The sequence below is a fragment of the Lewinellaceae bacterium genome (assembly GCA_020636135.1).
GTDB lineage: Bacteria > Bacteroidota > Bacteroidia > Chitinophagales > Saprospiraceae > JAGQXC01.
In genome coordinates, this window is the sequence record JACJYK010000001.1 from 3,885,120 (window position 1) to 3,939,818 (window position 54,699).

General features: G+C 49.3%; 15 protein-coding genes (1 of these 15 cut by a window edge). 1 reads left to right on the forward strand and 14 read right to left on the reverse strand.

What is annotated here, in order from left to right; translation table 11 throughout:
- From H6570_15035 to H6570_15090, 12 genes are all read right to left on the reverse strand, one after another.
- Positions 1 to 3,557, reverse strand: the 5' portion of a protein-coding gene (locus tag H6570_15035; GenBank protein MCB9320595.1) for a PKD domain-containing protein. The gene continues 2,716 nt to the left of window position 1, outside the view; only the first 3,557 of its 6,273 coding nucleotides appear in the window; it begins with the start codon at positions 3,555 to 3,557; the stop codon falls past the left edge of the window.
- A 527-nt stretch (positions 3,558 to 4,084) separates the two neighbouring features.
- Positions 4,085 to 12,610, reverse strand: coding sequence for a hypothetical protein (locus H6570_15040; protein ID MCB9320596.1), 8,526 nt, complete (start codon positions 12,608 to 12,610; stop codon positions 4,085 to 4,087).
- Positions 12,611 to 12,974: 364 nt separating this feature from the next.
- Positions 12,975 to 14,120 carry a cystathionine gamma-synthase gene (locus H6570_15045; protein MCB9320597.1) on the reverse strand — a complete coding sequence of 382 codons (1,146 nt, stop codon included), beginning with the start codon at positions 14,118 to 14,120 and terminating at the stop codon, positions 12,975 to 12,977.
- A gap of 258 nt (positions 14,121 to 14,378) precedes the next feature.
- A complete protein-coding gene (locus tag H6570_15050) occupies positions 14,379 to 22,763 on the reverse strand; it encodes a T9SS type A sorting domain-containing protein (GenBank protein ID MCB9320598.1) in 8,385 nt (2,794 codons plus the stop codon).
- 776 nt (positions 22,764 to 23,539) lie between these two features.
- Positions 23,540 to 28,630, reverse strand: a complete 5,091-nt coding sequence (locus tag H6570_15055; GenBank protein ID MCB9320599.1) for a T9SS type A sorting domain-containing protein — start codon at positions 28,628 to 28,630, stop codon at positions 23,540 to 23,542.
- 360 nt (positions 28,631 to 28,990) lie between these two features.
- Entirely contained in the window at positions 28,991 to 33,940 is a 4,950-nt protein-coding gene (locus tag H6570_15060; protein ID MCB9320600.1) for an HYR domain-containing protein, read from the reverse strand.
- Positions 33,941 to 34,706: 766 nt separating this feature from the next.
- On the reverse strand, positions 34,707 to 36,779 hold the full coding sequence (locus H6570_15065; GenBank protein ID MCB9320601.1) for a T9SS type A sorting domain-containing protein: 2,073 nt from the start codon (positions 36,777 to 36,779) through the stop codon (positions 34,707 to 34,709).
- Between the two features lie 11 nt (positions 36,780 to 36,790).
- Positions 36,791 to 41,821, reverse strand: coding sequence for an HYR domain-containing protein (locus H6570_15070; GenBank protein MCB9320602.1), 5,031 nt, complete (start codon positions 41,819 to 41,821; stop codon positions 36,791 to 36,793).
- 210 nt (positions 41,822 to 42,031) lie between these two features.
- Positions 42,032 to 42,655 carry a leucine-rich repeat domain-containing protein gene (locus H6570_15075; protein ID MCB9320603.1) on the reverse strand — a complete coding sequence of 208 codons (624 nt, stop codon included), beginning with the start codon at positions 42,653 to 42,655 and terminating at the stop codon, positions 42,032 to 42,034.
- Between the two features lie 61 nt (positions 42,656 to 42,716).
- Positions 42,717 to 43,247, reverse strand: a complete 531-nt coding sequence (locus H6570_15080) for a phage tail protein (GenBank protein MCB9320604.1) — start codon at positions 43,245 to 43,247, stop codon at positions 42,717 to 42,719.
- A gap of 26 nt (positions 43,248 to 43,273) precedes the next feature.
- Positions 43,274 to 43,804: a phage tail protein gene (locus tag H6570_15085; GenBank protein MCB9320605.1), complete on the reverse strand. Its 531-nt coding sequence runs from the start codon at positions 43,802 to 43,804 to the stop codon at positions 43,274 to 43,276.
- Positions 43,805 to 43,960: 156 nt separating this feature from the next.
- Positions 43,961 to 44,749: a sulfotransferase gene (locus H6570_15090; protein MCB9320606.1), complete on the reverse strand. Its 789-nt coding sequence runs from the start codon at positions 44,747 to 44,749 to the stop codon at positions 43,961 to 43,963.
- A gap of 226 nt (positions 44,750 to 44,975) precedes the next feature.
- Here H6570_15090 and H6570_15095 point away from each other — a divergent pair, with 226 nt between their 5' ends.
- Entirely contained in the window at positions 44,976 to 45,305 is a 330-nt protein-coding gene (locus H6570_15095; protein ID MCB9320607.1) for a hypothetical protein, read from the forward strand.
- Positions 45,306 to 45,675: 370 nt separating this feature from the next.
- Here the strand turns inward: H6570_15095 and H6570_15100 are convergent, their stop codons facing one another.
- On the reverse strand, positions 45,676 to 53,571 hold the full coding sequence (locus tag H6570_15100) for an HYR domain-containing protein (GenBank protein MCB9320608.1): 7,896 nt from the start codon (positions 53,569 to 53,571) through the stop codon (positions 45,676 to 45,678).
- A 537-nt stretch (positions 53,572 to 54,108) separates the two neighbouring features.
- Positions 54,109 to 54,699, reverse strand: a 591-nt coding sequence (locus H6570_15105; protein MCB9320609.1) for a T9SS type A sorting domain-containing protein, incomplete at its 5' end; no start/stop codon positions are given.

Here is a 54,699-nt window from a genome sequence, read left to right on the forward strand (position 1 = left end):
GCCCAGCATTGTTGTGGGTCCAGGGTCACTTGCGTAATCTCATCGCATACCGGAACCGGCGGTGTATTGTCGTATACATAGACCATTTGCCAGATTTTAAACTCATTCCAACACCGGTCACGAATGGTCCATAATACCGGATGCAATCCAGCAGGAAGGTATAAATGTCCTCCGTCAATATCGTAATTACCCTGTATATACAACTCTTTTCCCGGGTGTCCGGGATCACTGTAACTCACTTCGTAGTACAGCTCCAGCTCGTCATCGCATTCGTAATACGTGTATTGCCCTGGGCTCCGCTCCACGAATTCTCGCACGTCAGGGAGTTGCACTCCTGCCTTACAGTCATGGGGATCTGCATTAACATTGATATTTTTAGCTTCCGGAAATACGAAAGGGCTGCTGTTGAGTTTATTAAAGTCGATAATGTCCGGATAATACCGCCTGGCATCATCCAACATGGAGGTCATCACCCGGGGTGGAAAATGGTCCTCGACGATAAACCACTGCACGCAGGTCGTATCGCCACCTCCGCACCAGTCATATACATGCCAGGTCCTGCGGATTTTATACGCTTTTCCACAGGTGGGTATCAGGTGGTCATCGTAGTCAAAGACGATCTGACATTTTCCACTGTTGGTAAAGTCAGGTCCGGCATCCGACCGCCCGGGTAATAAATAGCCCGGATCCTGCCCCGGTTGTGTACTCTTCAGATAAGGGGCCGGAAAAACTCCAGCAGCATTGGTGGGCCAGGGGTGGGCATAGCCCTGAGCATCCAGATACGTGTCCCCTTTCGCGCCGCTGTTCCATAGCAGATCCACCCAGGTCCCGTTTGGAAGTTGGCGCACCAGATTGCACTCGATCACGGTGTCCGGGCCGCAGACCAGGCTGTCGATGGTCTCTTTGCGTACAAACAGCGTATCCCGGCATTCCATGTAGTTGCCCCACACATCAGTCGCACGTACCCTCCGAGCCAGGTATCCAATGAACTCCCGGTCATCACAGCCAAGGTCTGTCCACTGCTTTTCCAGGACTTCTTCTTTTGAGGGATAGTCCGTACAGGGATTGGTAATGACAACCAGATCTTCATGTTCACCCATCTGCAAACAGCTGATGGTATCATTCACACATAAAAGCTGTGGAGGTAATTTATTCTCTACATGGATAACCCCCCAGCATTTATTTCCAGTCTCAATCTCCTGGACAACATAGGTCAACTCACGACCGGCATGATCCAGACTTAATAAATTGCCTGAAATGGTTTGCCCGGTTCGTGGATCAGTAAGAAAGCAGTTATAGCGGTCAATGCAGCCTGCTCCCGATGTGATTAAAACATCGCGGGCTGTTACCAGCCGCGAACATTCCTGCCCCAGGCTAATGGTTACCTGGTCATGGCAGGCAAGACCTGCAGCCGCCCGTTTGGCCGTATTCTGAATTGGGTTCACAGAGCCGTTCTCTATGACCGTTATCGAAAAGCGGCAGGTATCACTAAACCCAAACGGATCGGTCAATACGACTTCATTGGCAGTTGTTCCGATAGGAAATGGGGTTCCTGGTAACTGTCCGCTGATCAGGTCGAGAAAGGACAAGCAGGAGTCTTCTACAGCATAGGAGGGTAACATCACTTCGCAACCAAATGGATCGAGGTTGATAATCGTATCATTTGGACACGTCAAATTGCAAACGTAGGGAGAACAAAGCGCTCTCGTATCAATAAAGGCGGACTGAGTCAGACTACGCATACAGCCATCCATATCGGTGATGGTCAGTGTAACATCGAAGCTATCAAGGCTTGTATAGGTATGGGAAGGATTTTGTATGGTTGATGAACTTCCGTCACCGAAATCCCACAGCCAATCGGTGATTGAAGCGTTAGACATCGTTAAGTCTGTAAATTGGACCATCAGTGAACCACAGGACTGGGTGGTATCTGCACTAAAAGCCACATCAGGACCAATCACCTGCACATAATTGGTTTTGATTTTATAATCCGAACAACCAAAAGAGTTAAAGACAGTAAGTGTGACGGTATAATCTCCGGGTGTTTCATATGTGTGGGAAGGGTTTGGCAAATCTGAACTGCCACCATCTCCAAAATCCCATACCCACCGGATCGCCGGATAATTGCTAAAGGCTGTAATTGTATCATCAAAATTCACGGTTAATGGGCCACATCCGGAAAGGGGGAATGCCGAAAAATCCGCAAATAACCCTCCAACAAGAACGGAGTCCGAAAAAGCGGATTGGCAACCATTGACCGTATCGGTCACCGTCAAGGCTACCCTAAACGCTCCATATGAAGTATAGGTATGAATGGGGTTTTGAGCGGTGGAGGTATTGCCATCACCAAAGTCCCAAAACCACGTATCAGGCAAAATAGAGTAATCGGTAAAAAATACTGTATGAGGGGTGCTGAATCCACAATCCGGATTTACGGTAAATCTGGCAATGGGCTGAGTGACTACAATCAGGTCGGGTTTGGTGATCATCTCAGAGCAGGAACCGTTGGACACGGTTAAAATAACCGAGAAAGTCCCGGTATCCTGGTAGATATGCAATGGATTTTGGACGGTTGAGGTGTCTCCATCTCCGAAATCCCATAGGTAGCTGGTCGCGCCGGTTGCCATAGCTGCAAACTGGATGGGATTACCATTGCACTGATCAGTCTTATCCACCGTAAAATCCGGATCAAGTCCACAATCAAATGCTTGAATAGAGAAGGAAGAATCAACAATACAAGGGCTGGTCACATTGACGTCGGCAACCTGTATCGAATAATTACCGGGAGGTAAACTGGTGAAACTCCCCGTACCATTCATTGCATTCACCGGGCCTGATAGTGTAAAAGTGATCGGTGTATAGGTGCTTACTGCCGAAACCATCAATGTACCATCATTGGCACCGGGAGCTGATTCATTGGATACAATTAATGGATCCACCCTCAAATCACAGGCGGGTATAATCACCATTGCACAGGATGAATCGGTTCCACATTCATTGGTAACTGTAGAACAAACCTTGTAAACTCCATTTGAGCTAAACGTGTGGGTTGGATTCTGTTGCGTGGATATATTACCGTCTCCAAAATCCCACAACCAAGAGGAAGGAGTTTCGGTAGAAAGGTCGACAAAATTAACCATGGAACCGCTCCCGGAAAAACTTAAAATGGACTCAGGGTTCGGGCAGGTAACAATGACCGTATGGCAAACTGAATCCACTGTGGAAGCGTCAAGTACTGTCAAACAAACCTTATAGGTCCCTGGGTTTGCGTAATTGTAAGAAGGATTTTGTTGGGTGGAGGTATTCCCATCACCAAAATCCCACAACCAACTGGTAGGAGGTCCGGCGGATGTGTCAGTAAATGTTACGGATAAATGAGACGTAGTAAAATAATATCCGGCATCTACTGCTGGTTGAATGGCAGGAATGGCACGGATGATGGTGGAACCATTTGTATTTAAATCTGCAGAATGATCGGATTCCGGTGAACGATTGGGACTCGAAAAATGGGTAAATAAAATGAAGGAAATCAATCCCAGTACATATAAATGCTTCATGGTTGTCGGTATTATCATACCGCGATCATGCCACCTAATCAGGTTTGGCAGTCGAGCGGTAGGTTAATACTGGTGAAGATAAAAAGAATATTATATTAGACAAATTCACATATAATTCATTCTAATGTATAACTGCCTGATGGAATGGTCCGGGATGGCATTAATTATAGTACGAGCAATATTAACCGCTAAGTAAAAATAAGGATATATCGTTGTTGGTTATATCAGGATCCTGTAATACTTCCCGTCACGGACTGGCGCACATTATGCTGATCACTGCTTATTCCGTTGGTATTTATGCAAAAGGGCACATAGTTGACTATGTGCCCTTTTGATTATAATGAGGTCAAAGGTTAATATGTTTTCAGCATTTACACATCAAAGCTAAAGCTTTGTCAGCATTCTACTGACGATAGGCAAAGCTTTGTCAGCATTCATTAATTCACCTTCACCATGCGCTTATTCAATACCCCTTTTTCCGTTTCTACTGACGCTCCCTGCGGTCGGTCAGCACCGGTCAGCATTGGTTAATTCACTTTGACCATCCGTTTATTGAGAACACCTGAAATTGTCTCCAATTGGTAGAATAACACCCCTTTCACTTCGGGGATACTACCAGCTTCCAGCGTAATCAAATGATTACCACCCGAATAAGTTCCGCTTACCCGGTAGAGCTCTTTACCCGTCACGTCCATGATCTTCAACGTGGCTGTCATGCTTTCCGGCAGCCAGAATCCGATCTTCGTCTCCCCACTGAATGGGTTCGGCGTGTTCTGGTATAGCTCTGGCGTCCTTACCCCTTCTCCCTTTACCTTTTGTCCCGGAGATGCTACTCCGGATCCCGACTCCGTCAACGGGCTGCTGTCCTGGCAGGCATTTCCGGTGTTGTCCTGCAGCAATAAGGTTGTCGTGCAGAAGTCCTTGTTACCGGCCTCATCGATGACCCAGATCTCCACTTCAATCTCCTGAGAACGTCCATCCGGGATATCGGCACAGGTATAGGTCCAGCTCGGTGTCTCACCATCTTCAGTAAAGCTGAAAATTAACTTATCAGCATAAGTACAATTATCGTAACTGCCCGCATCGAAATCTGTAGCCCAGATCTCCACCTCGCCCGAAGGACTCATCACCACCGTAGCGATGCCATGGTAACAATAAGGCGTTGGGTTCTTGCAGTCTCTTATCGTAAATGTCGTATAACAGCTGTCCTCATTGCCACAGCGGTCCTTACCTACCAGCCAGACGCCATAAGTGCCTACCGCCAGTTCTGCTGTTAATTCATGACCTTGTCCATACGCTACCGGCGTGGTCTCATCCGCCAATACCGTGTAGCGGTATTGGATCTCATCTTCAGCAGCACAGTTGTCCGTGCCTGAAGCCAGCAACTCGTACCGTACCGTCGCTGCATCGCAGTTGTTGTCCAGGATGCAGGTCTCTTCCAGCTCATTGCATACGATCACCGGTGCTTCGTCGTCGATCACCTTGATCACCTGCAGATAGGTCATGTATCCATCACCGTCATCCTTCAGGTTGCGGTGGATGCAGCATCTGCTCTCACTCGCTACCAACCGGTCGTCGACGATCACATCCGGATAGCGGCTGTGGAGGTCCGGTGAATAAACACACCAGTCGATCAGCTTCCACGTCCGCAGGATCTTGTAGCAGCCTTCCGTCACATCGTAGCGCTCATCCGAGTACGTCACCCCAATCAGCTCACAGTCGTCGTCGCTGATCTCCGGATAACCTGCTCCCGTGCGGTCTGCTGCCAGGCTGGCCTGGTCTGTGCAGTTCACCACCACATCTGCCGGGAAGATCACCTCAAAGTCGGAGCGCGGCTTCACATACAGCGTCTGCGTGTCGTATGCCGTGTTACCACACTTGTCGGTGGCCGTCACGGTCTTGGTCAGCGTCCCTACCCCACATTCGTTCAGGCTGCCACTGTATTCCACTTCCGTTTCCGGTGCCCAGCAGTTGTCCGTGATCACCCAGTCTTCCGCCGTCTCGTCAAAGTAACTTTGCGGATTGGGATGTCCACCGTCCGGGTTGTCGTATTTATCCAGCATCAGCCACAAGCGGCAGTAGATCGGCTGCCAGTTGTGATCGTGGTACCAGTAGCTATATTCATCGCAGTTCACGCCGCCGGCATAACTGTATTCCCCGCAGACCGAGCCTCCGTAGTAACCGAAGTCTCCGCCATCCCAGGGGATCTCAACGCAACACACCGGTCCTTCAGCAAGGTCTCCGGATGTATTTATTCCCGCCGGATAAACGTCAGGACTGGAACAATACGTCTGCAAGGCATCCTCTCCTTCACATACATCATGCGTAAAGGAGGCGCCATGCCCATTCACTGTGGCGGTTTTGGTACCTCCGGCATAGCTCTTCGTCAGCGTCCACCAGTAAGGTACGCCATCGCAGTACACCGTGACATCTTCAGGAGCTACAACCACTGGAGGTGTCTTGTCGTCTTTACGCACTTCAATCATGCAATCGCTGTAGAGGTGTGGGAAGTGCCACCGTTTATTATCAGATAATGAAAACGATATTAAAGACTCTTCACGATATGGATTGAATACACGATTTTGCCACTCGATCTTATCCGCTTCAGTCGTAAGGAGATACCCACATGTGCGGCTTGGATACGTGCCGTGCGTTTTATATACAGGTTCTAGCAGACACACCTGAAATGGATTATTCCAATAATTTTGATTGGAAGTTTTCCATACTTCGATATCACATTTGAAGCTTGCCCGTGGATCCCCGTAGTGCACATAATCATCCAATCGCCAGAAATACCATTGTAAGAAGTTTTGCGAAAGATTCCACCAATACCATTCATGTTCCCCGCCATAGAAGGTATGTGGATCGTATTCAGGCACGTCACAAGCCTCATACACCCTCAATACCAGTTGCTCACTTCCGCATTCCGTGACGTCGATGTAATCATCAAACACAAATACATTAATCCATTCCTCAATGGCTTCATCGATATCATCACGATAATGATGGTAATCGTATGGATCGAGGCAATCCTCAAAATAGCTGGTCCAATAATCTCTCCAGTAGGTGATAGAATCCATGCTGGCCACTGCAAAATGAAGTTTATCACAACAATTATCGTGGCTGCCGTCGTCCAGGTCTTTCGCATAAACACAGGCCCAGCATTCTTTCGGATCAAGGGTCACCTGCGTGATCTCGTCGCATACCGGTGTTGGTGGCGTCACATCTTCCACAAAAGCGCGTTGCCAGATGGTAAATTCATTCCAACAGCGGTCGCGGATGGTCCAGAGAATGTAATGCCAGCCGGCAGGCAGGTAGAGATGACCACCGTCCTTATCGTAATCGCCCTGCTGTGTGATCTGCTTGCCCGGATGGCTGGGATCGGAATAGCTCACCTCGTAATACAACGTCAGTTCATCATCACATTCATAGGCGTAGGATTTACCAGGACGCCGCTCAACGTAATTGCGCACGTCGGCCAGTTGCAATCCAGCCTTGCAGTCGTGTGGATCTGCTGCTACATACAAATCTTTTGACTCACTCAAAATGTATCGGGTCGTATTGGCCAGATCCGGCGGTAGCAATTTGATATTACCCAGCATTTCCTCCATGACGAAAGGCGGGGTATGATCCTGGACCTTAAACCACTGCACGCAAGTCGTATCGCGACCTCCACACCAATCATAGATGTGCCAGGTCCGGCGGATCTTGTATGCCTTGCCACAAGTAGGTATCACATGATCTTCATATTCAAAGACGATCTGACACTTGCCCGAGTTGGCAAAGTCAGGTCCGGCATCGGTATGTTTGGGTAATAAATAGCCCGGTTCCTGGCCTGGTTGAGTACTCTTCAGATAGGGCGCTGGGAATATACCATTATCATCCGTAGGCCACGGGTGTGCATAACCCTGGTCATCCAGGTAAGTATATCCATTCTTTCCACTTTGCCATAATACATCCACCCAGGTACCATTCGATAATTGATGCTGCAGGTTGCAGTCCACTAACGTGTCCGGGCCGCAGATCAGGCTATCGATGGTCTCCTTGCGCACGAACAAGGTATCCCGGCACTCTCTGAAATTGCCCCAGGCATCGGTAGCCCGGACTTTTCTGGCCATATAGCCGATGAACTCCCGGTCATCACAGCCCAGGTCCGTCCATTGTTTTTCCAGTACTTCCATCCTCGCCGGATACATCTGGCAATTGTCCTCCAGCAATACGAGATCTATCTTCGCATCCATTTCCAGGCAGCTGATGGTATCGTTCTGACAGATGATCTGTGGCGGGAATTTCTCCTCAATCTTGGCCTTGCTCCAGCATACGTTATTGGTCACTATGTTGCGTACGGAGATGGTCAGGGTCTGACCGGCATAATCACCGGTCACCGGATTGGGCACATCATTACCCCACATATCCTTGATGCTCGTGACTTCCCAGAAGCACAAAGCGATGCACTCAAAACTGACTCCATTGAGTATCATGCCCGGATTGATCAATACCTGACAGTCAGAGCCAAGGCTGATGTTGACCATATCCTGGCATGTCGGTTCGTCTTTCCAGCAGGGAGGGATCCTCGTCGAATCGTTACCGGTGCCGCGGTCAGCAAAGTCCTCTGGGTTCAGCGTTTCAGGATAGATACCGGCATCTGAGCTATCGTAGGTGATCATGGGCAACAGGGACGCATCCAGTATTGTGTTTCCTGCATTATCATTGGCCCGTCCCATACCAAGTACCTGATTAGCCAGGCTATCACACAGCAAACCGCCGGCATCCGGATCGATCTCCACCCGCAGGACTACTTCGAATCCTTCTCCCGGAAAGACCAACGTACCCGGACTCGATATGACCAGATTTTGATTGGGTGCCATACCGGAATAAGAAGGATTCACAGCGGGTGGTATGGAAGCCGTATTGTTCTCTATGGTAACCGATACCGCCTGTACAAAATATGGTCCGAAAGAAGCCGAAAGGTCTTCATTCAGGACGATGCTATCCAGAGGCGTATTACCTGTATTTTCAAAATAAATGCGGTAAACCGCGTCGAAATTCCCCTGAACTCCACTCAGCGGCCGGTATACTTTCTCGATTTTTTTGGCAATGTTCAGTATGGGCAGCGTCACCAGCGTCGGATCATTTTCCATGCCGGAATCACCCAATGCTCCTGCATTCCGGTTCTCCGGATCCCATCCTGTATCTGAGGTATCCACGGTCATACCCACCTGGCTGTCGCCCATTGCAATGGCCTGATTGAGCAGGGTCGTATAACTGGGATTGGCGATCGCATTGGGATTGGTCAATAACGTGTAACGGATGTCCAGAAATTCATCCCGGTCAAGCGTATCGTTTTCCATGCTTCCATCAATCACTTTCGGGAAAGCCATGATGGTAGGCGATACGGTGGCTGGCAACTGGTCTACCGGAGCGCCATGAATGATCTGTGGAGGTACGACCAGCGAAGGTGCATTAATGACACTTACCAGCGTAGCTCCCAGATTGGTCGTTACCGGATCGGTCACCATGATGTCATAGATGGGCACATTGCCTTTATTCTTTACCAGCAACTGGAAATCAACCAATACATCACCCGGGTTGGTACCCTGATTGTAGGGTCTTACCGCCAGGATCTGCTTCGAGATGTTGATGTCCACCAGGTTGAGCGGTGTCGGATCGTTACAATCCCCACTGCCGTTGGATGTTAACTCATTGCGTCCGTAATCCGAAGTATCAAATACCATGGCGGCAAATACCGGATCACGACCTGTCGCGATGGCTTGATTGTATAGGGTATCAGGTGCTCCGGCAGCATTCGGGTTGACCATGATCCGCATGCACAATATGATGCTGTCACCGGCAGGAATGGTGACCCCGCTGGAGCTGAGGAAAATGGAGTCGTTCGCCACACCATCATAAGCTGGGTTGGCGCTGTATGCCGGAGATGCCGGATACGTTATATCAATCTGGGGAAGTCCCATAGAAGCCATATAACCTGTCCCAAGCAGAGCCGGGTCGTCCAGGTTGTCGTAGAGGGTCAAGTGATCCATGGCTACGTTGCCGGTATTGGCTATTTTCATTTTATACATCACCTGGAAATTGCCGACCGAATCCGGTGGCGTCATGACCAGGTAAACACTGTCCACCCATTTGACTACGTCAATGGAAGGCAGGAAATAGGGTGTTGCCGACATGCTGTCCGGAAAAGCCATGGTTCCAACATTGGAAACATCCGACACCATCAGGCCGGTCGTACGCCCGGTAGCTGTACTGTAAGCATAATTATCGCCCGGAGCCGGTGCGGTATTCGGTTGAAAGGTTACTGCAAACACCAGGGTGTCGCAATCCCCGGGGGCCATTGCATCACCAGAATAGCTGACATAAATTGCGGTAGTTGTACCACTGATACCCGCTCCGGTAAAAGTTAAATCATCGTCGTAAGTAAACGTCGGTAAATAGATAGAGGAAACCGGATCACATTCTGAATCAGGAAACCGGAAGGTATCCCGTATTTCAATACCATCCAGGGTATCCAGGCCTATATTGCAGGCGGTCAAAGAAAACCAGGCCCGGCTGTGTCCATCGGCCAGTACGGTCACGCTGTCAAAGGACTTAGCCACCGCAAAGTCAGTAAACGGGGGTATGTCAGCCTGAAACATGCCACGACCATGGGATGCAGCAGTGAAAACACCATCTGCAGAACGTGCATTAAGCATATCAATGCGGGTATTAGCCAAGCCACCATTGGTAGGTCCCCAAACCGTACTTCCACCATTGATGAAGTTGGTAGACCAGACACCTACCTCGGTACCGACAAATGCAATGAAATCTACCCCTGGATAGAGTGTGATCCAACGGATAGGCATATCCGGCAAATTACCTTCTATGGAGGTCCAGTTGGATCCTCCGTCACGCGATTCCCAGACGCTGTTGATTCCATAATTGGAGAAGGTCATCAGGATGTGGTTTTCATCCCCGACTTCAACCTCAATATTGGATACATATCCACCACCCGGAGGGCTTATTACGGTACCGGCAATAGTACCACCTGCTGCAGTCGATGCATTGTCAACCCGAACGATGGCCCCGTTATCGGTACCAAAATAGACCCGGTCATTGACGTTAGGCGATACTTCCACGGCACTGATGATGTGTCCATTCGGAATCTGGGACACCATCCCGGAATCCCGGACATTGGTATTGCCCACATCACGGATCATGGTATACCATTGGGTACGGTAAGAGCCAAAAAGCACATTGTTGATATCGTCGTAATCCGTTGGGTTGATGAACATGCCGTTGGGTCTACCTGAAAGAGGAAAATTGACGTTCGTCTTGGTACCCCAGGAATCGTTGGTAACCTGGTAGCGGTTATAGGTAGTGGCTCCGACCTGGATAGCCGGTTGATCCTGATCGATATGGGCAAATCCGCCATCCCCACCCGTTACATTAACGGTAGGTTCTATACCGGTCATGTCAAAGTACTGCGTCCCGTTATCCTGTGTTCCTCCAATGATGATATTCGAACCGGCGCCGGGATCCTGATCCGTGGAGTAGAACTGGGTGATATTCAGATCGTTGCCTTTAAACATGATGGCGGGTGCCAGGTTAAATCCGGTTACATTATACCCGGTGTAAAATCCGCCATCATTGCCAAAAAACATAAAGTAGGCACTACGGCCATTGGTGTTGTAATTGGGATCATACACCAGTTCAATGGCATGATGGTCGGCGTGCACCGTTTGAAATCCACCAACCCCAACCCATGAACTGATCTGGAAGAACGTGTTACCACCGTCAACACTTTCCATAAGGTCCACACCGCCTATAAACAAGCGGGTATCACTGTTTGGATCCACTGCACAAATCAGGTCGTACCAGGCTTGTCCCCGGGTAAACTCAATGGTGTTGCCATTATCATTAATGGTCGGTACTGGCAGGGAGGTCCAATTGTTGCCGCCATCGGTCGTGGTATAAATGCCCATACAGGAGGCCGGGGTCCCGGAACTTTCAAACAAAGCATATAACCGGTTGGCATTGCTTGGGGCTACCGCTAATTCGATCCGCTCATAGCCGGTCGTAGGTAGTCCGTTGGAGCCATTGTTAAGGAAAGTCCAGGTGGCGCCGCCATCCGTGGATCGGTAAATGCCATCTGTAAAGCCAGTTCCTATCCCAACTGCTGCATAAATGTCACCATCCGCCGCGATTTCAATATCAGCTACGCGATTGGTTGGAAATTTGGGATTCATAGTACCCAGGATAGTCGAGGTAGCCAAAATATTACCCCAGGTCATACCGCCGTCACTGGAGTATTGCAGTCCTGCCCCGCGGGTGGCGGCGAAGATGTTACCACCAGCGTCAACTTTAATTTTCTGAACAAAAAAGAAACTGTTGTTATTCGTGGAAGCCAGCTGGCTGAAGGTTAAGCCGCCATCGGTTGATTTCCAGATCCCCAGACCCTGGATGGCATCCGAATTAAACCAGCCTTCTCCGGTACCGAAGTAGATGGTGGACGGATTACTGGGATCCTGGGCCAAACTTGACACGGCAATGTTGTCAAAGAAATCGTTGATTTTATTCCAGGTCGGGGTCGCTGCCTGGGCATTGGTCGTCCGCCAAACACCTCCACCAACACCTCCAACCAGTACGGTATTTCCTGTATTATCTCTGGAATCGACCAGAATGGCTCTGATACGGCCTGACACATTGGATGGGCCGCGTTCCTGCCACATCACACCTGCTACTGGTGCAGCGGAGGTGCCAGGCAATTGGGCAGTCATTTCATCACGGTAATGCATGGCATCCATCAGACGCTCCTTGGGGATTTCATTCATGGAAAGATCCCTCGTCTTCATGAATTCCATGTAGGCAATATCCTCCGAACGCTGTTGCTCATTTTCATCCTCTTCGTCCTCATATTCGCCCTCTTCATGCTCCCATTCTTTTGGGATCAATTGGTCTTCAAGCTTTTCCCAATGGGAAGCAACCCATACTCCACCTATGAGTGCAGTGGCCAGTACCCAAAACTTATATCCAAAAAAATGAGCGTAAAGCTTTTTCATAGACTACGTCTTTTCAGTTTGGTTTAAAACCAATCACCAAGATGATCCTATGATAAATACTAGAAAATGCCGTGTGAATTTATTTACAGTCACACACAGTACTTGTGCATGCTACCTGAAGATGGTAATTCTGCACTTCCTGACAGGAGAGAAGGTTCATACTCGGTTGGTCGGTTATTTATACACATATATCCAACACCCTTTGGTGCTGGAATACACTTCCACGAAACTACATAATTACCTATAGACAGCCAAAGACAACAGTAAAATTTTATATATATCAAAATTTTTAATACCAAAACCGGCCCATGTTCTGGCACATGTACAAGCTATTGGCTAAAAATCCCAATTTTTCACGAAAGAATCAGGTCGCCTGTAGCGCCTGATCCAGGTCGGCTTTCAGATCTTCAATATCCTCAACGCCCACGCTGAGACGGATCAAAGAATCCGTCAATCCGACTTTTAACCTTTCCTCACGTGGGATGGAAGCGTGTGTCATACTTGCCGGATGACCGATCAGGGATTCGACCCCACCCAATGATTCGGCCAGGGAGAAATAATGGGTACTGCTCAGCACGTGGTATGCATTTTCCAGCGTATTATTCTTCAGGTCAAAGGAGATCATTGCTCCAAATGCCCGCATCTGTTTTTTGGCAACGGCATGGCCCGGGTGTTGAGGAAGTCCGGGGTAATTCACCTGGCCAACTTTGGGATGATTCTCCAGCCAGTGTGCCAGTTCAGCGGCATTTTCGCAGGCACGCTGAACCCTGAGGTGCAACGTTTTGATACCGCGCAGAGCTAAAAAACAATCCTGAGGCCCTGGTACTGCACCGGAAGCATTCTGAATAAAATGCAACTGGTCAGCCAGTTCCTGGCTCCGGGTAATTATTGCACCCAGGATAACATCACTGTGACCTGCCAGGTATTTCGTAGCGGAATGGAGAACCAGATCGGCACCAAGGTCCAGCGGATTTTGGAGGTAGGGTGAGGCAAATGTGTTGTCCACACAGACCAGTATGTTTTTTGCTTTAGCCACTTCACACACCGCAGCAATGTCAATGATATTTAACATGGGATTCGTCGGTGTCTCCAACCAGATCAGCCTTGTAGCGGAATTGATGTTCATTGCGAATTCATCACCCCTGGACATATCCACAAATCGACCCCGGATCCCAAATTTCTCGTATATCCGTTTGATCAAGCGGTAGGAACCACCATACAAGTCATTGGTTGACAACACTTCATCACCAGGCTTAAGCAATTTCAGCACCGCATCCATGGCCGCTAATCCACTCGCATATGCAATCCCAAACTGGCCGTTCTCCAGCGATGCCAAATTATCCTCGAGGACCTTCCTCGTAGGATTCTGGGTTCGGGCATATTCAAACCCCTTATGTTTTCCAGGTGCTTCCTGGACATAGGTTGACGTCTGATAAATCGGAGTCATAATAGCTCCAGTAGTTGGGTCCGGCTCTATTCCGGCATGGATAACTTTGGTTCCGAAACGCATATTTATACAGTATTTCAGTAATTAGTAATCAGTATTCAGAAACTGGATCCAATTTACTTTTTGGTAGGAAAGCGAGGCAAAAATAGGATTATTTACATTCTGATTCTAAAATCAAAGCAGTCACCCCAATGATGAGATGACTGCTTTGTTGTATGATTCTTAGTGTTTTTTACTGACGATTGCTTTCGCAATGTCAGCATCCCTACTAATTCACCTTCACCATGCTACTGACGAACACTATCGTGTTGTCAGCATCGGTTAATCCACCTTGACCATCCTTCTGTTCAATACGCCTCTTTCCGTTTCCAGTTGGTAAAATAACACTCCTTTCACTTCCGGGATGCTGCCAGCTTCCAGCGTGATCAAATGATTACCGCCTGAATAACTACCGGTCACCCGGTAGAGCTCCTTACCTGTCACATCCATCACCTTCAGGGTGGCTGTCATGCTTTCCGGCAACCAGAAGCCGATCTTCGTCTCCCCGCTGAATGGGTTTGGCGTATTCTGATTGAGTTCTGGGGTCCTTGTCCCTTCTCCTTTTACCTTTTGTCCCGATGATGCTACTCCGGATCCCGACTCTGTCAACGGACTGCTGTCCTGGCAGGCATTGCCAGTGTTATCCTGTAGCAGCAACGTCGTTGTACAGAAGTCTTTGTTACCGGCCTCGTCGATGACCCAGATCTCCACCTCGATCTCCTGGGAACGTCCATCCGGGATATCGGCACAGGTGAATGTGATACTTGGCGTTTCGCCATCTTCCGTGAAGCTCAGGATCAGGTTGTCGGCCGTGGTACAGTTGTCGTAGCTGCCCGCATCAAAGTCCGTAGCCCATACTTCCACTTCGCCCGATGGACTCATCACCACCGTGGCGATGCCATGGTAACAATAGGGGGTTGGGTTCTTGCAGTCTCTTATCGTAAATGTCGTGTAGCAGCTGTCCTCGTTGCCACAACGGTCCTTACCTACCAGCCAGACACCATAGGTACCTACCACCAGTTCTGCTGTTAATTCATGGCCTTGTCCGTAGGCTACCGGCGTGGTCTCCTCCGCCAATACCGTATAGCGGTATTGGATCTCGTCTTCAGCGGCACAGTTGTCTGTGCCTGAGGCCAGCAACTCATACCGGACCGTCGCTGCATCGCAGTTGTTGTCCAGGATGCAGGTCTCGGCCAGCTCATTGCATACAATCACCGGCGCTTCATCGTCGATCACCTTGATCACCTGCAGATAGGTCATGTATCCATCGCCGTCATCTTTCAGGTTGCGGTGGATGCAGCATCTGCTCTCACTCGCTACCAACCGGTCGTCGACGATCACATCCGGATAACGGCTGTGCAGATCCGGTGAATAAACACACCAGTCGATCAGCTTCCACGTCCTTAAGATCTTGTAACAACCTTCCGTCACATCGTAGCGCTCATCTGAGTACGTCACCCCGATCAGCTCACAGTCGTCGTCGTTGATCTCCGGATAACCTGCTCCCGTGCGGTCTGCCGCCAGGCTGCCCGGGTCGGTACAATTCACCACTACATCTTCCGGGAAGATCACCTCAAAGTCGGAGCGTGGCTTCACATAAAGCGTCTGCGTGTCGTACGCGGTGTTACCACACTTGTCGGTGGCCGTCACCGTCTTGGTCAGCGTCCCTACCCCACATTCGTTCAGGCTTCCACTGTATTCCACTTCCGTTTCCGGCGCCCAGCAGTTGTCCGTGATCACCCAGTCTTCCGCCGTCTCATCAAAGTAACTTTGCGGGTTCGGGTGTCCACCGTCCGGGTTGTCGTATTTATCCAGCATCAGCCACAAGCGGCAGTAGATCGGCTGCCAGTTGTGATCGTGATACCAGTAACTGTATTCATCACAGTTCACCCCACCGGCATAGCTGTATTCCCCACAGACCGAGCCTCCGTAGTAGCCGAAGTCTCCGCCATCCCAGGGGATCTCCACACAGCATACCGGCCCTTCAGCAAGGTCTCCGGATGTATTTGTTCCCGCCGGATATACGTCAGGACTGGAACAATACGTCTGCAAGGCATCCTCTCCTTCACATACATCATGCGTAAAGGAGGCGCCATGCCCATTCACCGTGGCGGTCTTCGTACCGCCGGCATAGGGCTTCGTCAACGTCCACCAGTAGGGAACACCATCGCAGTAAACCGTCACATCTTCAGGAGCTACAACCACCGGCGGTGTCTTGTCATCCTTCAGCACCTCAATCATGCAGTCGCTGTATCGAACCGGGGTATAATAAGGTGTGGTCAGATTAAGGCGTTTCGTGATTTCAGCTTCTGTACGATATGGTTCCAATACACGCTGAGACCAATCCTGCTGATCTTTTGTCATATAGGGTGACCACCCGCACAAGGAAAAGGGTACCGGCGTATGGCTGTTGGACAATTCAGGTAATTGAATTTCTAAAAGTGAGCTGGCAGGCAAGTCGGCAGTTGGGCACCCAAAATAACCATATTCTGCCAAGAGCGGATTGGTATCGAAGTGCTCACCGATTTTCAAACCATACCCAATCTGTAGAACATCATAAAATGCGTATGTTGTCGATACTGCTTCAAAACAACTTATATCCATACGGGGATTCTTGTATTGGATGTATTCATCCAATCGCCACAAATACCACATCTGGAAATAATAGGAGTGATTCCACCAATACCATTTGTGTTCACCGGCAAAAAATGTATGCGCATCATAGACCGGCAAATCACAAGCTTCATACACCCGTAAGACCAATTGTTCGCTACCGCATTCCGATACATCGATGTAATCGTCAAAGACGAATATATTAATCCATTCTTCAATTAGCGTAACGTAAAAATCTTTGCCTGTCTCATAATTGGATTCACCGACACAGTTGATGATGTATGACTTCCAGTAATCCCGCCAATACATGATACTGTCCATATTGGCCACTGCAAAATGAAGCTGGTCACAGCAGTTGTCGTGGCTGCCATCGTCCAGGTCTTTCGCATAAACGCGGGCCCAGCATTTCTCCGGATCCAGGGTCACCTGAGTGATCTCATCACACACCGGCGTCGGCGGTGTGTTGTCGTAGACGCTGATACCCTGCAGCAACAAGGTTTCGTTCCAGCACTGGTCACGTATGTGGTATACTACGTTGTGCCAGCCAGTCGGCAGGTAAACATGAGCCGTCTCCCCTTCCGCGATGTTTCCGGATTCCAGCAAGACTTTACCCGGATGGGTCGGATCTACGTATTCAATCTCATAGTAGACCTCTATCTGGTCATCACAGTCTTTCAGTACCCAGGCACGTGGATCAGTCAGGATGACCGTTGCTTTGCAGTCATGCGGATCTACCTCGGCTTCAAGGATAGCACATGCCGTCAAAGCTTCCAGGCTTGCCGCTCTATCAAGAAGTACTCTCGGCACATCAGAACACTCGTTGCCCATTGCGTACAGATATTTACTCTCAATGACCGGAGCTGTGGTGTCCGTGATCTTGAACCACTGCACACAGGTCGTATCACGCCGGCCACACCAATCATAGATGTGCCAGGTCCGGCGGATCTTATAAGACTTGCCACAGGTCGGCACGATGTGATCTTCGTAATCAAATACGATCTGGCATTTGCCGGTATTGGTAAAATCAGGCCCTGCATCGGTTTGAAGTGGCAATAAATAACCAGGTTCCTGTCCTGGTTGCGTGCTCTTCAGATAAGGCGCCGGGAAATAGCCATATCCATTCGTAGGCCAGGGATGGGCATATCCCTCGGCATCCAGATAGGTATCGCCGTTTTTGCCGGTATTCCACAATAATTCTACGGTCTTGCCATTGCGGACCACTTCGGTCGTGCATTCGATCAGCGTATCCGGACCGCAGACCAGGCTGTCAATGGTTTCCTTGCGTACAAAAAGGGTATCGCGGCATTCGTTGTAATTGCCCCACACGTCTGTTGCCCTTACTTTACGCGCCAGGTAACCGATAAATTCACGGTCATCGCAACCCAGACTTGTCCATTGCTTTTCAAGTACTTCCAACTTAGGTGGGTATTCCATACAATTGTCCGACAACTCAATCAGGTCTTCCCTTTCTGCCATTTGCAGACAGCTGATCGTATCGTTGGTACACACAATTTGTGGTGGCATTTTGTCTTCCACTTTGACTATGCCCCAACAGCTGTTTTCGCATACAATATTTTCCACCGTGACATACAACTCCTGCCCCCGGTAATCCGCGGTCACCGGATTGGATACCGGATTACCATTACGGTCTTTGATGGATGTGACTGCATAGAAGCCCAGTTGCACACAATAGGGATCTTTCCCCTGAATCAGCACGCCACCGGTGAGAAAGGTCTGACAATCACTTCCTAACGATACATTCACCAGGTCCTCACAGGCGCCATCGCAATTCGTCCAGCAAGGTGGGATGATGGTCGGATCATTGCCGGTACCCTGATCACCCGGAGCTCCGGGGTTCAGACCATCCGGATCAACTCCAGGGTCCGACAGGTCATGGGTCCAGATCACCCGGCCATAAGCATCGACCAGGCCGTCGTTACCATTGATCTCTATACCGCTTGGACTTACCCCTCTGGCCCATACCTCCGACTGATTGTACAACGTATCTGCCGTTAAATTACCGATCACCGGATCAATCTCCACTTTCAATTCAATGGTGATCTGCTGACCAGGTTCCAGATAGGTAGCATCCGAAGGAATAAGCATGTTCGATCCTGCGGTTCCGTCATAACCTGGATCAACATCAACACCAGCCGTAGCATTCGACGAAAGTACCCCGACGCTAACGACATTTTGGAAGTAGATACCAAACTGTGTCATTATATCGTCCGTAAGGCTCAGACTGTCAAGAGGCGTATTCCCTGTATTGGTTATGGTCAAATGATAGACTGCCCGGAAGTTACCCAGTGCCGGGCTGTCTTCCACATGATCCAGATTCTTATTCAGGTTGACCATGGGTACATTCACGCAGGTTGGATCGTGCTCCCCGCCGGTATCTCCTTCTTCACCTCCATTCGAGCTCTCCGGATCCGGTCCGGTATCGCTGCGGTCGGTGTGGTCACCGATGATGGTATTACCCATCACCACAGCCTGATTTTTTAACGGTGAAGGTGCTCCGACAGCGTTTGGATCAATCAGCAAAGTAAATCGTACATCGATAAAAGAATCCCTTTCCAGAGTATCCAGCACCATGGTGCCATCCAGTATCTTCGGGAAATCCTGTATGGTGGGCAGATAGGAGGTCCCATTCAGGCTGGTCACCACCCCGTTGATCAACTGCGGTGGCTCGTGAATACTGGGCGGTTCCAGAACAGCAACCAGGGCCGATCCCAATTGATCGGCGATCGAATCCACCAGCATCAGATCATAAAATGGAACATTCCCCTTGTTCTTGATCAGCACCTGGAATTCAACGGCTGCAACACCCGGAAGTGAATCCTGTCGGTAAGTGGTCACACGCAGGATCTGCTTCGATACGTTGATGTCTTTTAATTGTACCAGAGTAGGATCGTCGCATTCCCCCTCCCCATTGGTTCCTTCGGCATCCATTCCGGCATCCGAATAGTCTTCCGTGGTATAGCCCGATACCGTATCTACGGCCCAGGCATATGCTTGATTGAGCAGGGTGTCCGAGGCGCCCATGGCATTGGGATTCACCATAATCTTCAGGCATACCACGATGCTGTCATCCACCCCAAGTTTATTCGCCGATGGGCTTAATAATGTATCGTTTGTAGTACCGTTGTAGGAAGCATTTCCGGTGCCATTGGTTACTGTTACCATGGGATCCGGCGGGATCATATACGCAGGACCAAGCTGGCCGTCCAGATCCTCAACCAGCAATACCGAGTCTAATGGCGTATTCCCGATGTTTTTAACCTTGATCTTATAGGTCACGTCAAAGTTACCCACCGAATCCGGTGTCATCACCAGACGAACACTGTCCACCCATTTGGCTACCCCCAGTAGGGGCAACCGTACCTGGGTTGGATCATTATCCGTACCCTGGTCCGCAAAATGAGTTGGATTATTGCTCTTAGGCTGATCTCCTGCATCCGACAGGTCTGCTATAAACTTTTTACCCAACGTGTCCCAAGCCACTACCCTCGCCTGGTTCATTAATGGTACCGGAGCTCCGGACGCTTTTGCGTCAAGGATCACCGATTTGCTGGCCCAGATGCTGTCATTGGGTAGCAACGGAGTACATGCATACCAAAAGATCGTGTCGGATGCCGGTGAAACCGTCAGGTCCGTACAGTTGGCACTGTTCCCGTATACCGATGCTTCCTGATCGATCAATACAGCTCCCAACTGGGTGACTAAATCGTCCGTCAGGCAGACACTATCCAATGGCACGTTGCCGGTGTTAACCACACTGTACGTAAAAGTTACTGCAAATAACTCACCCAATATTGGATCACAGAACACCGAATCGATCGTATAGTCTTTCACTGCGCTGATGCTGGGCATCGGCAGTGGCGTGCATTCGTTGTTATTTGCCGGATCCCAATCGAAGTCCGGGTCGATCAAAGTCCCTGCCTGAGAGGTATCAATGGCACTTACGATGCTGGAAACTCCTACACCAGTCGCATAAGCAGTATTGCAAATGATCATTCCGCTTACATCCAATGCCTCGTAAGCCCTGTATTGACTTACAATCTGAACGATCATTGAATCACCAGTTTGTAGGATACCACCAAAAATGATAAATCCTTCATTATTTGGATAGAAATAGGAATCCAGTGAAGTGGTTCCCGGATGATCTACTAAAAGCACTGTATCTACCTCAATAAATCCTTGCGCTGGAAGATGATCGGTCAATGTGATGTTCTGAAGTGGGTCATTGCCTATACTTTTAATTATTAAGCTCGTGTAGACCTGAAATATGCCAGGCTCATTGGGCACCTGAACGACACTGTCGAGATTCTTGGCCAATCCGATGCCCGGAACGTACACCGGTGTACAATCGTCGTTGGATGCGTTACAAAAGATATCCAGCTCGATCTGATCACCATTCTCCGATCGATCCATAACCGAAGTAGTTGATACGAGCAGTCCCATGGTGTCACGAACCAGATTATCTGCATGGACTACTGCAGAATTACATAACACAGATCCATCTGCATTTTTGAAATGGGTGGCAGGAGCGATCACACAGTAAGAAATGATGTAGTATTCTCCAGGAGCAAGCTTTGCACCCTCTGCGAAAACAAAGGTGGTATCTCCGCTATAGCGGTACGCAAACACCGGGTCTATCGCAGCGCCGTCATAGGTCAGGCTTCCCCCTGTTACCTCGGTGTGAAAATAAAGTGTATCGTAAAGATCCACCGGGTAAAGGGTGTCTAAACCCAGGTTTTGAACTTTTACACTGAAACAAGCTTCGATCAGCCCATCCGTTGTTCTTCGCTGATAAACGGTATCCAGGTTTTTTGCAACTCCAATTTTTGCATCGGTTACCACCACCCGGCACGTAGATGAATTTCCTGCGGCATCGGTAGCTACAAAGGTGAGATAGCCACTGCTGGTGAAGGTCTCTGTATTTGGTGCGGGTATTTGAGATAGGACAACGTCCATTCCACCGATCATTGAGTTGCAATCATCTGTGGCGGAGACCCAGGGATCAGACGCATAATCACCTATCACATATTCACAATTGTTATTGGGATCAATGTCAATAAATTGAGTTAGACAGGTGATGGTTGGAGGACATCGATCGATGATGGTAAAGGTAGCTTCTCGCACCGAATCTCCACAGGATTGGTAAATTTCATCGCTGTTGGTAATCCGAATGGTGATGCGATTACCGCAAATGGTGTCCGAAGGTCGCAGTTGGCTTATCAGCGTTCGACGCATACACGCTACAATATTTTCATTGATAAAACAAGCCTGATTCCAACCGCGGCCTGGATCATCTGCAAAAAATACCTGAACACGTGTTTTTAGATTACAGAGAGGCCCTCTGCGCACATCACAGGTAGCATAATTAAATAAATCATTCGAGCCATCTGTAAATTCATCCAACCAGGTTTGAAATGTATTGGTGATATTATCCTGGCAGGTATAGGCTGTATCATTAGATGGCACCTCCGGTGTTGGCAATGGTATAACCCTGAGGATTAACACCGCCTGATTGACCGATTCGACATCATCGCAGTCTGTATTCTGACAGGTACCGGCCAAAAAGAAAGTATACCTTACTGTTCCTCCACAGGTCAGTGGTAAAGGAATTTGTCCCTCACCCCCAGGATAATCGTCTACATGAACATTAAAACTCGAGTTAAATGTCCCACCGGATACTATGGTTACATCGATCCCGGCTAAACGGATATTCTGGCAATGGTTATTCGGAGACAGCAGACTATCCATGTAATTGATGAACTGCTTTTCAATGGAATCAGCGGTGGTGCAATAGGACATGCAAACGGTACGATTGTCATAGCCGCTACGAAACCGTATCCCATATCCACAGTTGTCAGGGTCCGCAGGATAGGTACAATTTCCTTTTATTAAACAGGGATAGCCACTTACAACCTGTGCAGACAGCTCCGAATTACCCGATACCAGGGCAAGTAGGAACAGACCAATAGTTAATGCATTTCCTATTTTTAATTTTCCCGTAAAACTGAAAGAATGTGAGTAATATTCCTGGGTCATTTGTCAATTCATTTATAGCTCAATTTTCAATTTTACGAATAATAAAATAGAAACAAATTTTATATTTCATATGATAATTATTATTAACTTATAAATTATTTAATATTAGAATTTTAAGTCAATATTTATTATCATAATAAAAAGAAAGTATATTTTATGCTCTACAAATTATTGATGAATATTTCGTGCAGATTTTTCTACAAAATTCCCCGGTCAAGGTAAAATGTTCATTTCTGGAGCTATTGATGCGCTAATCCAGTTTATAGTGTATGAAAACGCGTGACATTGTTCTGAAGCGGTCACTCACACGTAATAGAGGTTGCTCGTTTCTTCGTTAGGAATTATACTTCTTGTGGGCTTCATACCGTCGGGCCTCGTTTCGACAGTAACATTTCTTAAAAATCTTAGGGTAGAATTATCGAGGATTACGATCAAAACAGAAAGAATGTTGCCAAGTAGAAATCATACATGGCAACATCCTCTTTTCTAAAATATACTGACGAACACTATCGTATTGTCAGCATTGCACTCGCGCTTCTTTCTTTTCACTGACGAACACTATTGTGTTGTCAGCATTGCACTCGCGCTTCTTTCTTTTCACTGAAAAACACTATCGTATTGTCAGCATCGGTTAATCCACCTTTACCATCCTACTGACGAATGCTGGCGCATTGTCAGCATCCCTATTAATTCACCTTGACCATCCGCTTATTCAATACGCCTTTAGCCGTTTCAACTGACGCTCCCTTCGGTCGGTCAGCACCGGTCAGCATTGGCTAATTCACCTTCACCATTCGTTTGTTCAATACCCCTTTTTCGGTTTCCAGTTGGTAAAATAACACCCCTTTCACTTCCGGGATGCTACCAGCTTCTAACGTAATCAAATGATTACCTCCTGAATAACTGCCGGTCACCCGGTAGAGCTCCTTGCCCGTCACGTCCATGATCTTCAGCGTGGCCGTCATGCTTTCCGGCAACCAGAATCCGATCTTCGTCTCCCCACTGAATGGGTTCGGCGTGTTCTGATAGAGTTCTGGGGTCCTTATCCCTTCTCCTTTTACCTTTTGTCCCGGAGATGCTACTCCGGATCCCGACTCCGTCAACGGACTACTGTCCTGGCAGGCATTGCCGGTGTTGTCCTGCAACAACAATGTCGTTGTGCAGAAGTCCTTGTTGCCGGACTCGTCGATCACCCAGATCTCCACTTCAATCTCCTGGGAACGACCATCCGGGATGTCCGCACAGGTGAAGGTTATACTTGGTGTCTCGCCGTCTTCCGTGAAGCTCAGGATCAGGTTATCGGCTGTCGTACAGTTGTCGTAGCTGCCGGCATCAAAGTCCGTAGCCCATACTTCCACTTCGCCCGATGGACTCATCACCACCGTAGCGATGCCATGGTAACAATAGGGTGTAGGGTTCTTGCAGTCTCTTATCGTGAAGGTTGTGTAGCAGCTGTCTTCGTTCCCACAACGGTCCTTACCTACCAGCCAGACACCATAGGTGCCTACCGCCAGTTCTGCTGTTAATTCATGGCCTTGTCCGTAAGCTATTGGAGTCGTCTCTCCGGCCAATACCGTGTAGCGGTATTGGATCTCATCCGCTGCAGCACAGTTGTCTGTGCCTGAGGCCAGCAACTCATACCGTACCGTCGCTGCATCGCAGTTGTTGTCCAGGATGCAGGTCTCCTCCAGCTCATTGCATACGATCACCGGTGCTTCATCATCCACCACCTTGATCACCTGCAAGTACGTCATGTAACCATCTCCGTCATCCTTCAGATTGCGGTGGATGCAGCATCTGCTCTCACTGGCCACCAACCGGTCGTCGACGATCACATCCGGATAGCGGCTGTGCAGATCCGGTGAATAAACACACCAGTCGATCAGCTTCCAGGTACGCAGGATCTTGTAACAGCCTTCCGTCACATCGTAACGCTCATCCGAGTACGTCACCCCGATCAGCTCACAGTCGTCGTCGCTGATCTCCGGATAACCTGCTCCCGTACGGTCTGCCGCCAGGCTGCCCGGGTCGGTGCAGTTCATCACCACATCTGCCGGGAAGATCACTTCAAAGTCGGAGCGTGGCTTCACATACAGCGTCTGAGTGTCGTATGCGGTGTTGCCACATTTGTCGGTAGCTGTCACCGTCTTGGTCAGCGTCCCTACCCCACATTCGTTCAGGCTGCCACTGTATTCCACTTCCGTTTCCGGTGCCCAGCAGTTGTCCGTGATCACCCAGTCTTCCGCCGTCTCATCAAAGTAGCTTTGCGGATTGGGATGTCCACCATCCGGGTTGTCGTATTTATCCAGCATCAGCCACAAGCGGCAGTAGATGGGCTGCCAATTGTGATCGTGGTACCAGTAGCTGTATTCATCGCAGTTCACTCCACCGGCATAGCTGTATTCACCGCAGACCGACCCGCCATAGTAGCCGAAGTCTCCGCCATCCCAGGGGATCTCTACGCAGCATACCTGCGTTACTTCAACCGGCGCATCTGAAGTGTTTATTCCTATTGGGTAAATGTAAGGATCTGCGCAATACGTAGCCAGTGCATCTTCTCCTTCACATACATCATGCGTAAAGGAGGCGCCATGGCCTTTAACCGTCGCTGTCTTCGTACCTCCGGCATAAGGCTTCGTCAGCTCCCACCAATAGGGTACACCGTCACAGTAAACCGTCACATCTTCAGGAGCTACCACCACCGGCGGCGTTTTGTCGTCCTTGATCACTTCGATCATACAATCATTGTACCGAACCGGCGTGTAAAACAATGTAGTCAAATTAAGTCTCGCGGTGATCTCTGCCTCGGTTCGATATGGTTCGTAAACCCGACTGGTCCAGTCTGCTTTAGCTGCATCTGTTGATATCGTCCAGGTACATAGTGACATTTCCGTACCTGCATGCGCTTGCTCCAACTTCGGGAAATAATACCCAAGGATCGTAGAACTGGGCAGACCTGAAGTAGCGCATTCTGAATACCCGGAATTAGTCAGTTCAGGAGTGACATAAATGTGTTGATAAAGATGTAAAACAGCTCCTAATGGTAAATCTGTACCTATATCGGTACCATTCGTGGATTCCACGCAGGTAAAGTTAAACCTGGGATCGCCATAATGAATGTATTCATCCAGTCTCCACAAGTAATGCATTACAAACAGTACCGAATGATTGTACCAATACCATTCGTGCTCGCCACCATAGAAAGTATGTGGATCGTATAAGGGCAGGTCACAGGCCTCATACACCCGTAGAACCAATTGTTCCCGTCCACATTCCGAAACATCGATGTAATCGTCAAAAACGAAAACATTGATCCATTCTTCGATAAAAGTATTCAACTCATCCTTTTGGGCCTGGTATTCGGAAGCTCCCAGGCAAGAACTGAAATAGGATTGCCAGTAGTTGCGCCAGTAGATCACACTGTCCATATTGGCTACTGCAAAATGCAACTGATCACAGCAGTTGTCGTGGCTGCCATCGTCCAGATCTTTCGCATAAACTCGAGCCCAGCATTTTTCCGGGTCCAAGGTAACCTGGGTGATCTCGTCACACACGGGTGTCGGCGGCGTATTGTCGTAGACGCTGATGCCCTGCAGTAACAAGGTCTCGTTCCAGCACCGGTCACGTATGTGGTATACTACGTTGTGCCAGCCAGCCGGCAGGTATACATGAGCCGTCTCCCCTTCTGCGATATTTCCGGATTCCAGCAACACCTTTCCCGGATGGGTCGGATCTACGTATTCAATCTCATAGTAGACATCCAGCACATCGTCGCAATCTTTCAAGACCCAGGCACGTGGATCTGGTAGTATGACCGTTGCCTTACAGTCATGAGGATCTACCTCGGCTTCAAGGATAGCACATGCCGTCAAAGCTTCCAGGCTTGCCGATTTATCAAGAAGTACTCTCGGCACATCAGGACACTCATTGCCCATTGCGTACAGATATTTACTCTCAATAACCGGAGCCGTGGTATCCGTGATCTTGAACCATTGCACACAAGTTGTATCGCGGTGCCCGCACCAATCGTACACATGCCAGGTCCGGCGGATTTTGTAAGACTTCCCGCAAGTAGGCACGATGTGGTCTTCGTAGTCGAAGACGATCTGGCATTTGCCCGTATTGGTAAAATCAGGCCCTGCATCCGTGTGGAGGGGCAATAAATAGCCGGGATCTTGTCCTGGTTGCGTGCTCTTCAGATAAGGCGCCGGGAAATAGCCATATCCATTCGTAGGCCAGGGATGGGCATATCCCTCGGCATCCAGGTAGGTATCGCCGTTTTTGCCGGTATTCCACAACAATTCTACAGTCTTGCCATTGCGGACCACTTCGGTCGTGCATTCGATCAGGGTATCCGGTCCGCAGACCAGGCTGTCAATGGTCTCTTTCCGTACAAACAGGGTATCCCGACATTCGTTGAAATTACCCCAAACATCAGTTGCTCTTACTTTCCGGGATAGATAACCGATAAAGGTACGGTCATCACATCCGAGGTCAGTCCATTGTTTCTCTAAAATTTCTTCAGATGGCGGGTAAACCATACATTCATCCGTTAATACGACCAAGTCTTCCCGTTCACTCATCTGCAAACAGCTGATGGTATCGTTGACACACTGAATCTGCGGTCCAAGTTTGTCTTCCAATCGAATGGTTCCCCAGCATTTCGCTCCTGAATAGATGTTGCGAACTACATACGTTAAAGTAGCTCCAATATGTTCGTTGGTTAGTATGGACCCGGGTACCGGGACCGTTGTATTTGGCATGAATAATTCAAGGGTATAGCAACTTACACAGGCGGCACTGGCACTAGTCAGCACCTCATTTGGAGTAACCTCCCGAGCACAAGTCGTATTCAAACTTACATTGACGTGATCCTGGCACGAAACTCCTGCAGAAGCATCGGGTGCATCCACATCCCACAATATGGTCACCAACCCATCTCCTGAACGAACACCGGGTTGGGTAATTCCTGCAGTTACGCCTCCAATATAAGAAGAACCTCCTGCTCCACCACCGCCTGCCACACCAGACCCTATCATTGCACCTGCACCGGAGCCGCCTCCAAAATATCCACCTCCTCCACCGCCGCTAGCCATGCTATAACTCCCATCAATACCTACTCCACCAGAGCCACTGGTACCGGGAATACCATCCGGCCCTTGGGGACCATCACCACCAGCTCCACCCCCGATCTGAGTCCCTCCTTTGCCACCAGAACCGGGATTAAAATAATAACCGTAAGAGGGGTCGGCCGGGTCGGCACCGTTTTCACCGATCAGTCCACCGCCGCCGCCTCCATTTCCACCTGTTCCACAAGGCTGGCAAGTGCCATTGACATAATCGCGGCCACCACCGCCGCCGCCGCCAGCCACAATAATCCGGTCCGCCAAAGCACCGGCACCGGTCCTTATGTCAGACGCACCACCTCCACTGCCCGCAAAGCCAGCTAATCCATCGGATGGAGTGCCATAACCACCCACTGCGCCTCCATTGAATCCACCTATACCATTAGCACCTGAACCACCTACATAAACTATTAAATTATCTCCGGGGTTGACAGCCAGCACTCCGGTAGCATATCCTCCCAATCCACCGACGCTGGGTGAATATTGCTCTACGGTCATAGGCTGGCCAGATCCTCCCCATGCCTTGATGGTCACAGAAGTTATCCCGGGTGGTACAATAAAATTCTGTACTCCGCCGGTATAATTGAATACCTGGGAATCAAGAATTGTTGCAACAAAATTATCGGGATAATAGCTTGAGCGTAGCTTTTCACCAGAGTGATCTGCTGTAAAGGATGAAGCAAGTAAACCGCCTGTAATCACTAAAATACAGGCAATAATGCTCTTGTAAAGATGGTTCATCGGTGTTGTCTTGGTTTTCAAATTCGTTGCCGTGGCTAAAATAACCAATGCCACCTTATATAAGGCAACATATATGTATTAATGTACTTTAACGAGTGATAAAAATGAAAGAAGGGTCGGTTAGTGACCTCAATTTCTCACCAGGGAAGAGAAAGTTCACGATCAAATACATAAAACAACAAAGCAGCCATTTATCCTGAAAATGGCTGCTTTGCTTGATTATTGGGTATATCCTTACGACCATCCTACTGACGAATGCTGGCGCATTGTCAGCATCCCTATTAATTCACTTTGACCATTCGTTTATTCAAACCCCTTTCTCCGTTTCTACTGACGCTCCCTTCGGTCGATCAGCATCGGTTAATCCACCTTGACCATTCGTTTATTCAATACGCCTCTTTCCGTTTCCAGCTGATAGAACAACACGCCTTTCACTTCTGGAATACTACCAGCTTCCAGGGTGATCAAATGACTACCACCTGAATAGGTCCCACTCATCCTGTAGAGCTCCTTACCCGTCACGTCCATCACCCGCAGGGTCGCCGTCATGCTCTCCGGCAGCCAGAATCCGATCTTCGTCTCTCCACTGAATGGGTTCGGCGTGTTCTGGTACAGCTCTGGCGTCTTGATCCCTTCTCCTTTTACCTTTTGTCCCGGAGATGCTACTCCGGATCCCGACTCCGTCAACGGACTACTGTCCTGGCAGGCATTGCCACTGTTGTCCTGCAGCAACAACGTCGTCGTGCAGAAGTCCTTGTTGCCGGACTCGTCGATCACCCAGATCTCCACTTCAATCTCCTGTGAACGACCATCCGGGATGTCTGCACAGGTGAATATTATGCTTGGTGTCTCGCCGTCTTCCGTAAAGCTCAGGATCAGGTTGTCGGCTGTCGTACAGTTGTCGTAGCTGCCCGCATCAAAGTCCGTAGCCCAGACCTCCACTTCGCCCGATGGACTCATCACCACCGTAGCGATGCCATGGTAACAATAGGGTGTAGGGTTCTTGCAGTCTCTTATCGTGAAGGTTGTGTAACAACTGTCCTCGTTCCCACAACGATCCTTACCCACCAGCCAGACACCATAGGTGCCTACCGCCAGTTCTGCTGTTAATTCATGGCCTTGTCCGTAAGCTACCGGAGTGGTCTCATCGGCCAATACCGTGTAGCGGTACTGGATCTCATCCGCTCCAGCACAGTTGTCCGTGCCTGAAGCCAGCAACTCATACCGTACCGTCGCTGCATCGCAGTTGTTGTCCAGGATGCAGGTCTCTTCCAGCTCATTGCACTCGATCACCGGCGCTTCGTCGTCGATCACCTTGATCACCTGCAGATAGGTCATGTAACCATCTCCGTCATCCTTCAGGTTGCGGTGGATGCAGCATCTGCTTTCACTCGCTACCAACCGGTCGTCGACGATCACATCCGGATAGCGGCTGTGCAGATCCGGTGAATAAACACACCAGTCGATCAGCTTCCACGTCCTTAAGATCTTGTAGCAGCCTTCCGTCACATCGTAGCGCTCATCCGAGTACGTCACCCCGATCAGCTCACAGTCGTCGTCGCTGATCTCCGGATAACCCGCTCCCGTGCGGTCTGCCGCCAAATTGGCCTGGTCTGTGCAGTTCACCACCACATCTTTCGGGAAGATCACCTCAAAGTCGGAGCGTGGCTTGACATACAGGGTCTGCGTGTCGTACGCGGTGTTGCCACATTTGTCGGTAGCCGTCACCGTCTTGGTCAGCGTCCCTACCCCACATTCGTTCAGGCTGCCACTGTATTCCACTCCCGTTTCCGGAGCCCAGCAGTTGTCCGTGATCACCCAGTCTTCCGCCGTCTCATCAAAGTAACTTTGCGGGTTCGGATGTCCACCGTCCGGGTTGTCGTATTTATCCAGCATCAGCCAAAGCCGACAGTAGATGGGCTGCCAGTTGTGATCGTGATACCAGTAACTGTATTCATCACAGTTCACCCCACCGGCATAGCTGTATTCCCCGCAGACCGAGCCTCCGTAGTAGCCGAAGTCTCCGCCATCCCAGGGGATCTCCACACAGCATACAGGCCCTTCAGCAAGGTCTCCGGATGTATTTTTCCCCTCCGGGTACACGTCCGGACTGGAACAATAAGTCTGTAAGGCATCTTCTCCTTCACATACATCATGCGTAAAGGAGGCGCCATGGCCTTTAACCGTGGCTGTCTTCGTACCTCCGGCATAGGGCTTCGTCAGTTCCCACCAGTAGGGAACACCGTCACAGTACACTGTCACATCTTCAGGAGCTACCACCACCGGTGGCGTCTTATCATCTTTACGTACTTCGATCATGCAGTCGTTGTACAGGTGGGGGAAATGATGCCGTTTACTTTCCGACAGACTTTCCAATACAATAACATCAGTTGGATATGGGCTACGCACTCTTGACTCCCATTCCTTCCTTGCCGCATCATCCGGAATAAAGTAAGCACAGATTCCCGATGGGAAGCTGCCATGTTGTTCCAGATAACTGATGGGATAGGCACATAATCCGATGCTTAGCGGTATATCCCATTCGCTGATGTTGTAAGCAACCGGATCCGCAGCAGCAGGCAAAGCCGGCGTTAGGACTTCAGCCGTACAAGTCAATGCAGCGCGAGGATCTCCATAATGAATGTAGTCATTCAGTCGCCAGTAATACCAGCGGGCAAAATTGTTTGAAAGATGCCACCAATACCATTCGTGTTCTCCACCATAGAAGATATGCGGATCATACACCGGTACATCGCAAGCTTCATACACCCGCAACACCAATTGCTCGCTCCCGCATTCCGTCACATCAATGTAATCGTCAAACACAAAGACATTAATCCATTCTTCAATGGTCTGTTGAATGAGATCATTGTAATGATGATAATCGTAGGGATCCAGGCAGGAAGCATAATAATCCTCCCAGTATTGACGCCAGTAGGTGATCGAGTCCATGCTGGCAACAGCAAAATGCAGCTGGTCGCAACAGTTGTCATGGCTCCCATCATCCAGATCTTTCGCATAAACGCGGGCCCAGCATTTTTCCGGATCCAGGGTCACCTGGGTGATCTCGTCGCATACCGGCACCGGTGGGGTATTGTCGTACACGCTGATGGCCTGCAACAACAATGTTTCGTTCCAGCACCGGTCACGGATGTGGTACACTACATTATGCCACCCAGCTGGCAGGTAAACATGACCCGTCTCCCCTTCAGCGATATTTCCAGATTCCAGCAACACCTTCCCCGGATGGGTCGGATCAACATATTCGATCTCGTAGTAGACATCAAGGAGATCATCACAATCTTTGAGAACCCAGGCCCGTGGATCAGACAGGATAACCGTTGCTTTGCAATCGTGCGGATCCACTTCTGCTTCCAGCACCTCACACGCCAACCAGGCCTGCTTACTTCTGGCTTCCTGGATCACCGACTCCGGAACAAAGTCACATGCGTGGATCTGATCCGCTGAACTCACCAGGTTATCGAAGATGTTCAAATGGCCCGGGTCAATCTGTGGTGACTGCGTGTCCGTGATCTTGAACCATTGCACACAAGTCGTATCGCTGTGGCCGCACCAGTCGTAAACATGCCAGGTCCGGCGGATTTTATAGGATTTGCCACAGGTAGGAACAATGTGATCTTCATAGTCAAAGACAATCTGGCATTTGCCGGTATTCGTGAAATCCGGACCACTATCGGTATGAAGAGGCAATAAATATCCGGGATCTTGTCCTGGTTGCGTACTCTTCAGATAGGGAGCCGGGAAATAGCCATCTCCTTTTGTCGGCCACGGATGGGCATAACCCTCGGCATCCAGATAGGTATCGCCGTTTTTGCCGGCATTCCACAATAATTCCACGGTCTTGCCATTGCGGACCACTTCGGTCGTGCATTCGATCAGCGTATCCGGACCACAGACCAGGCTGTCAATGGTCTCCTTGCGTACAAACAGCGTATCCCGGCATTCGGCGTAATTGCCCCACACGTCGGTGGCTCTTACTTTCCGTGCCAGGTAACCAATGAATTCCCGGTCATCACAACCCAGATCCGTCCACTGCTTCTCCAGGATATCTGTCGTCGTCGGGTAGGGCTGGCAAAGATCCGTGATCATCACCAGGTCTTCCCGCTCGCTCATCTGCAGGCAGCTGATCGTATCGTTCTGACAATAAATTTGTGGGCCCAGTTTGTCTTCCAGCTTCAACGTACCCCAGCATTTGCCACCCGATTGAATGTCTTCGACCACATAGGTCAAGGTCTGACCGACGTTCTCGTATGTCAGGGTAGCTCCAGGAATCGGGGTTAATCCATTCGGCAAAAATACATTGCAATTGTAGCGATCGATGCAGCCAGCGCTACCGCTTACCAGCACATCCCTTGCGGTGATCGTCCGCAGGCAGTCACTGTTCAGGCTGATGTTGACATGATCGTGACAGGCCAATCCTGCTGCAGCTCGTTTACCCGTGGATTGGAGGGGCTGGCCCTGACCGTTCTCCAAAACGGTGATCGTAAAGGAGCAAGTATCGTTATTTGCAGGCGGATTACTGGCCACAAACGTCACAACAGAAGTTCCAAGATCCAGAAGGCTTCCTGAAGCCGGTCCTGCTATGCGGGTTATTGTTGGTACACAATCACTTTCCACTGTTGGGTCAGCATAACTCACTGGCACCTCACAGGCAAACGGATTGGCCATAATCGTAATATTTGATGGGCACGTAATGCTAGGTGTGTCGCAATCCACAATGACCCAACAAATAACCACTTTTCCATTACCGCTTTGAACACCTGCAATATTCACCTGGTTTGTTCCGGCATTAAAAGAGCCACCGCCGCCACCGCCGCTATAGGGTTGAGAACCACTGGTACCACCACCGGAATATCCTCCGCCGCCGCCGCCATTCCCACCGGTAAACCATCCGGCACCACCACCACCAAATCCGCCAAAATCGTTGTTATTCCCAGTACCGCCAATGCCACCATGTAAGAATGATTTTCCATTATTGTTTGCAAGCCCTGTTCCGGCTGTTCCATCGGTAAAAAATCCGCCACCACCGCCGCCAGATCCTGAACTTGCACCACCACCATTTCCACCTGTTCCTCCGGCCACCAGTCCATTCGCACTGGCTGTTCCGCTTGTAGTGATGGATGCATCAATACCATTGAGATTGGAACCGCATTGCGAAATATTATTGGTGGCTCCACCACCACCGCCCGCAACGATCAAAGGTGTATTGCCGGAGCCCACTACAAATGAACCACCACCGCCACCGGCATCGGAGCGGTTTGAAAGTCCTTGCTGACCAACCAAAACCATCAGAGATTCACCTGGAGTAACTGCAAAATCCCCGATCATTTCAGCTCCAAGGCCACCAGTAGCACTACAAGAAGTCGAAACAGATCCTCCCTGAGCCCCTCTAACTTTTATCGTTAAACTTGTGACCCCATCTGGAACAACGAAATTGTCTATCGTTCCAGAGTAATTGAAAACCTGCGAATCAATAGTTATTAAGGGTGGCGCGTCAAATGCTGCTCGGGAAGTATTGTTGAAATTTTCTTCACTGTTCTTATTAAATGCAGTTATTAATATAAAAATTGCACTTAACAACAACCCAATTGGGGAATTCTTGTAAATATGGTTCATCGATGTAGTTTTGGTTTTCCAGTAATCGAAATTACACAAATTGTTGCTAATCACTAATTTGATGCCCAAAAATACTTTCTACATATAAAATTTATATATATGAGTAGATTTAGAAAGGGTATGAAAGTCCATCCTTTTGTAGCTAGTAGCCTTAAAAGTTCCGGTACCACACCCCAATATCTTGCTACACACTTCCATCAAATCATAGTCACATCACTGTAAGTCACCCTGATCGCCTCGCGGTCGTTGTTACTGGTCTCCGGATATCCAAGTCCCGTATTACCTGCTGCCTGGTTTGCAGTTGTTCACCGCCCCACCGGTGCAAAAGATCATTTCAAAGTCACTCCTTAGTATCGCATAAAAACAAAGCAGTCATCCCAAATTGAGATGACTGCTTTATTTTATTTATTCAATAGTCGGTTATGTCGAACCGGATAGGTTAATCCACCTTTACCATGCGTTTATTGATCACCCCGGATTTAGTTTCCAACTGATAAAATAACACCCCTTTCACTTCCGGGATGCTCCCAGCTTCTAACGTAATCAAATGATTTCCACCTGAATAACTGCCGGTCACCCTATATAACTCTTTACCCGTCACATCCATGATCTTCAGCGTGGCTGTCATGCTTTCCGGCAACCAGAAGCCGATCTTCGTCTCTCCACTGAATGGGTTCGGCGTGTTCTGATAGAGTTCTGGGGTCCTTATCCCTTCTCCTTTTACCTTTTGTCCTGGTGATGCTACTCCGGATCCCGACTCCGTCAACGGACTGCTGTCCTGGCAGGCATTACCGGTGTTGTCCTGCAGCAACAACGTCGTCGTGCAGAAGTCTTTGTTACCCGCCTCGTCGATCACCCAAATCTCCACCTCGATCTCCTGTGAACGTCCATCCGGGATGTCCGCACAGGTGAACGTGATACTTGGAGTCTCGCCGTCTTCCGTAAAGCTCAGGATCAGGTTATCGGCTGTTGTACAGTTGTCGTAGCTGCCCGCATCGAAGTCCGTAGCCCAGACCTCCACTTCGCCCGATGGACTCATCACCACCGTAGCGATGCCATGGTAACAATAAGGCGTTGGTTGTTTGCAGTCTCTGATCGTAAATGTCGTATAACAGCTGTCTTCATTGCCACAGCGGTCCTTACCTACCAGCCAGACACCATAGGTGCCGACCGCCAGTTCTGCTGTTAATTCATGGCCTTGTCCGTAAGCTACCGGAGTGGTCTCATCGGCCAGTACCGTGTAGCGGTACTGGATCTCATCCGCTGCAGCACAGTTGTCCGTGCCTGAGGCCAGCAACTCATACCGGACCGTCGCTGCATCGCAGTTGTTGTCCAGGATGCAGGTCTCGGCCAGCTCATTGCATACGATCACCGGCGCTTCATCGTCGATCACTTTGATCACCTGCAGATAGGTCATGTAACCATCGCCGTCATCCTTCAGGTTGCGGTGGATGCAGCATCTGCTGTCACTGGCCACCAAACGGTCGTCTACGATCACATCCGGATAGCGGCTGTGCAGATCCGGTGAATAAACACACCAGTCGATCAGCTTCCACGTCCGCAGGATCTTATAGCAGCCTTCCGTCACATCGTAGCGCTCATCCGAGTACGTCACCCCGATCAGCTCACAGTCGTCGTCGCTAATCTCCGGATAACCTGCTCCCGTACGGTCTGCCGCCAAATTGGCCTGATCCGTGCAGTTCACCACCACATCTGCCGGGAAGATCACTTCAAAGTCGGAGCGTGGCTTCACATACAGGGTCTGCGTGTCGTATGCCGTGTTGCCACACTTGTCGGTGGCCGTCACCGTCTTGGTCAGCGTCCCTACCCCACATTCATTCAGGCTGCCGCTGTATTCCACTTCCGTTTCCGGCGCCCAGCAGTTGTCCGTAATCACCCAGTCTTCCGACGTCTCGTCAAAGTAACTTTGCGGATCCGGGTGTCCACCGTCCGGGTTGTCGTATTTATCCAGCATCAGCCACAAGCGGCAGTAGATCGGCTGCCAGTTGTGATCGTGGTACCAGTAGCTGTATTCATCGCAGTTCACGCCGCCGGCATAATTGGACTCGCCGCAGACCGAACCGCCATAGTAGCCAAAGTCGCCGCCATCCCACGGGATCTCTACGCAGCATACCGTCGTTACTTCTACCGGAGCACCTGAAGTATTCCATCCTACTGGGTAGATGTAAGGATCTGCGCAATACGTAGCCAGTACATCTTCTCCTTCACATACATCATGCGTAAAGGAGGCTCCATGCCCTTTCACCGTGGCGGTTTTCGTGCCTCCGGCATAAGGCTTCGTCAGCTCCCACCAGTAAGGTACGCCATCACAGTACACCGTCACATCTTCAGGGGCAACCACCACCGGTGGTGTCTTATCGTCTTTAATCACCTCGATCATGCAGTCGTTGTACAGGTGCGGGAAGTGCCACCGCTTCTGGGCACTTAGCCCACGGGTTATACTTTCCTCTTCCGGGTAGGGTGACAAGACCCTGCCCTTCCATTCGTTCACTGCATTAGGCTCTATTCCATATGCGCAAATAAAGGCCGGGTAGGTGCCATGGTCCAGTTCACTTTATAGGCATAACAATCGATGTAAACCGGTACTTCCCACGGCAGACAGACCAGTTCAATATCAGGTATCGAACAACTCAGCGTCGGCCTTGGGTCTCCGTAATGAATGTATTCGTTCAGCCTCCAGTAATACCACACAGCAAACTGATCCGATAGATTCCACCAGTACCATTCATGCTCGCCGCCATAGAAAGTGTGGGGATCGTATACCGGCAGGTCACACGCTTCATAGACCCGCAGAACCAGCTGTTCGCTACCACATTCCGTGACATCAATATAATCGTCGAAGACAAACATGTTGATCCAGTCTTCAATGGTCACATTTATGGCATCATAATAATGATGGAAATCGTATTCATCCAGGCAGTTCTGATAGTATGACCACCAGTAGTTGCGCCAGTATTCGATGCTGTCCATGCTCGCTACTGCAAAGTGCAACTGGTCACAGCAGTTGTCGTGGCTGCCATCATCCAGGTCTTTCGCATAGACACGGGCCCAGCATTTCTCCGGATCCAGCGTCACCTGCGTGATCTCATCACACACCGGCGTCGGTGGCGTGTTGTCGTAGACGCTGATGCCCTGCAGTAACAAGGTCTCGTTCCAGCAGCGGTCACGGATGTGGTACAACACATTATGCCAGCCTTCAGGGAGATAGACATGGGCAGTGCTACCTTCTTCAATATTTCCCGATTCGAGCAGTGTCTTGCCGGGATGCGATGGATCTACGTATTCAATCTCATAGTAGACCTCTATCTGGTCATCACAGTCTTTTAATATCCACGCTCTCGGGTCTGGCAAAGTAACTCCTGCTTTGCAGTCGTGGGGATCCACTTCCGCTTTCAACACTTCACAGGCTACCAGGGCGCCCTTCTCACGGGCAAGGCGATTCAATGATGCAGGCACTTCTTCACAGCTCGTGCCTCCATGATCATCGATCGGGTTGAGGTATGCTTCTTTTATCACCGGTGCCTCGGTATCCGTAATCTTAAACCACTGCACACAGGTCGTATCACGCCGGCCACACCAATCATAGATGTGCCAGGTCCGGCGGATCTTATAAGACTTGCCACAGGTCGGTACGATATGATCTTCGTAATCAAATACAATCTGGCATTTGCCAGTATTGGTAAAATCAGGACCTGCATCGGTATGAAGCGGCAATAAATAACCAGGTTCCTGTCCTGGTTGCGTGCTCTTCAGATAGGGCGCCGGAAAATAACCATCTCCTTTCGTCGGCCATGGGTGCGCATAACCCTGAGCATCCAGATAGGTATCTCCGTTCTTACCGGTATTCCAGAGCAGTTCCACGGTTTTATTGTTTCGAACCACTTCGGTTGTACACTCGATCAGAGTGTCCGGTCCGCAGACCAGACTGTCGATCGTCTCCTTGCGTACAAACAACGTATCGCGGCATTCGGCGTAGTTGCCCCAAACATCAGTCGCACGTACCTTCCGTGCCAGATAACCGATGAACTCGCGGTCATCGCAACCCAGATCTGTCCACTGCTTCTCCAGAATATCCGTCGTCGTCGGATAAGGCTGGCAAAGGTCCGTGATCACTACCAGGTCTTCCCGCTCGCTCATCTGCAGGCAGCTGATCGTATCGTTCTGACAATAAATTTGTGGGCCCAGTTTGTCTTCCAGTTTTAGCGTACCCCAGCATTTACCGCCCGACTGGATGTCTTCCACCACATAGGTCAAGGTCTGACCGACGTGCTCGTAAGTCAGGGTAGCTCCCGGGATGGGTGTCAGTGATCCCGGTATAAACACCTCACAGTTGTAGCGGTCGATACAACCGGCGCTACCTGTCACCAGCACATCACGAGCGGTGATCACACGCTGGCAGTCACTGCTCAGGCTGATGTTCACATGATCCTGGCACGCCAGGCCTGCTGCCGCCCGTTTTGCGGTGGATTGCAGAGGTTGGGCCTGGCCGTTCTCCAAAACGGTGATCGTAAAGGAACAGGTATCGTTTTTGGTGGGTGCGTTGCTCGCTGTATATGTCACCAGGTACGTTCCGATGTCAAGCAAGCTGTCGGAGGCCGGTCCGGCGATTCGAGTGACGATCGGGATACAATTGCTAACGATTGTAGGATCGGCATAGGGTACCTGGCTAACGCATGCAAAAGGCGCCGTGGTTACGGTAATGTCAGGGGGGCAGGTGATCATCGGTGTATCGCAACAGAAGCTGTTGGGATCATCCACGGTCACAATTGCCATACAGGAATCACGGTTCCCATTGTTGTCAACCGCAACCAGATAAATGGAATTGTCCCAAAGATCATTGCAGGTAAAAGTAGATTGAGACAAGTAAGTACTGGCTATTCCGCAGGCATCGGTTGGAGCCATCAGTTGAACATCACCAGGCATGATCGTTACAGAAGGGTCGGGCATGGTATTCTGGATGTCCACCATGATGTTTTGGCAGGTTACTACCGGTGCTGTGGTATCCCGCACAGTAATGTACGATGCACATCTGCCAACATTGCCACTGGGATCCGTTACATACAATGAATCAATGATGAGGCCAATATTAGCACAGGATACCGATGGAAATCCCGATTGATAGCTTTGAATGCTGCAATTGTCCGTACTGCCGTTGTCCAGATCCATCGGACTAATTGAGGCCGAACCGGAGTTGTCCAGATAAACCGTGATATTTTTGCAGAGTGCAGTGGGTGGGGTATTATCTACTACATTGATGCTAAAACCGCAACTGTCAATGTTACCCGATGCATCCGTCGCATATAAAGTTACCTGTACCATGCCAACACCAGTCAGGGTGCCGGGAGCTGGTTGCTGCGTGACAACCGCACTGGGATCGCAATTATCATTGACCATAGCCAGGCCTGTGTAATCGGCCAAGGCATTCATACAGGTTGGCCCGACAACTGCATTTGAAAAGTTCATCGGGCAAGAGATACTAGGAGGTATTGTATCCTCCAAAATCAGGGTTATTAAGCAACTTGCTGAATTACCGGAACCATCCACTGCCATCATCGCAACAACCGTATTACCAGTTCCATTTAAGGTCGTACCCGGTGAAGGCGATTGACTTAGCACAGGCATACCACAATTATCGGTCGCAGTGGCCAATCCGGTAAAATTTTCTACACTGTAATTACAGTTAATATCCATATACCGGGTCTGGGTGCCCGGGCAAGTGACGGTAGGTCGGACAGAATCGGTAACAGTTACATAGGCCATGCACTGGTTCATATTGCCGCTGGCGTCCTGTAAGGTGAGGCTCACTGGATTGCTGCCGCGATTTATACAGGTAAAGCTGGCAGGATTTGCAATCCTTGTGGAGATCCCACAATTATCCGAGCTGCCGCCATCCACATCAGAGCCGGTAATAGATGCATTACCACTACCATCCAGGTAGACAGTGATGTTTTGACAGACCGCTACCGGACGGACCGAATCCAAAATGGTTACGACCGCCGTGCAACTACTTGAATTGCTGTTTACGTCGTTTACGATTAGTCTAACATTATTGGATCCAATATTGGCGCAACCAAAGACGGCAGGCGTGCTGGTTAATTGGCCTGTACCACAATTGTCGGAACTCCCGCCATCCACATCTCCGGGAAAAACCGTTGCGGAGCCGGAGCCACTCAGATAAACGGTAATGTTTTGGCACACCGCAATTGGTCTGGTCGTATCTCTTACGGTTACTGTAGCCATGCAACTGTTTGAATTCATACTGGCATCGGTCACAGTCAGTGTAACCGGATTACCGCCAACATTTGCACAGGTGAATGCGCTGGGACTGACCATTGTACTGGCAATGTTACAGTTATCACTGCTTCCCCCATCTACATCACCACCCGTGATGCTGGCATTACCACTACCATCCAGATAAACCGTGATGTTTTGGCACACCGCAACTGGTCTGGTGGTATCCGCAGAAAACAGGGTCACGGTATCCGAAGCAACACAAACTGCATCCGGAAATGCATCGTCGGAAGCCGTGAAGGTGTAGAATCCGGCCGGGAGGTTGGTAAACATCCCGGTTGCATTGGTAGCCATGACCGGACCACTAAGTAAATAAGTGACCGTGCCTTGTCCGCCACTGGCGGTGACGGTAATCGACCCGTCATTGCCGCAGGGAGGATTAACTTTGCTGGAGCTGGTAATGGCTATCATACAGCCAAGAGAGTCCTGAGTACCTGTGCCGGAAGCCGTGGGTGAATTTGAATCACACATCAATACACTGGTCCCCACCCAACTACTGGTTCCATCGTCGGGCGGGTTGGGGAAAGAAGCATAGGTGTTGTAAAAATAGACGTCCGTGCCCGGAGATTGCGCGCGCAACTCCCAACGGCCGAGCATCGGGTTGTAAGCGATTTCAACCTGATAGGTTAAGTTGTTGTAAATGTTGCGCCCGCCCGAATCCATGCCGGCAAATAAGAAGATGATGGGATTCATGGCGTCCAGACAGGGTGCATTGAAAAGTACGCCATCGGCCACGGTAGGATTGGGATCACAGCCATCCGGAATGTGGTCCATATCCATATCGGCATTATCGTCAAACCCTGGGCAGACATCGTTGTCGTCGCACACACCGTCCATATCGGTGTCGCCACCCAGCATCGCACAAGGATCGGTTCCAATCGTTGATTGGGTGCCGGAGCCGGTCACCGTGGGATTGTCCGTACAAATGCTACCATCGGGAACCCACGTCGAGGTGGTATTATCCGGAGGATTTGGTGACGAAGCAAAGGTGTTGGTGAAATAAACGTCGAAATTACCGCCTCTTGCACGGATCTCCCATTGTGATGCACCCGTGTTGTACCGGATCTCCAAGCTGGACATGGCGTAATAGTATACGTTACGTCCCGATCCATCCGGGCTATTCATCGCATCGTAGGTAAAAGTAAATGTACCTCCGAAACAAGTGCTGTTCACATCGATGGTCTGGGCAGATAGATCCCAGAGGTATAGCATTGCGAAAATAAAGAGTATTGGTTTTTTCATATCGGGTCCGTCTTGCAATAATTCTGGATAGCAACTTCGCTGTATCAATAAATAACTTAAATGTAAGGAAATATGTATTACCTATTCATCTTAGCATGAATTAGTAACAAATTTAAAAATTACTAATGGAATGCCTTTAGGCAATGAGTTTTGCCCAAATTGGCGCATCACCTATTGATAAAACCGGTAATTAACAAAAAAGTCCTATGATTATCCTCTCCTGCAAATCAGCCCCAACTCATTCTGAATGCGCAATATTTCTTTTTGTGGGAGATCGTTATTAGGCAATATGAAGAGGTTTTCCAACGATGGCACGTGGTTTTCCGTAATCCCCCTGGCGTCTTTCAGTTTATTTCCGTTCACATATAATGTCTTGATATTCAATAGATTTGATATTGGAATCAGGTCTGAAATCGCATTGTTCTGCACGTAAAGTGATTCCAGCTCTTTCATTCCTTCAATCCCTTGCAACGAGGTTAATTTATTCTCAAAGGCAAACAGATGCTTCATCCGGGTAAATTGTTGCAAAGGTGCCAGCGATGAAATATCCATATTGGAGATGGAGAGATACGATAAATGATAAAGTGGTATCAGACCGGATAGATTGGTGAGAACCGTACTCATATTGGGGTGCGCTGCAGACGGGCCGGCGAAACGCAATGTATCGATTTGCAGCAGGAGGATCATCAGCTCTTCATCTTGGGGTGGCTCCAAGGTTGGACCCTTACCATAAACGGCTTCATTGTAAGCCATCTTCCATTGGATCTCCAGGTCAAGCCACCAATTGCGGGCCCGGATCAACTCTTCCGGGGTGGTTTTAATAATAAAGTGCATTCGTATTCACTTCTCGGACCGCTAATTGGTTATTGACTCTACAAGCGTATGCAGTTGAAGATCATCCTCTGGATGGGAATATGCCTTCCAGAGCAATGCTGACATAAATTCCCAGGAATGGATTGCGGATATTGAACGGTTGGTTACCGCCATTATTGGCGACAGTTACATTTCCATTCATCATGGCACCGGAAAATGCACCGCTGTTGTAAATGGAGTTCCCCCCGGTATTGGCTGCAAAATTTGATCCTGATCCGGAAGCGCTATTGGCCAATCCCGCACCCAACTGAACCGTACCCCCGTGATTGTGTGATGGCATATTGTTTGTGGTCAGGGTTACATTTTCCACTCCAGCTGATTGCCCCTGGATTATCGGTGATAATCCCGGACCAGAACCAGCATGTACGATCGACCGGCCGCGAAGATTTGGTAATGCAAAAGTAGTTTGACCATCGCCACCATAAGTAGTGCCAATCAGAGCAAATAAGGCATCATATTGCGATATAGCTAATAATTGTCCATCACAAAAGGCCCAGCCCCTGGGTGGAAAATTGAAGCCAAAAGGTTGAATCTGCCCAATAAATGGTGTCATATTTAATGATTCAAAAGTTTCGAAAATTAGTTTCTTGATGGAAATAGACCTACCAACGCAATGCTGACATAAATACCAAGATATGGATTGCGGATACCGAACGGCTGACTTCCGCCCGAATTTGTAATACTTACGTTGCCACTTGCCATATTCCCGGAAAAAGCTCCCCCATTGTAGATCGAATTGCCGCCGGTATTGGCTGCAAAATTTGATCCTGACCCGGAAGCGCTATTGGCTAATCCGGCACCCAACTGAACCGTACCCACGTGATTGTGGGATGGCATATTGTTTGTGGTCAGGGTTACATTTTCCAGACCGCCCCTTTCACCCCAACTTATTTGAGATAAGCCTGGACCAGTACCTGCATGCACAATAGACCGCCCGCGAAGGTCGGGCAGTTGAAACGTAACTCGGCCATCGCCGCCATAAGTGGTGCCTAATAAAGAAAATAGTGCCGTGTTGGTGGAGATCGCTAAAACCTGTCCGTCACAAAAGGCCCAGCCCCTGGGTGGAAAATTGAAGCCGAAGGCTTGAATCTGTCCTAAAAATGGAGTCATTGTATTCGTATTTTGAGGTCGAAGAAATCGATTGATGTGGAAAGTGATGAAATGTAAATCTTGAGACACATCAAGTGGCAATGAAATCCATCACCCTAAATTACTCTTGAGCAGATAAGCAAGTTACGCTTTTTTCTAAGACATTACCATCTATTTTTAAATTGGAACACGATCAAGCAGATCCCTGATCAATTCCGATTCGGCGGCAGTGAGTGGAACAGGCGGTACATGTCGACGGTCATAATCATTAATACGGTGCGCCAACACGTCCAGATTAATGCCACTCGCACCGGAAAATTGTTCCAATTCGGAGATGACTTTCTCCGGATGTGTTATAAGATCATCATATGCAATCCAAAATACCTGGCAGGATTTTAATTTTTGTTTGGCCTGGGTAAGATTAGTACGCCAAATGGAGATGAACTCGGCAATAGCATCCAGGTCCTGACACATAAAGGCATTTTTTGCAGAACAAATGCAATCACGGATGTCCCTGACGATGTAAATGATTTTAGTGGCAGGTATCAAATTCATAATATTTTCCAACTGAAATGCATTCCATCCCGGTAGCTTGACACCCCATCGATCTCTGCCATGATCACGGGCAAATCGGGCATAAAATTCAATCGAGTCAGCAATCAAACATTCAAAGTTGGCGAGATACGCTGTAGTATTAGGGATAAGATCAGGGATCCAATCATCGACATCTCCTGCTAATACCTGCTCCAATTGTTTGTTTCTCCACTCACTGCGATGGTCGAACATCCCTTGCTTTTGAATCCATAAACCCAGCATTAAATTGATATCATGCGCACATGATTCGCCATAGATCAAGGTATTGGGAGCAGAAGAGAGTAATCGCTGGATCAAGGTCGTTCCAGACCGCTGAATGGGAGATGCCACCAGTAGGGGTTCCAGTTGATGCAACGGATATTTAATTGCCAAAATAAATAGGATTTGTTTGTGGAATCCGGCTGATCCCTTGAATTCCTAAATATAACTTGGATTCATTGGAGATTTTAATATTTGATCTTTAAATCATTCATTAAGTTGCAGGCACTTCGTTTGATTTAATAAATCGTTTCTGTCGTCCAATTTTGAAGCATATCAAGTAATAATGATATCTTTCTGATTCATAGCGGGAAGTTTATTCCCCTATAATTGTAGAATGATGACCCGAAGAAACTTCTTAAATACCAAAGTACTGCTTGCATCCCCCCTGCTTTTGATTGGAACAAATTTTATTCGAATACCCGGAATCTTTAGTTTATCGGGAGAAGAATACGATTTATTTCAGCATCATAAGGAGAACATTACAACGGAGTTAAGCTTGACAGGGCGTTTGACCAATGATCAAATTGAACAAATGCTGTATCCTAAACGATTTATTTCCGTTTCCGGGAATCGTCGGACATATTCCTTTCATTTTATGAATAAGCTGGGACAGGAAGTTAAGTTTGAATTTAAGAAAGATAAAGCGATCTCTATATTTCTCGCTTAACCCAACGCTCCATACAGGCCTGAATGTACTGCAGCCTAATAGTATTGGGCTGTCAGGCACGTCCCAGGAACGCGACCCATAACAGCAGCATGATCTGGATGTCAGAAGCCGAAGGTAGGAAGGCAGGTGTTTGTTCATTCACCTTCACCAACTGCTTTCTCGATATTCCTCTTTCGGTTCCCAAGAGATAGAACAATACACCTTCTGACGATTGCTTTTGCAATGTCTGCATGGTATTGGTTCACTATGACCATCTTACAGACGATTACTTTGGTAATGTCAGCTACTGACGAATACTATCGCAATGTCGGCATTGCCTTCGCGCTTCCTCCTCTTCACTGACGAACACTATCGTGTTGTCAGCATCCTATTAATTCACCTTCACCATGCGTTTATTGATCACCCCGGATTTAGTTTCCAACTGATAAAAGAGCACCCCTTTCACTTCCGGGATACTGCCAGCCTCCAGCGTGATCAGATGATTACCTCCCGAATAGCTGCCACTCACCCGGTATAACTCTTTACCCGTCACATCCATCACCTTCAGCGTGGCTGTCATGCTCTCCGGCAACCAGAAGCCAATCTTCGTCTCACCGCTGAATGGGTTCGGCGTGTTCTGATACAGCTCTGGCGTCCTTATCCCTTCTCCCTTTACCTTTTGCCCCGGAGATGCTACTCCGGATCCCGACTCCGTCAATGGACTGCTGTCCTGGCAGGCATTACCGGTGTTGTCCTGTAACAGGAGCGTTGTCGTACAGAAGTCTTTATTACCGGCTTCATCTATGACCCAGATATCCACTTCGATCTCTTGCGAACGCCCATCCGGAATATCTGCACAGGTATAGATCCAACTCGGTGTGGTGCCATCCTCGGTAAAACTGAAGATCAATTTATCCGCATTTGTACAATTGTCGTAGCTGCCCGCATCAAAGTCCGTAGCCCAGATTTCCACTTCACCCGAAGGACTCATCACCACCGTGCTGATCCCATGATAGCAATAAGGTGTAGGTTTCTTGCAATCCTTGATGGTAAACGTGGTATAACACATGTCTTCGTTGCCACAACGGTCGGACGCGATCAAACGCACCTGGTAAGACCCGGCAGGTAATGGGGCTACCAGCACCTGACCTTCTCCGCGCAACACTTCCACTCCAGCCTCATCTTCTACGCTATAACGATAAGACATATCGACCGGCAAGGTACAGTTGTCCGACACACTGCTGACCAGGTTGTAAACCACGGTCGCCTCTCCGCAGCCATCGTTGATGCACTTATCTTCCAGCACCGCACATTCGAGTACAGGCGCTTCGTTATCTACTACCTTGATCACCTGGATGTATTCCATAAACCCATCACCATCATCCTTCAGATTCCGTACAACACACTGACGCGCTTCTCCGGCCAGCAGCCGGTCGTCGACGATCACGTCCGGATAGCGGTTATGGAGATCCGGTGAATAAACACACCAGTCGATCAGCTTCCAGTGCCTTAAGATCTTATAACACCCTTCCGTTACATCGTAACGCTCATCCGAGTACGTCACCCCGATCAGCTCACAGTCGTCGTCGCTGATCTCCGGATAGCCTGCTCCCGTGCGGTCCGCTGCCAGGTTCGCTCCATCCGTACAGTCCACCACCACATCTGCCGGGAAGATCACCTCAAAGTCGGAGCGTGGTTTCACATACAGGGTCTGCGTATCGTGTGCGGTGTTACCACACTTGTCCGTAGCCGTCACCGTCTTCGTCAGCGTCCCTACCCCACATTCGTTCAGACTGCCGGTAATCTCCACTTGCGTATCCGGCAATGAACAGTTGTCTGTGATCACCCAGTCTTCCGCTGTCTCCTCAAAGTAGCTTTGTGGATCCGGATGACCGCCATCCTTATTGTCGTATTGATCCAGCAGCAACCAGATCTGGCAATAGATCGGCTTCCAGTCGTGCGACAACTGGGGTATGATCGTCGCCAGTCCATCCACACAGGCGTCGTACGCATATCCTTCCACCTGGGGCCCTCCGTAATAGCCGTATTCGCCACCATCCCACGGTTGCTCCACACAGCAACTCACCACATCGTAACCACCATTGGGCGGCGTCAGGATCGTGAACACCAGTTGCGGCGTGATGCAATGATCACTCAGCACATCACCGCCTTCACAGACATCATGCGCAAAGCTTGCTCCTTCTCCTCCTAATTCCACCGACTTTGTCCCGTAATCGTAATGCTTGGTGACCGTCCAGTTGTAAGGTACGCCGTCGCAGTACACCGTAACATCTTCAGGTGCTACGACTACCGGCGGGGTCTTGTCGTCCTTCAGCACCTCGATCCAGCAGTCGTTGTATTTCGTCTTCAGCAGATCCGTGTACATGAAGTTTTGTTTCACCTTCAGGCCCACCAGGATCTCCGGTATATTGTCTACAATGCACTCGCCTATATCTGCATTCAGGATGTTCTGCAGTTCCAGCTCGATCTGATCCAGCGTCATCTTGTTCAGCTGTACAAACTGACCTTTATCTTTGTAGTATTCCACCAGGCACCATACATAACGCAGGTACAGCGACTCATTCGTGATGCAGCCCAGCAATGGGAAATAATCATCCCAGCATGCATTCATCAGCTCGTAGAAGAAATGCTCCTGCTTCGTATCGATCGTCCACTGGTAGACCGCCGTAGGTGTACCCCCCGGTGTCGTCTGATAGATCGGTGGCAAGATGCACGTCACGTTCTTCTTGATGTGTTCGTCGTAGGGCCGCAGTCCACAGGCCTCGTAAACCCGCAGCACAACCTGGTCTTCTCCACACTCCGTCAGGTCTTCAACCACATCGAAGGCACACAGGTTCATCCATACCTCATGCGCCACCCGCATGAACGACACCAGGTTGGGAGCCTCGGTCTCATAGAGGCCCAGGCCGTCAAATGGAATGTCTACTCCAAAGTATTCTTCCGTCACCGACGACAAAAACTCCTGGAACTGCGCTTCGTAGTAGTCTACGCTGTCCTTCAGCGCCACCGCATAATACAGCTGATCGCAGCAGTTGTCGTGGCTGCCGTCATCCAGATCCTCCGCGTTGATCCGCGCCCAGCAGCTCGCCGGGTCCAGGGTCACCTGCGTGATCTCATCACATACCGGCGTCGGAGGCGTTGCATCCAATACCTGCACCGTGATCCCCGGTATTAACAGGTTTAAAAAATCACCCAGACTGCCTAAGCCACCGAAGGCCCCATCCGGAAATGCCTCAAAGCTCGTATTCCAGCAGGCATCAACCATCCGGAACTTCACCGTAAAAACCCCTTCCGGCAGATAGATGTCATCCGGCAGCGTACCACTCAATACCGTCGTCTTGCCCGGGTGGTGCGGATCCGCTACTTCAACTTCATAACCCATCTCAAACGGGCTGCAGTCAAAAAAGTATTTCTTCAAATCCGGCAAGTGGACATGCGCCTTGCAGTCATGCGGTTCCGTGTACGCCAACACCGTAAAGCGTTCTATCAACTGCAGCAGTGACGTCGTATCCATATCGAATCCGCTGTACAGATAAGGGAAGATATTAAACAGCGGTGGCGTCGTATCCCGTACGATGATCCATTGTTCACACGTCGTATCCCGGTGTCCGCACCAGTCGTAGATCGTCCACGTGCGCCGGATCTTCCGCGATTTGCCACAGATCTCGAATACCTTATCCTCGTATTCCGCTATTGTGTTACAGTGTGCATTCGCCAGGTCTGGAATGACCTGGTAATAATAATCCGGTATCCATAACGGACTCCGATCCCCATCCAGCGTCTTCACCTCCGGATAGGCAAGCACATCATGTTGGCCCAATAAATTTGTTACCAGCTGCAACGTCAACGGATCCAGGGCGTCCAAATCCAGTTTCACCCCAGGTATGCTAATCAACGAGTCCAGGTTATCCCCATAGATCGCTTTAAGGTATTCCAGCGTCGTACATTCCAATTCGATCGTATCCGGGCAGATCAAACTATCCAGGCGGTTCCGCTCGATCCAGATCTCCTGCACACATTCGTTGTGATTCCCATATGGATCCGTGCTCCGGATCGTCCGCGTGATCTTTCCGCTGAATAACGAATCTTCGCATTGGTAATCTTCCCAGATCGAATGCACAATTTCCACCCGCGCCGGATAGGGTCCGCAGTCGCTCACCAACGATTCCATGTAATCGTCGGTCGAGCGTATCGCCGCTTCCAGGCATGTCAGCGTATCGTTCTCACAGCGGATGACCGGGCCCAGCTTGTCTTCCACTTTCAGCGTACCCCAGCATTTACCGCCCGACTGGATGTCTTCCACCACATAGGTTAAGGTCTGTCCGACGTGTTCGTACGTCAGGGTAGCTCCCGGAATCGGAATGAGGCTTCCTGGTCTGAAAACTTCGCAATTGTAGCGGTCGATACAGCCGGCGCTGCCACTCACCAGCACATCACGAGCGGTGATCACACGCTGGCAGTCGCTGCTCAGGCTGATGTTCACATGATCCTGGCATGCCAGGCCTGCTGCCGCTCGTTTGGCGGTGGATTGCAACGGTTGCGACTGCCCGTTTTCAAGTACCGTGATCGTAAACGAACACGTGTCTTTTTTGGTGGGGGCATTACTCGCTTCGAACTGAACGGTATATATCCCAATGTATAGCATGCTGTCCGATGCCGGTCCGGATAGCTGTGTAATCACCGGCGTACAATTGCTCATCACGGTTGGTGACGAGTAGCTCACCGGTACCTCACAGGCAAAAGGATCAGCAGTCACCGTGATATCCGCAGGACACGAAATACTTGGCGTATCACAGCAATAGAAAAAAGGATCAAACACTGTAACAGGAGTAAGGCATGAGTCCTTATTCCCGCTTACATCTCTTACGATCAAATAAATCATCTTTGTCCCCAAATCCTGGCAGGTAAATTCCGACTGAGAAGCATATAAGGTATCAATGTCACACGCATCCGTTACAGATGCAGCAAATGAAGCGATAATCGATCCATAGCCAACTCCATCCAGATAAACAGCGATGTCCTGGCATGTTATTACCGGGCGCGTGGTGTCCAGAACCGTTACCATCGCCATACAGCTTTTGGAGTTCATGGATTGATCGGCGACAGTCAGTACAACCGCATTGGGTCCTATATCTGCACAGGTAAAAGCTTTGGGGCTGGTTGAATAAGAAGTAACACTACAATTATCCGTGCTACCTGCATCTACAGCGATGTCAGTGATGCTGACGCTTACCATTCCATCCAGATAGGTCGTAATATCCTGACACCGTGCCACAGGAGATACCGTGTCAACAACCGTAACATTCGAGCTACATGAGTTGAAATTTCCAGACTGGTCGGTTAAGGTGGTAGTCACCATTTGGGATCCAATATCGGAACAGTTGAAAAACCTTTTTGAGTATACGTCCCGCGGAAGTCCACAGGCATCATAGAAGGATTGTAGCGTACTAAATGGAGTTATCCCTGCTGAGCCACTCCCGTCCAGATACAGGGTAATGTCCTTACAAGTCATCCTGGGGGGCGTGGTATCTAAAACTGTCACAGAAAACTGGATCGAATCCTTATTGCCAAAACAGTCGGTAGCCACATATTTAACGCTGGTAACCCGTGTAGCAGGAAAATTATTGCTGCCGGTCGTACCCATGGAGGTGGTTATGATGACGGAAGGAACAGACGAAACCACCAGAGATTGTAAGCAGCAATTGTCCGTCCCTGTCACTTCAGGCCAGCTAACAGGTCCACCACAGCCAGCTCCACCCTGATAGCCGATCAGATCACCCGGATTGTTCAGGATCACCGGTCCTATCGTATCAATGATCGTAATAGTTGACTGGCAAGAATCTGCATTCCCGTTATCGTCGGTAACGATCAGGGTATCCATAACGAATCCCATTGGATTACATTTGACCATGTCACTGGTGAGCTGATAAGAGAAAATGTTGCAGTTGTCCGTACTGCCGTTGTTTAAATCTCCTGTGCTTAAAGCTGCCATTCCGTTATCGTCCGCATAAACGGTAACATCTTTGCAAGCGGCAATTGGAGGAATATTATCAACTACATTAATCACAAACTGACAACTATCGATGTTTCCACTGGCATCCGTTGCGTAGACGGTTACATCGACCATCCCCGTCCCGGTAATCGTGCCCGGTGAAGGATTCTGACTCAGCACTGGCATGGGATCGCAATTATCCATAGCCATCACCGACATGCGATAATCAGCCAGAGCATTCTGACAATTGCCGTCGACCTGAGCGTTCGAAAAATTCATCGGACATTGGAGGGCAGGAGGGACTGTATCCCGTACCGTCACCATTGCTACACAGGAAGCACTGTTCCCGGCAGCATCGGCCACGGTTAAGGTGACCATCTGAATGCCCAGGTCTGTACAGTCAAAACCGGTCTGGGAAGCCATGTAACTGGTAATTCCGGTATCATCGGTACTTCCTCCATCCAGATCCTGAGCCATAATCGATCTATTCCCGGTTGCATCGAGATCTACGGTCAGGTCTTTGCAGACCGCCATCGGTGGCGTTGTGTCGGTGGCAAAACACAGGGATACGGTATTGGGGACATTGACGTTATCCAATGAAAAGGTATCATTCTGTGAGTTGGTATTAAAGCATACACGAATTTGCAGTGAATCTCCAGTAATCCCTGTTCGAACTATGTTAGTACTTCCGTTATTTCCTGCAGTCGTATATTGAATGGTTTCAGTGCCACCACCTACCCCGTTGGGTATTTTGGTAAAAGCGCCATTCCCCGTTCGGAATTGAACCGAAATGTAATCTTCCGGATCAAAACTGGCCCAGGTAAGATCCACTCCAAAGGATACTGAACCGGAGGAACCAATATTAAGAAAGGGGCTGGTCCAGCACACTTCTTCATCAAGGTCGGTGCCGGAAAGTTTACCTCCGATGGTGCGCAGATAATCACCATTGTCCCTTCCGATACCTGCGGGCGGTTCATCGTAGGTCCAGGGTGAAAGGGTCCAGTTCACACCAAAGAAGTTATTCACCTGATTAATCAGGTAGCCTCTTCCATCGACAGAAAATGTTTCCTGATAGGGCCCATCCACATTATCAGGTACTGCATAGACCTGTACGGAGGTACACCCCGGTCCGGAGCCGTCGGTAATGGTGACGGTATAGAAACCTGCTGCTAACCCGCTGATATCCTGGGTCGTTACACCATTGGACCATAAATAGGTATACGGCAAATTGCCACCTCCGGGAGTTAAGTCTATGGTGCCATTACCTTCATTACATATGTCCGGACTAATGGTTGCAGATTGTGTTATCGGAGAACTAATTATGGTTGTAGAAGATGAAATAGTACATCCGGTAGCATCGCTCACACTCACTGAATACATACCAGCAGCTAAGCCAGTAATGGTGTACATACCTCCCGAACTGGCTATTTCTGTACCTCCCGGATTACCGCTACTTGGTCCAGCCCAACTGACATTGTATCCGGGAGTCGCGCCGCTGGCCGTAACCTTTATGGCGCCTGAGTTGGCGCCATTGCAGACGATATTGACAGGCGACAGGTTTACGGTTGGCTGGGTGCAATACAACATGACTCCTGACTGGGGGATGGAAACACTATCGATTTGGACCACTTCTGCATTGGCGTTGGTATTGACTACTACCCGTATGCGTATGGTTGACCCGGAAAGTCCGGTTGTTGTAACGGTGGCAGAGCCGTTGATCCCGGTGCCTGCACCACTGGCATATCCAATGGTTGCACAGGCGGCCCCTCCTACCTGATTCGGTATCATGGAATAGGCGCCCCCATTGATACTGTATTGGACTTTGATAACATCCAGGGTTGCATTGGTGCCATAAGGACCGGATATGCACGAATTCGCTACGACATCATTGTCAAAACCATTCCAGACCAATTTTACAGATAAGGAAACCGTACCCGCTGAACTGATGTCAATCAATGGACTTTCCCAGTACACTTCCTGGTCCAGGTCTATACTCTCCAATACGCCGGCAGCAGTCGTTTGAAAATAATCCGTAGCGTCTCTCCCCGAGAATCCGGAAGTTGTATTATCCGGAGACCAGGATGACATCGTCCAGTTGACACCGGTGAGATCATCCACAAAATTTATTAAATAGCCTTTGTTCGGTGTATTGAAGGTCTCGAGGTATTGACCAAAAACAGTATGCGCAACAGATATCAAACAAATCAGGGCAAAGAGTTTCCTGCCTGAATTGTTTGTAATGATGTGTAGAAGTGTAAAGTTGCTGGTTTTCATAAGTTGGTCTTTGGTCGTTTGTGGTCCAGAGCAAGCTCTGAAGCAAATTCAATGTTTCCTTATACTGTTTAAGTTGACCGGATGAGTGAAGCTACCAGACTATATTGTATATGAGAGCAGCAAAAATTCCGTAGGGCTGAATGACCTACCTTACAGTCTGACCCGGTATTTTTTACCTGACGAAAATAGGCAAAATCCAGGAGATATCCATTTTATTCACATAGATATTATTACTATGTGTTTTTTGTTGTTATTGATGGCTTTGATGGAAAATTTTTAATCCATGCGAACATTGGTTTCTGGATCTGTCTTAAAGTGAGGCCCGCTCTTCGGGATTGTTATAGCTTGATACCTTAAAAGACAAAGCAGCCATCCCAAATTGAGATGACTGCTTTGTCTTATATCCTGGTTGTCTTTTAGAACTTCTATCGCTTTGTCAGCATAAAATTAATCCACTTTTACCATGCGCTTATTCAACACCCCTTTCTCCGTTTCTACTGACGCTCCCTTTGGTCGGTCAGCACCGGTCAGCATCGGTTAATTCACTTTCACCATGCGTTTATTCAATACCCCTTTTTCGGTTTCCAGTTGGTAAAATAACACCCCTTTCACTTCCGGGATGCTGCCAGCTTCCAAGGTAATCAGATGATTACCGCCCGAATAACTGCCTGTCACCCGGTAGAACTCCTTACCCGTTACATCCATCACCCTCAGGGTGGCTGTCATACTCTCCGGCAGCCAGAAGCCGATCTTCGTCTCCCCGCTGAATGGGTTCGGCGTATTCTGATAGAGCTCAGGCGTCCTTATCCCTTCTCCCTTTACCTTTTGTCCGGGTGTCGCCAATCCAGTTCCCGACCCCGTCAACGGACTGCTGTCCTGGCAGGCATTTCCAGTGTTATCCTGTAGCAGCAACGTCGTAGTACAGAAGTCCTTGTTGCCGGCCTCATCGATGACCCAGATCTCCACTTCAATCTCCTGTGATCTTCCATCCGGGATATCGGCACAGGTAAACGTTATGCTTGGGGTCTCGCCGTCTTCCGTGAAGCTCAGGATCAAGTCATCGGCTGTCGTACAGTTGTCGTAGCTGCCCGCATCAAAGTCCGTAGCCCAGACTTCCACTTCGCCCGA

Coding starts and splice junctions, on each gene's coding strand:
- H6570_15040 (MCB9320596.1), bottom strand. CDS start 12,610: ATGAAAAAGCTTTACGCTCATTTTTTTGGATATAAGTTTTGGGTACTG.
- H6570_15045 (MCB9320597.1), bottom strand. CDS start 14,120: ATGCGTTTCGGAACCAAAGTTATCCATGCCGGAATAGAGCCGGACCCA.
- H6570_15050 (MCB9320598.1), bottom strand. CDS start 22,763: ATGACCCAGGAATATTACTCACATTCTTTCAGTTTTACGGGAAAATTA.
- H6570_15055 (MCB9320599.1), bottom strand. CDS start 28,630: ATGAACCATCTTTACAAGAGCATTATTGCCTGTATTTTAGTGATTACA.
- H6570_15060 (MCB9320600.1), bottom strand. CDS start 33,940: ATGGTTTTGGTTGGTCAGCAAGGACTTTCAAACCGCTCCGATGCCGGT.
- H6570_15070 (MCB9320602.1), bottom strand. CDS start 41,821: ATGAAAAAACCAATACTCTTTATTTTCGCAATGCTATACCTCTGGGAT.
- H6570_15075 (MCB9320603.1), bottom strand. CDS start 42,655: ATGCACTTTATTATTAAAACCACCCCGGAAGAGTTGATCCGGGCCCGC.
- H6570_15080 (MCB9320604.1), bottom strand. CDS start 43,247: ATGACACCATTTATTGGGCAGATTCAACCTTTTGGCTTCAATTTTCCA.
- H6570_15085 (MCB9320605.1), bottom strand. CDS start 43,804: ATGACTCCATTTTTAGGACAGATTCAAGCCTTCGGCTTCAATTTTCCA.
- H6570_15095 (MCB9320607.1), top strand. CDS start 44,976: ATGACCCGAAGAAACTTCTTAAATACCAAAGTACTGCTTGCATCCCCC.
- H6570_15100 (MCB9320608.1), bottom strand. CDS start 53,571: ATGAAAACCAGCAACTTTACACTTCTACACATCATTACAAACAATTCA.